Raw genomic sequence first — 56836 nt, forward strand, 5'->3', positions numbered from 1 at the left:
CGCGGCCCGCACCCCGCCCCGCCGGGCGGCTACACCCGCACCGCCCGCCGCCGCACCCGCCGCACGCCGACCGCGCCGACGGCCCCGAGCACGAGCACGCCGGCCACGGGCAGCACCCCGACCCCGGTGTCCGACCCGGCACCCGACCCGGCAAGCGCGAGCGCCCCGGCTTCCGTGGGGGCGAAGCCGCCGGCCTTCCCGCCCTCGGCATAGGCGGACCCGGGAAGCTTGTCCCCGTACGCCCGGGTGACCCGATCGCGATAGGCGGCCAGGCTGGTCCCCCGCGCCCCCACCGCCCTGGTCGCGTCCTCGTCCAGCGGCAGGACCGTGGCCCCCTGGGCGACGTACCAGGCATCGATCTGCGGTTCGCGGAAGACCGTACCGCCGGGAAGCTTGGCCGCGCCCAGCTGCGCGTAGCGGAACTCGTCGTCGCCGGTGGCGATGTTCACCACCTGCCAGCCCGCCCCGGTCTTGGCGGTCCACAGGGCGGCCTGCTGGCCGTCGGAGGCCACCGCCTTGCTGGCGAGGAACTCCAGCCGGGCCACGGGCGCGCCCGCCTTGCCCGCGACGAAGTCCGGGGAGAGGTAGCTGACGGGGATCGCGTCGCCCTCGATGCGCGGCTGGGCGGCGGTCAGCGAGACCTTGCCCTCCCGGGAGAAGAACCGGGAGAGGGTGGCCAGGGTGTCGGGCGCCGCGGCGGCCTGGTGGGCGGCCGCCCTGGTCTCGGCGGTGGCGGACAGGGGCTGCGGGACGGGGGCGGCCGAGGCCTGCGGGGCCAGGCTCAGCAGGGTGGCGGCCAGGGCGCCGGTCACCAGGGCGGCTGTGCGTCGGTCCATGGTGCTCACGCCCCTATCCGGTACAGCGAGTGGGTCCAGGAGAAGGTGCTGTTGTCGACGTACCAGGCGTGGGAGGCCCAGTTGTAGCGGTCGCTGGAGGGCCAGGGGTCGCCCCAGTAGACCCAGCTGTTCGCCGTGTCGTAGCCGTAGATGACGTGCATGTGGCCGCCGCCGTTGGCCCACTGGATGCGGGTCTCGACCGGCCGGTTGGCGTTGATCTCGCTCTGGACGGTGGTGTAGCGCAGCCAGCCGCTGACGTAGGAGCCGGAGCTGATGCCGGCCCAGTTCAGGGCGGTCTGGACGTTGTCGAGGCTGGCCTGACTGTTGGGGCAGTCGTAGCCCTGCTGGCGGTTGAAGGCGGCGTTGCAGAACTGGTTCTGGCTGTAGGTGCGGCCGAACCAGGTGGCGATGGTGTTGCCGCTGGCGGCCCAGCACCAGTTGGTCTTCTGCTGGGCCTGCATGGTTATGTTCAGGCGCTTGGCGGCGAGCGTCGCGCTGCCGGCCCCGGCGTCGGCGGCGGTTGCCGTGCCGGTGGGCAGTGCGAACAGGAGAGCGGTGAGGAAGGCGGCCAGGGAAAGCCGCCGGTTTCGGTTGCGCATCGCGTTCCTCCCGAGGTGGGGAGTGGGGGTGGAGGAGCGCGTCCGGACGCTGTGGAGGAGCATCAGGGTGTTGTCGCGAGCAGGTCAACAGGCTTCAATACGCGGTGACATTGCAGTGTGAATGGGGAAGCTGGGGTGTGAACGGCTGCCGCCCTGTCACCTGGACCCCGGGCGCCACCGGCGCACCCTCCCGCCCCATCAGGCGTGAACGTTCACAAAGGAGTCGCCATGCTGCCGACCGCGCGGAGCAGCGGGTACGGCGGCGCGGGCGGCCGCCGGGGCGGCCCCGCGGCGGGCGGCAATCCGCACCCCGGGAATCCGGAGGCCGGCAATCCGGAGGCCGGCAATCCGGAGGTCGGCAATCCGGAAGAATTCGCCCTGCTGCTGCGGGCCGGCCCCTTCCACCTCGCGCTGCGCGCCGCGCTCGCCGCCCGCGGCCTGCCCCTGCACCGGGTCCAGCACCGGCTCGCCGCCCGCGGCATCAAGGTCGGTGTCACCAGCCTCAGTTACTGGCAGCAGGGCGCCCGGCGGCCCCGGCGCGCCGAATCCCTGCGCGCCGTGCGGGCCCTGGAGCAGATCCTGGAACTCCCCGCGGGCACGCTCGTACGGCTGCTGGGCGGACCACCGGGCGCGGGCACCGACACCGCCCGCCCCGCCTCGCGGTCCTACCGGTCGCTGGCCGGCGCGGGGGCGGCCGTCGAGGAGTTACTGGCCGGCATGGGCCTCCCGGCGGACGGGGGGCTGCACACCATCGGCCACCACGAACGGGTCCGGATCGGCGCCCGCCGCGAGCTGATCGGCCGCGATTCGCAGCACGTCGTACGGGCCCACCGCGACGGCATCGACCGGTACCTGGCCATCCACCACGGCGACCCCGGCTGCGACCCGGCCGCGGTGCGGGTGCTGGCGTACGAGAACTGCCGGACCGGGCGGATCCGGCGGGATCCGCGGGCGGGTCTGGTGGTGGCCGAGCTGCTCTTCGACGCGCGGCTGCGCAGCGGGGACACGTACGTCTTCGGTTACGGCTTCGAGGACGGCACCGGCGGCCGCAGCAGCGAGTACGTCCGGGGATTCAGCTACGCGGGCGGCCAGTACGTGCTCCAGGTCCGCTTCGACGCGGTCGCGCTGCCGGTGAGCTGCCGGCGCTTTCGCCAGTCGGGGCCCGGCGCCCCGCGCAGCGAGCTGTCGCCGCTGACCCCGAGCGGCGGGCACCGCGCCGTCCACCTGGTGGAGCAGGGGGTCCGGCGCGGCATCCTGGGGATCTGCTGGGAGTGGGACTGAGCGGCGCCGCGGCCCGGTCGGCGAGCTGCCGGGCCGGGCTCAGCCCGCGATGAGCTTGCCGCCCTCGGCGCGGACCGGGACGGACGGCAGCGGGTCGGTCGCCGGGCCCTGCACCACCTTGCCGGTGGCCGCGTCGAACCGGCTGCCGTGGCAGGGGCAGGTGCCGTGCCCGTCCACGATCTTGTCCAGGACGCAGCCCGCGTGGGTGCACTGGGCGCTGAACGCCGCGTACTGGCCCTGGGCCGGGCAGTGCACCATGAGCTTCTGCTCCCGGTAGAGCTTCGAGCCGCCCACCGGTACGTCGGCCGCGGCGCCCAGGTCCACGGGGGCGGTGGGGGTCGCGGAGGCGGCGCCGCCGCCGCTCCCGGGCGAGCAGGCGCCGAGCGCGACCGCGGCCCCGGCGGTCCCGGCGAGGGCGGCGGCGCCCTTGAGCACGGTGCGGCGGGCGGCGGCTGACTGCGGCGCGGACATGAGGGTCTCCTGGCGGTTCGGCGTGGACGGCCCGCCCGACGATACCGCCGCCCGTCCGGGCGCTTCGATGGGATACCTTCCCCGCGTGATCGTCGTCGGTGGAGAAGCCCTGATCGACCTGGTGCCCGTGGCCCGGCCGCCGGGCGCGCTCGTGCCCCGGGCGGGCGGGGGGCCGTACAACACCGCGCTGGCGCTGGGCCGGCTCGGCGCCGAAGTGGCCTTCTGCTCCCGGGTGTCGACGGACGGCTTCGGCGAGATGCTGCTCGCCGGGCTGCGGGCGGCGGGGGTGGACGTGTCGCCGGTCCAGCGCGGACCGGAGCCCACGACGCTGGCCGTGCCGTCGCTCGCCCCCGACGGCTCGGCCGCCTACGGGTTCTACGTCGAGGGCACCGCCGACCGGCTGTTCGCCCTGCCCGACGCGCTTCCGGCCGGGGCGCGGGCGCTGGCCCTGGGCACGTGTTCGCTCGTACTGGAACCGGGTGCGAGTGCCTACGAGGCCCTGCTGCGCCGGGAATCGGCACGCGGGCTGCTGACCCTGCTCGACCCCAACATCAGGCCGGCGCTGATCGCGGACCCGGTGGCGTATCGTTCCCGCTTCCTGTCGTGGCTGCCGTACGTCACCGTGCTCAAGCTCTCCGAGGAGGACGCGGCCTGGCTCGGCGGGCGCCCCGAGGAGTGGCTGGCCGCGGGGCCCGCGGCGGTGGTGCTGACCCGGGGCGCGGCGGGGCTCGCGGTGTGGACCCGCGACGGCGGGCGGTTCTCGGTGCCCGCGCGGCGGGTCGCCGTGGTGGACACGATCGGCGCGGGCGACACCGTGAACGCGGCGCTCCTGCACCGCCTCGCGAGCGCCCCGGGCGCGCCGGTGGACTGGCCCGAGGTGCTCGGGTACGCCGCCCACGCGGCCGCCCTGACCTGCACGCGGGCGGGCGCGGAGCCGCCGTACGCCGACCGGCTCAGCGGATAGCGGCCCACACCGTACGGGCGATGGCCGGGGCGAAGTCCGCGACGGGCTGGACGGCCGCCGGGCCGGAGAAGTGCAGGAAGAACGCCCGCTGGAAGCAGGCGCCGAGCAGCAGCGCGGCGGCCGCGCGCGGGTCGGCGTCGGGGCGGATCTCGCCGTGCTCGCGCTCGCGGCGCAGGCAGTCGACGAGGGCGTCGAGCACCACGTGCGGGCCCAGGCCGATCTCCCGCAGGCCCTCGCGGTGCCGGTTCAGCAGGGCCGGCTCGGCGAAGAGGGAGCCGGCGATGGGCATGGTGTCGGCGTAGAAGCGCGCGGCGTGCCCGGCGATCTCGGCCAGGCGCTCCTCGACGGGGCCCTCCCCCGGGTCGGCGGCGAGCGCGGCCATCAGGGCGCCCGCGTTGGGCGTGCGCTCGAGCAACACCCGCACGAACAGCTCTTCCTTGTTCGCGAAGTGCTTGTAGAGCGCGGCCTCCGAGCAGCCCGCCTCGCGGGCGATGGCCTTGGTGGTGGCGTTGGCGAGCCCGGTGGTGCGCATGAGGATCTCGGCGGCGTCCAGCAGGCGCTGGGGGGTGGGCCGGGCGGGGCCGCTTGACTTCGGAGTGAGCATTCACTCACCCTAGCGGAGGGAGGGGTGAGTGAATGCTCACCCACCCTCTCGCAGAGGGGACGGACGAAGATGAAGATCACGGTGTTCGGAGCGACCGGAGGCGTGGGCCGCGAGGTCGTACGCCAGGCACTCGACGCGGGTCACGAGGTCACCGCGGTGGTGCGGGACCCGGCGCGGCTGACCGTGCCGGAGCACGAGCGGCTCCGGGTCGCCACGGTGGCCGATGTGACGGACGAGGAGGCGCTGGAGCCGGTGCTGCGCGGGCGGGACGCGGTGGTGTCCGCGCTGGGCGCGAGCAGCAACAAGCAGGCCCGGCTGACGCCGGTGGCCGGGCCGGCGCTCAGCGCGATCGTCTCGGCCATGGACCGGGCGGGGGTGCGGCGGCTGTCGGCCATCAGCGCGGCGCCGCTGGGGCCGGACCACGCGGAGGACGGGGTGCTCACCCGCTCGGTGCTGTTGCCGTTGCTGCGGCGGGCCCTGCGGGACGTGTACGCGGACCTGGCGGTCATGGAGGCGGTGATCGGCGCCAGCGACACGTGCTGGACGGTGGTCCGCCCGCCGCGCCTCCTGAACAAGCCGGGCACCGGCTCGTACCGCCGAGCCGTCGACGCGAACGTCCGGGCCGCCCGGACCATCCCCCGGGCGGACGTGGCGGACGCCCTCCTGACCTCCCTGACGGACCCCGCCACCGAGCGCCACGCGGTAGGCGTAGCCACCTGACCCCCGAGCCGGGGGCCCTCCACGGTCTCCGCGGGCCACCCCCGCGGTCGCCCTCAACCGCCGGGCAGGCCGAGAGTGCCCAACGGGGCCCCCGCCCCAGCCAGCGGAACCGAGCCACCCGCGGGCAAACCCACACCCGCGGCCAAACTCAGCCCCGCCGGCGTTTGAGGCGCGACCACCGGGCCAGAGCCCCAGCCCGCAGGACCGAGCCACCCGCGGGCAAACCCACACCCGCAGCCGAACTCAGCCCCGCCGGCGTCTGAGGCGCGGGGCCCGGGGCGGAGCCCCGGAGACGGCCTAGGCCTTGCGGGCCCGGGTCGCCTTCTTCGCCGGAGCCGGGGCCGCCGCCTTCTTCGCGGTGGCCTTCTTCGCGGTGGCCTTCTTCGCGGTGGCCACCGCCTTCTTGGCCGGGGCCCGCTTCTTCGCCACGGCCCGCGCCACAGGCGCCTCCGCATCGGAGACCCGGTCCGCCCCCAGAATGTCCCGCAGGAACTTCCCGGTGTGGCTCGCCCCCACGGAGGCGACCTGCTCCGGCGTACCCTCCGCGACCACGATGCCGCCGCCGTAGCCACCTTCGGGACCCATGTCGATGACCCAGTCGGCGGTCTTGACGACATCGAGGTTGTGCTCGATGACGATCACCGAGTTCCCCTTGTCGACCAGCCCCGACAGCACCTTGATCAGCTTCGAGATGTCCTCGAAGTGCAGACCCGTCGTCGGCTCGTCCAGCACGTACACCGTCCGCCCCGTCGACCGCTTCTGCAGCTCGGACGCCAGCTTCACGCGCTGCGCCTCACCACCCGACAGCGTCGGCGCGGACTGCCCGAGCCGGACGTAGCCGAGCCCGACCTCGTTCAGCGTGCGCAGGTGCCGGGCGATCGTCGGAACGGCCTCGAAGAACCCGAGGGCCTCCTCGATCGGCATGTTCAGCACTTCGGCGATGGACTTGCCCTTGTAGTGGACCTCGAGCGTCTCCCGGTTGTACCGGTCCCCGTGACAGACCTCGCACGGGACGTAGACGTCCGGCAGGAAGTTCATCTCGATCTTGATCGTGCCGTCGCCGGAGCAGTTCTCGCACCGGCCGCCCTTGACGTTGAAGGAGAAGCGGCCCGGCAGATAGCCGCGCACCTTCGCCTCCATCGTCTCGGCGAACAGCCTGCGCACGTGGTCGAAGACACCGGTGTACGTCGCCGGGTTGGACCGCGGGGTGCGGCCGATCGGCGACTGGTCGACATGGACGACCTTGTCGACGAGGTCGTCGCCGTCCACCCGGGTGTGCCGCCCGGGCACCGCCCGCGCACCGTTCAGCTCGCGCGCCAGGTGCGTGTACAGGATGTCGTTGACCAGCGTGGACTTGCCGGAACCGGACACACCGGTGACGGCCGTCAGGACGCCGAGCGGGAACGACACGTCGATGTCGCGCAGGTTGTTCTCCCGCGCGCCGTGGACGGTGAGCTTGCGGCTCTCGTCCACCGGCCGCCGCACCAGGGGCAGTTCGATGGACCGCTTCCCGGACAGGTACTGCCCGGTGATCGACTCGGAGTTCTTGAGCAGCTCCTTGAGCGAGCCGCTGTGCACGACCTTGCCGCCGTGCTCACCGGCGCCGGGGCCGATGTCCACGACCCAGTCGGCCACCTTGATGGTGTCCTCGTCGTGCTCGACGACGATCAGCGTGTTGCCCATGTCCCGCAGCCGCACCAGAGTTTCGATCAGCCGGTGGTTGTCGCGCTGGTGCAGGCCGATGGACGGCTCGTCCAGCACGTACAGCACGCCGACCAGGCCGGAGCCGATCTGCGTGGCCAGCCGGATGCGCTGGGCCTCGCCGCCGGACAGCGTGCCCGCCGCGCGGTTGAGCGAGAGGTAGTCCAGGCCGACGTCCACGAGGAAGCGGAGCCGCTCGTTGACCTCCTTGAGCACCCGCTCCGCGATCTTCTTGTCGCGCGCGTCGAGGCGGAGCTCGCCCAGGAACTCGGCACACTCGCTGATCGACATCGCGGACACCGCGGCGATGGACTTCTCCATCACGGTCACCGCGAGCACGATCGGCTTGAGCCGGGTGCCCTCACAGGTCGGACAGGGCACCTCGCGCATGTAGCCCTCGAAGCGCTCGCGACTGGTGTCGCTCTCCGCCTCCGAGTGCCGCCGCTTGACGAACGGCACGGCCCCCTCGAAGGCCGTGGTGTAGGCCCGCTCGCGCCCGTACCGGTTGCGGTAGCGGACCTCGATCTGGGTCTTGTGCCCGTACAGCAGGGCCTTCTTGGCCCGCTGCGGCAGGCCCGCCCAGGGAATGTCCGTACGGAATCCCAGCTCGCCCGCGAGCGCGCCGATCAGCCGCTGGAAGTAGTCCTTGGTGTGGCCGAGCGACCACGGGGAGATCGCGCCCTCGTCGAGGGACTTGTCCTCGTCGGGGATGATCAGCTCGGGGTCGACCTCCATGCGCGTACCGATACCGGTGCACTCGGGGCAGGCGCCGAAGGGGGAGTTGAAGGAGAAGGAGCGCGGCTCCAGCTCCTCGAAGGACAGGTCGTCGTACGGGCAGTAGAGGTGCTCGGAGAACATCCGCTCACGCTCGGGGTCGTCCTCGGCCAGGTCGACGAAGTCCAGGATCACCATGCCGCCGGAGAGCCCGAGGGCGGTCTCCACCGAGTCGGTGAGCCGGCGCTTGGCGCCGTCCTTGACGGTGAGGCGGTCGACGACCACCTCGATCGTGTGCTTCTCCTGCTTCTTCAGCGTCGGCGGCTCGGAGAGCTGGATCGTCTCCCCGTCCACCCGGGCCCGGCTGTAACCCTTGGTCTGGAGGTCGGCGAAGAGGTCGACGAACTCGCCCTTGCGCTCGCGCACGAGCGGCGAGAGCACCTGGAAGCGGCTGCCCTCGGGCAGCGCGAGCACCCGGTCGACGATCGCCTGCGGCGACTGCCGCGCGATCGGGCGGCTGCACTCGGGGCAGTGCGGCTTGCCGATGCGGGCGAACAGGAGGCGGAGGTAGTCGTAGACCTCGGTGATGGTGCCGACGGTGGAGCGGGGGTTGCGGGAGGTCGACTTCTGGTCGATCGAGACGGCCGGGGAGAGGCCCTCGATGAAGTCGACATCGGGCTTGTCCATCTGCCCCAGGAACTGGCGGGCGTAGGACGACAGCGACTCGACGTAGCGGCGCTGGCCCTCGGCGAAGATCGTGTCGAAGGCCAGGGAGGACTTGCCCGACCCGGAGAGTCCGGTGAAGACGATGAGTGAGTCGCGGGGCAGGTCGAGCGAGACGTTCTTGAGGTTGTGCTCGCGAGCGCCACGAACGATGAGACGGTCGGTCACGCCGGTCCGCACCTTTCTTGAGAGAGCGGGGGGACGGGCCCCGGCGATCCAGAGTATGGGGGCCGGGAGGCGTCGCAGGGATGGTGTGTCTTGTTCTCCGAGCGTATAGCACGTGCATTCGATTTACGGCACTCCGAAGAGTGCTTCACCCGATCGTGTGGCGGCGCTAGGGTCGGCCCCATGATTGATCATGTGCACGACCTGCGATCCCTACGCGAAGCCACGGACCGACTGCTGACCGCGGCCGCGAAACTGGACAACGCCGCCGTGGCCGAGGCGTCACGCCTGCCGGGCTGGTCCCGGGGTCACGTCCTCGCCCATCTCTCCCGGAACGCCGACGCCCTCGTGAATGTGTTCGAGGGGCGTCCGATGTACGAGAGCGCCACCGCCCGCGACTCCGACATCGAGCACGGTGCCGGGCGGCCTTTGGTGGAACAGCTGGAGGACCTGCGGAATTCCGCCGCCGCCTTCCAGGCCGTCGCCGACGCCCCGCAGGACTGGTCCCGCACGGTCGAGCTGCGCAACGGGGTCACCGACAGCGCCTCCCGCGTCCCCTTCCGCCGCCTGGTCGAGATCGAGCTGCACCACGTGGACCTCGGGATCGGCTACGAGCTCGAGGACCTCCCGGACGAGTTCACCACCCGCGAGATCGAGTTCCTGGCCGACCGCTGGTCCGGGCATCCCGAGGTGCCGCCGGTGACGCTGTCCCCCGGGGACGGCCGCACCTGGCACACCGGCTCCGCCGAGGGCACCCCCGTCACGCTGTCCGGCACCCCGGCCCAGCTCCTGGCCTGGCTCGCGGGGCGCGGCGACAAGGGCGACGCCCTCACCACCGCGGGCGGTCCCCTCCCGCTCCTCCCGCCGCTCTAGGATCAGCTCATGACCTACAGCGGAGCGGTGAAGGTCGGCGGTCCGGCCGACGTGCATGAACTCGCGGACCTGATGATTTCCAAGGTCGCCGTGGGCGGCATGAACAACAACGCCTACCTGCTGCGCTGCCGGGCGACCGGCGAGCAGCTGCTGATCGACGCGGCGGCCGAGGCCGCCACCCTGCTCAGCCTGATCGGTGACGACGGCATCACCTCCGTCGTCACCACCCACCAGCACGGTGACCACTGGGGCGCGCTCCGGGAGGTGGTCGACGCGACCGGAGCCCGGACCTACGCCGGGCGGTACGACGCCGAGGGCATCCCGGTGCCGACCGACGTCCCGGTCGAGGACGGGGACACGATCACCTTCGGGCGGATCGCGCTGACCGCCCGCCACCTGGTCGGCCACACCCCGGGCTCGATCTCCCTGGTCTACGACGACCCGCACGGGCACCCGCACGTGTTCACCGGGGACTGCCTCTTCCCGGGCGGCGTCGGCAACACCGGGGGCGACCCGAAGGCCTTCGCCCAGCTGATCGACGACGTCCAGGAGAAGCTCTTCGAGCAGCTCCCGGACGAGGCCTGGGTCTACCCGGGCCACGGCAACGACACCACGATCGGCGCCGAGCGCCCGCACCTCGCGGAGTGGCGCGAGCGCGGCTGGTAGAAGCACCTCGTCACACGACGTCCGGGCCGCCACTCCCCACCGGGAGGGGCGGCCCGCGTCAACTCCGGCACCCCGGTGCACTCCTTCCGGTGAGGGACGGCCCGATCCCCCGCCCGCACCCCCTCGCCCGGGGTATTTGCTGCACCATGCACCAAGATCACGCCCCGCGTCCGCGCCCGGGCCGCTCCCCCTCGATGGCGCGCCTCGCCTCGGCCTCGCTCGTCGGCACCGCCATCGAGTTCTACGACTTCTTCGTCTACGGAACCGCCGCGGCCCTGGTCCTCGGCCCCCTCTTCTTCCCCACCTTCTCGCCCCTCGCCGGGACCCTCGCGGCCTTCGGCACCTTCGGCATCGGCTTCCTCGCCCGCCCGCTGGGCTCGGTGCTCTTCGGTCACGTCGGCGACCGGTACGGCCGGCGGCCGGTGCTGCTCGCGTCCCTGGCGCTCACCGGGCTCGCCACGGTGGCGGTGGGCTGCGTACCGGCCTACTCCTCGATCGGCGTCGGCGCCCCCCTGCTCCTCCTCCTGCTGCGCTTCCTCCAGGGGCTCGGCGTCGGCGGCGAATGGGGCGGGGCGGTGCTCCTGACCGCCGAGCACGCCCCCGCGAACCGGCGCGGCCTGTGGTCGAGCTTCCCGCAGATGGGCCCGGCCGTCGGATTCCTGCTGGCCAACGGGCTGATGCTGGGGCTGTCGGCCACCCTCACCGACGGGCGGTTCACGTCCTGGGGCTGGCGGGTGCCCTTCTGGGCCGCCGGGCTGCTCGCGCTGGCGGGGCTGTGGCTGCGCCGGACGGTCGAGGAGACCCCGGAGTTCCGCGCGCTGGCCGCCGACGACCGGCGGGCCGGCGCCCCGGTGGCGGAGGTGGTGCGCGACCACTGGCGCCTGCTCCTGCTCACCGGCGGAGCGCTCGCCGTGGGGTACGCCGTCTTCTACGCCGTGACCACCTGGTCGCTGGCCTACGCCTGCGAGCACCTGGGGGTCGGCCGCAGCGTGATGCTCGCCTGCGTCATGGTGGCGGTGGCCGTCAAGGGCGCGGTGACGCCGCTGGTGGCGGTGCTGGGCGACCGGTACGGGCGGCGGCCGCTCTGCCTGGCCGGGAGCGCGGCCTGCGCGCTGTGGATGTTCCCGCTGGTGGCCCTGCTGCACACGGGTGATCCCCTGCTGATGACGCTGGGCTGCCTGGGCGCGCTGCTGGGGATGGTGACGATGCTGGCGGTGGTGGGGGCGTACCTGCCGGAGCTGTACCCGCCGCGCGTCCGGTGCACGGGGGCGTCCGTCGGCTACAACCTGGGCGGGGTGCTGGGCGGAGCGCTGACGCCGATCGTCGCGACCGCGCTGGCCGGGGGCTCGGGGCCGCCCTGGGGCGTGGCCGCGTATCTGACCGGGATCTCGCTGGTCAGTTTCGCCTGTTTCGCCCTGCTGCCGGAGACGAATCCGGTGGTGGCCGCACGCACGGCGGGGGCGGCCGAAGCGGCCGCCCCCGCCTGAGCGGTACCTCGCGCGCCTCAGGCGACGCGGTCCTGCGACGCGGCCTCGAGGGCGGCGGCCTCGGCGGCCGCCTGCTTCTTCGAGGCCATCAGGCTGGTGATCGTGGTGATCACCAGCACGCCGCAGATGACGCCGAGCGAGACCGGGATGGAGATCTGGGGGACATGCACCCCGGACTCGTGCAGGGCGTGCAGCACGAGCTTGACGCCGATGAAGCCCAGGATGATCGACAGGCCGTAGCTGAGGTGGACCAGCTTCTTGAGCAGGCCGCCGATGAGGAAGTACAGCTGGCGCAGACCCATCAGGGCGAAGGCGTTGGCCGTGAAGACGATGTACGGGTCCTGGGTGAGGCCGAAGATCGCGGGGATGGAGTCCAGGGCGAAGAGGATGTCCGTGGTGCCGATGGCGAGCATGACCACCATGAGCGGCGTCAGGACGCGCTTGCCGTTGTTCTGGATGAAGAGCTTGGTGCCGTGGTACTTGTCGGCGACGCCGAACTTCTTCTCGACGGACTTGAGGAGGCGGTTCTCCTCGAACTCCTCGTCCTCCTCGTCCTTGCGGGCCTCCTGGATGAGCTTCCACGCGGTGTAGATCAGGAACGCGCCGAAGATGTAGAAGACCCAGGAGAAGCTGGTGATGATCGCGGCGCCGGCCGCGATGAAGATCGCGCGCAGCACCAGGGCGATCAGGACTCCCACGAGCAGCACCCGCTGCTGGAGGTGGGAGGGCACCGCGAACTTCGCCATGATCAGGACGAAGACGAAGAGGTTGTCGACGCTCAGCGACTTCTCGGTGATGAAGCCCGCGAAGAACTCCTGCGAGGCCTGGCCGTTGCCGAAGATCAGCAGGCCGAGGCCGAAGAGCGCGGCGAGGGCGATCCAGACGACCGTCCAGATGCCCGCTTCCTTGACCGATACGTCGTGCGGTTTACGGCCGATGAAGAAGTCGGCTCCGATGAGGATGCTCAGACCGAGAATGGTCAGCACCCATAGGGTCCACGAAACGTCCATGTCGAACACGCCTCCGGCGGATGGCTCAGCACTACGTCAGCGTCATCGCTGCCGGAGGTCTCTTCCACCCGGGCGACCAGGAGGCCGTGGGCCGACGCCCCGGGACCGGTCACGGTCCGTATTGACGGGGACGCCGTAGCAGGAAAGCAGGAATACTCCCCTCCGCACTCCACAGCGTACCCGCCAGGACCGCCGAAGGTAAAGAGAAAGCCAAGAGAAGGTCAGGTGATGGTCAGGCGCGGGGGTCCGCGCCGACCCGCCGGACCAGCCCCGGATCAGCCCCGGATCAGCCGCCGGATCGTCTACGAGCCTCCGCGATCCGGTCCAGCGCCTGGTCCAGGACCCGGCTGCCCGGCGGCGGGAACGCCGCCTCGAAGGTCCAGGCATGTCCGACCCAGGGATCGGCGAGGTGGTTGTCCGGCACCGGTGACAGCCGCATCAGCGAGCGCCACAGCGGGTCCAGCAGCGGCCCGTACGCCGACGCTTCGTCGCGGTCCGCGACCATCAGCAGGTGCACTCCGACCTCGGGTCCCTCGTCGGCCAGGTAGCGCAACTGGGTGACGGCCCGGTCGTCGAAGCCGTGCGGGAAGTCGTGGACGATGAGCAGCTGCTCGGCGGTGTCCAGGTCGGCCGGCAGGTCCTCGGGCGCTCCCGCCCGCAGCGCCATCTGTACGAGGTCCACCCGCCGGGTCAGCCGCGCCAGGGTCTGCGTGACGCCCGCGGACCCGGCGGCGGGCGGCGCCGCCAGTACGTCCGCCCGCACCAGCGGGGCCAGCGAGTCGGCCCCGGCCCCGGCGGCGTCGATGACGTGCACCGAGAACCGGCCCGCGGGGTGCACGGCGAGCAGCCGCACCGCGTGCGCGACGGCCATGTCCATGGCGGCCCGGCGCAGCGGGGCGGTGTCCGCCATCATCGCGGCCTCGGAGCCGGTCCGGCCGTTGTCGATCCACAGGCCGCGCTCCTGCGGGAACCGCACCAGCATGGGGATGCGCAGGCCGGGGCACTCGGGCAGGTGCAGATCGCCCAGGCGCAGGGCGAGCGGGGCCTCGGCGGGGATCCGGTGGGCGTGCCAGACGGGGTTGTCCCAGCGGGCGAAGGCGGCGGGGAGCGCGGGCTCGACCACCTCCACCTCGGCCGTGAGCTGGGCGAGGTCCCGGTCGAGGACGGCCCGGGCCTGGGCGACGAGGTCGTCGCGGCGGGCCGTGGCGCTCTCGCGGGCGCTGTCGCCGGAGCCGCCGAGGCGGCCCAGCGGGTCGGCGAGGGCCTCGTCGAGCTCGCGTTCCATCCGGGACTCGGCGTACTCGGCCGCGCCGCGGTAGGCCGCGACCGAGCGGGCCAGGTCCTCGAACATGCCCCAGACCTGGTTGTACAGCCGCTCGTCCATGGACCACCCGGTGGCGTCACCGGCGACCGGGCGGGGCGGCTCGCCGGGCTGTGCGGGCGGGGCCTGCGGCGCGGGCGGCGGGGGTGCGTCGGTGCGGGCGCGGCGCGGGTGGGCGTAGCTGATGGTGGGCGGCCCCTCCGGGTCGGCGACCGGGTCCGCCGGTGGCGGCGGGGGCACCGGCCCGGGGACCGGGCCCTGCGGGACGACCGGGGTCGCGAGCGGGGTCGGGGTGTCGCAGGCCGCGGGCGCGGGCCCCGTGCCCGGCACCGCGCCGGAGGAGTACGGCGAGCCCGCGACCGGTACCGCGTCGGCGGGCACGGCGTCGGCGGGCACGGCGTCCACCGGCCGGGCGTCGGCCGGCGGCGCGTCGGCGGGGGCGGGGACCCCGGCGGCCGCGTGGGCGCGGGCGGCGGCCTCCTCGGCGGCCGGGGCGCTCAGGCCGTGGTCGGCGAGGAGGGCGGCGAGCCCGTCGGCGTACCCCTGGCCGACGGCGCGGACCTTCCAGGCGCCCTGGCGGCGGTACAGCTCGAGCGCGACGACCGCGGTCTCCGCGTCGAGCCCGGTGAGGGTGTACCCCGCGAGCTCGTCGCCGTCCGCCGCGGCCACGACGACGTACGGCGCCGCCACCGCGCCGAACCGGGGCGGACCGCCCGGCGGCAGCGCCAGCACCACCCCGACCTTGTGCACGGCGGCGGGCAGCGCGTCCAGGTCCACCGGGAAGGCGTGCCGCGCGGCGGCGGCCACGGGCACCTCCACCCCGGGCACCCGGGGCGCCCCCGGGTGGGCCAGGGAGCCGGGGCCGGACAGCCGGCCCCGGTCGTCGCCCAGCGCGGCGCCGGCGAGCACGGGTGTGCCCGCCGAGACCCTGATCTCCACCCGGTGCCGGGACAGGGGGTGGTTCTGCCCCCGGACCAGTTCGGCCGTCATCGTGCAGCCCCTCCCCCGTCGTACGTGTTCTCTTGTGCGCCCGCCGCGGCGGGCGGCGTGCCTACAGGTGCGGCAGGATCGCCGGCAGCAGGTCCTGGAAGGTGCGGCCGTTGGCCGCGTTGCCCAGGGCCGTCATCTTCCAGCCGCTGCCCGCCCGGTGCACCTTCGCCATGATCTGCGCGGTGTACTGACCGCCGCCGTCGAGCGTGTAGCGGGCCAGTTCCTGGCCGTTGGTCTCGTCGACGATGCGGCAGAAGGCGTTCTGCACCTCCTGGAACGTCTGTCCGGTGAACGAGTTCACCGTGAAGACGATCTGGTCGATGTGCACCGGCACGCGCTGGAGGTCGACGAGGATCGACTCGTCGTCGCCGCCCTGACCGGCGCCGCCGACCAGGTTGTCACCGGTGTGCCGGACCGAGCCGTCGTCGCTCTGCAGCTTCCGGAAGAAGACCACGTCCTTGGGGTCCTTGCCCGCGAAGAGCACCGCGGAGGCGTCCAGGTCGATCTCCCGGGTACGGGAACCGAACAGGCCGCGGCGCTTGGCGGCCTGCCAGCCGAGGCCCATGCGGACCGCGGTCAGCGTCCCTCCGTCCGACTTCTCCAGACTGATGGCCTGACCCTTGGTCATGTTGACCGTCACGTGCTGTCCCCTCTCCATAGCCACCCCCAGGCAGCGAGTACCTGTGGCTGTTCCACGCCCGAACACTACTGACCGCGCCGGGCTCAGGCGAGGCCCGCTTCCCTCATCTGCCGAAGCTCCTTCTTCAGCTCTCCGACCTCGTCCCGGATCCGGGCCGCGACCTCGAACTGCAGCTCGGCCGCGGCCGCCCGCATCCGCTCCGTCATCTGCTCGATCAGCGAAGCCAGTTCGGCCGCGGGCCGGTCGGTCAGCACCTCGGCCTTGGCACCGCCCTTCGCGGCCTTGCCGCCCTTGGCCGCGCGGCCGCCCAGCGCGGGCACCGGCGCCTTGGCGTCCTTGCCCTGCCGGTAGCCGGTACCGAGGAGCTGCTCGGTGTCGAGTTCCTCGCGGGCGATGGTGGCGACGATGTCGTTGATCTTCTTGCGCAGCGGCTGCGGGTCGATGCCGCGGGCCGTGTTGTAGGCGACCTGCTTCTCCCGGCGGCGGTTGGTCTCGTCGATCGCCTGCGCCATGGCCGGGGTGATGGTGTCCGCGTACATGTGGACCTGGCCGGAGACGTTGCGCGCCGCGCGGCCGATGGTCTGGATCAGCGAGGTCCCGGAGCGCAGGAAGCCCTGCTTGTCGGCATCCAGGATCGCCACGAGCGACACCTCGGGCAGGTCGAGGCCCTCGCGCAGCAGGTTGATGCCGACCAGGACGTCGTACTCCCCGGCCCGCAGCTCCCGCAGCAGCTCGATCCGGCGCAGCGTGTCCACGTCGCTGTGCAGGTAGCGCACGGCGATGCCCAGCTCCAGGAAGTAGTCCGTGAGGTCCTCGGACATCTTCTTGGTGAGGGTGGTGACCAGGACCCGCTCGTCCTTCTCGACGCGCTGGCGGATCTCGTGCACCAGGTCGTCGATCTGGCCCTCGGTCGGCTTGACGACGACCTCGGGGTCGATCAGGCCGGTGGGCCGGATGATCTGCTCGACGAACCCGTCGCCGCGCGACAGCTCGTACTTGCCGGGGGTGGCCGACAGGTAGACCGTCTGGCCGATCCGCTCCTGGAACTCTTCCCACTTCAGCGGGCGGTTGTCCAGCGCGGAGGGCAGCCGGAAGCCGTGGTCGACCAGGGTCCGCTTGCGCGAGGCGTCGCCCTCGTACATCGCGCCGATCTGGGGCACGGTGACATGCGACTCGTCGATGACGAGGAGGAAGTCCTCGGGGAAGTAGTCGATGAGGGTGTTGGGCGCGCTGCCCCGCTCGCGGTCGTCCATGTGCAGCGAGTAGTTCTCGATGCCGGAGCAGGAACCGATCTGCCGCATCATCTCGAGGTCGTAGGTCGTGCGCATGCGCAGTCGCTGGGCCTCCAGCATCTTGCCCTGCTTCTCCAGCTCGTCGAGGCGCGCGGTCAGCTCCGCCTCGATGCCCCTGACCGCCTTCTCCATGCGCTCGGGACCGGCGACGTAGTGGCTCGCGGGGAAGACGTACAGCTCGCGGTCCTCGCTGATGACCTCGCCGGTCAGCGGGTGGAGGGTGGAGAGGGCCTCGATCTCGTCGCCGAACATCTCGATGCGGACCGCGAGTTCCTCGTACACCGGGAAGATCTCGATGGTGTCGCCGCGGACCCGGAAGGTGCCGCGGGTGAAGGCGACGTCGTTGCGGGTGTACTGGATGTCGACGAAACGGCGCAGCAGCTGGTCGCGGTCGAACTCCTCGCCGACCTTGAGGGAGACCATCCGGTCGACGTACTCCTGCGGGGTGCCGAGGCCGTAGATGCAGGAGACGGACGCGACCACGATGACATCGCGCCGGGTCAGCAGGGAGTTCGTCGCGGAGTGGCGCAGCCGCTCCACCTCCTCGTTGATGGAGGAGTCCTTCTCGATGTAGGTGTCCGACTGCGGAACATACGCCTCGGGCTGGTAGTAGTCGTAGTACGAGACGAAGTACTCGACGGCGTTGTTCGGCAGGAGCTCGCGGAATTCGTTCGCCAGCTGGGCGGCCAGCGTCTTGTTCGGTGCCATGACCAGCGTCGGGCGCTGGAGCTTCTCGATCATCCAGGCCGTGGTGGCCGACTTGCCGGTGCCGGTCGCGCCCAGCAGGACGACGTCCTTCTCACCCGCGCGGATGCGCTTCTCCAGCTCGGCGATGGCCGCGGGCTGGTCGCCGCTGGGCTGGTAGGGACTGACGACCTCGAAAGGCGCCACCGTGCGTTCGATCTTCGATACGGGCCGCATGAGTCAACCGTACGGCCCCCCACTGACACTCACGCATCCGCGCGCCCCGGACGCCCCGCGGCGGCCGTCCGCTCCCCGTCCGACCTGCACCCGACACGCGTCCGTGACGCCCCGGGACGCAGAGTGACCCTGGTCCGTTTGTCGTAGTTCGGTGGCGACGGCGTGATCGTGAACGGCATCATCGCGATGAGGCAGTCACCTTCCACGACAGACCGTCAAATATGCCGACAGGGGCGGGGTCCAGCCGCCCCCGCCCCCCGTCCAGGCCCCCGCCCCGCCTCGCCCCGCCGTCGCCCCCCGCCCGTCCAGGCCCCCGCCCCGCCTCGCCGTCGCCCCGCGCCCGTCCGCGTGTCCGGCCGGGCCGCCGGTCGACCCACTCATCACTCGAGGAGACCGCCCATGTACGTCCGATCCGTTGCCGCGGCTGCCGCCGTGCTGGGCATCACCCTCTGCGCGATGGGCGGCCCGGCCTCCGCCACCCCGCCGCGCTCCGCCGCCGGGGCGGTGGGGCGCCCCGCCGCCGGGCCGCTCCCGCGTCCGCGTCCGCTCGCGGTGCCGGGGGCGGGGCCGCTGTCCGCGCCGCGGCTCGCGCGCCCGCTCACCAAGCCCCGGCCGGGACCGCTGCCGGGGCTGCTCGGCCTGCCGGTGATCTACGCCCACCGCGGGGCCTCGGCGTACGCCCCGGAGAACACCCTGGAGTCCATCGACCTGGCCGCCCGGCTGGGCATCGACTGGGTGGAGAACGACGTCCAGCGCACCAAGGACGGCGTGCTCGTCGTGATCCACGACGAGACCCTCAAGCGGACGACCGACGTCCAGAAAGTGTTCCCGGGCCGCAGTCCCTGGCGGGTGAAGGACTTCACGGCGGCGGAGATCGCCCGGCTCGACGCGGGCAGCTGGTTCCGTCCCGAATTCGCGGGCGCCCGGATCCCCACCCTGCGGCAGTACCTGGACCGGGTGCAGCGCAACCAGGGCCGACTGCTGCTGGAGGTCAAGAAGCCCGAGCTGTACCCCGGGATCGAGCGGCAGCTCCTGGACCTGCTCGACCGGACGGGCTGGCTGGACGCACGGCACGTCGCCTCCCGGCTGGTCGTGCAGAGTTTCAGCGCCGACTCCGTTGCCCTGGTCCACACGCTGCGGCCCGACCTGGTGACGGCCTTCCTCGGCGCCCCGCCGGAGGACGAGCTGGCGCGGTACGCCGCGTTCTCCGACCGGATCAACCCCTGGTTCCGGGAGATCTCGGCCGACTGGGTGGACGACGTGCACGCCCTCAAGGGGCCGCACGGCAGGGCCATGGAGGTGGACACCTGGATCGTGGACGACCCGGACACGGCCGAGCGGGTCGTGGAGATGGGCGTGGACGGCATCATCTCCAACGCTCCCGACGTGGTGCGCCGGACGGTGTACGGGTTCTGACCCGCCCGCGCCCCGGGGCCGGACCCGGTTCCCGGGGGCGTTGTCGGTGGGGCGTCGTACGGTGGTCGGGTGGACAGCACCGAGCGGCCCCGGGGGCCGCACCTCGAATGGACCGTGGTCGCGAGCCCCATCGGTCCGCTCCTCCTCGCCGCGACCCCGGAGGGTCTGGTCAAGGTCGAGTTCCATGCGTCGCCGGAGATGATCGAGCCGCTGGTCACCCGGCTCGGAGCGGCGGCCCTGCGCCCGGCGCCGGGCGAAGAGGCGCTGCTGGCCGAGCCCATACGCCAGCTCGCCGCCTACTTCGCGGGCGACCTGCGGCGCTTCGCGCTGCCGCTGGACTGGCGCCTCAGCTCCGGCTTCCACCGCCAGGTGCTCCAGGAGCTGGACCGCTCCGTGCCGTACGGGGCGGTCGTCGGGTACGGCGAGCTGGCCGCCCGGGTCGGCCAGCCGGGCGCGGCCCAGGCCGTGGGCGCGGCGATGGGGTCCAATCCGCTGCCGTTGGTCGTGGCCTGCCACCGGGTCGTCGAGAACGGGGGCGGGATCGGCGGCTTCGGCGGCGGGGTGGAGACCAAGCGGGCCCTGCTGGCCCTGGAGGGCGTTCTTCCACAGCCACTGTTCTGAGCATGAGCAGCTGACCAGGAACTATCCGGTTCCCCCGCGGGGCGGGCGGTGCGACACTGCGCCGGTGACTGCTGCCGCGGCCCCGCCCGCCGTCCCCCGCCCCGCACGGCCCGTCCGCTCCTGTCCGCCGGATCGGAGGTGTACGTCGTGACCGCCCCGCACGGTACGGACCGGCCCGCCGGGCCCGTCCCGCCCACCGGATCCACCGGATCCACCGGACCCGTACGGCCCGCCCGGTCCGCCGCGGCCGCCCGGCCGGGGTCTGCGGACCCGAAGGCCGGCCCGGACCGCCTGCCCCGGGAGGTCCGGGGAGTGACCGAGGCCGATCTGCCCCGGTTGCGCAGGCGCGTATCCGGCGTGCTCATAGCCGCGCAGATCCTGGGCGGCCTCGGCATACCGATCAGCATCGCGCTGGCCCCGGTGCTGGCCACCGAGGTCAGCGGCACCGAAGCCGTGTCCGGGCTGGCCTCGACCGCCGCCGTCGTGGGCACCGCCGTGGTCTCGCTCCCGCTCGCGGCGCTGATGACCGCGCGCGGGCGCCGCCCGGGGCTGGTCCTCGCCTATCTGATCGGCGCGGGCGGCGCGGGCCTGGTGGTCCTGGCAGCCGTCCTGGGGAGCTTCCCGCTGCTGCTGCTCGGCATGGCCGCCTTCGGAGCGGCTTCCTCCGCCAATCTGCAGTGCCGGTTCGCCGCCGCCGACCTGGCGGCCCCGGACCACCGGGCGCGGGCGATCTCGACGGTGGTGTGGGCCACGACCATCGGCGCGGTGCTGGGACCCAACCTGTCGGCTCCGGCCAGCCGGAGCTTCGCGGGGACCTCCATACCCGAGAAGGCCGGTCCGTTCCTGTGGGCCGGCGCGATCTTCCTGCTCACCGCGCTGCTGATCGGCGTACTCCTGCGGCCGGATCCGCTGCTGACGGCCAGGGCGCTGGCCGGTCCGGCCGAGCAGACGGCCGCCGCCCGCTCGCTGCGGGCCGGGTTCGCCGCCGTACGGGCCTCCCCCAGGGCGCGCCTGGCGCTGGTGACGGTCGCCGTCACGCACACCGCCATGGTCTCGATCATGGTGATGACCCCCGTCGACCTGGGTCACCACGGCGCCGACCTCCAGCTGATCGGTCTGGTGATCAGCGGGCACATCGCCGGGATGTTCGCCTTCTCGCCGGTGATGGGCTGGCTGGCGGACCGGCTCGGCAGGCTCTCGGTGATCGGCCTGGCCGCCGGGCTGCTCGCGATCGCCGCGCTGCTGGCGGGCACCGCCGGGGCGAACCACGCGCAGACCGCGGCGGGGCTGTTCCTGCTAGGACTGGGCTGGTCCGCCGGGCTGGTCTCCGGTTCGGCGCTGCTGACCGACTCGGTGCCGCAGGCCGCGCGGGCCGCGGTCCAGGGCCTGTCCGACCTGACCATGAACACCTGCGCGGGCATCGGCGGCGCCGTGTCCGGGCTGATCGTCTCCCAGGCGGGCTACGGCTGGCTCAACGCCGCCGGGGCCGCGCTGCTGCTGCCGATGGCCGGGCTCGCGCTGTTCACCGCGCGCCGCCACCCCGCGCCCGCCGCCACCGACGGGGCCGTCAGAGACTGATGTGGTAGGCCTTGCGCAGCGTCTCGTGCACGGTCCAGGTGGTCTTGTCGCCCTCCCGGAGCACGCAGGCGGTGCCGGGGCCGACCTCCAGCCGCTCGCCGCCCTCGATCTCGATGGTGGCCCGGCCGCTGACGACGACGAACAGCTCGTTCGCCTCGGTGTCGGTGACCACCCCGGGGGTGATCTGCCAGATCCCGCGCAGCTGCTTGCCGTCCTCGGACTCCCACAGCACCTTGCCCGTCACCACCGGCTCGCCGGAGACGATCTGGCCCGGGTCGAGGTCCTCCGCCTCCAGTTCGGCGTCCGGTACGTCGGGCACGGACACGGCGAAGGAGGCGGGCGGGGTGGCGGGCGCGGCGGGCGTGGCGGCGGGCTCTTCGGTGCTCATGGCGCGAAACCCTAGCCGGGCGGGGCGGCGCCGCGCGGTGACCAGGTCGTCCAGGATCGGCGGGGCGCAGGCGTCACCCTGTCCAGGGCGCGGGCCCGCTCAGCGCGCCCCGCGCACCCCGTGTATCTCGGACAGTTGGGCCGGGGGCGCGTTTGGGGGCGTGGATCCCGTGCCATGGATGGGGACATGTCACAGCACACAGCGGTTCCGGTCCTGTCGGAAGAGGTACGCGACGCGCTCGCGGACGGGCGCCCCGTCGTCGCCCTCGAATCGACGATCCTCGCGCACGGCCTGCCCCGGCCCCGCAATCTCCAGGTGGGCGGGGAACTGGAGGCGCTCGTCCGGTCGGAGGGCGCCGTTCCGGCGACCCTCGCGGTGCTCGACGGAGTGCCGTACGCCGGGCTCGACAAGGCACAGCTGGAGCGGATCGCGAACGGCGACGGCGTGCGCAAGCTCGGGCACCGGGACCTGGCACCCGCGATGGCGGCGGGCGCCACCGGGGCGACGACGGTGTCCGCGACGGCCTTCCTGGCCGCGCGGGCCGGGCTGCGCGTCTTCGCCACCGGCGGGCTGGGCGGCGTACACCGCGACTGGGAGCGGGCGCAGGACGAGTCGGCGGACCTGTCACTGCTCGCCCGGACCCGGATCACGGTGGTCTGCGCGGGGGTGAAGTCGATCCTGGACGTGCCGGCCACGCTGCAGCGGCTGGAGACGCTGGGCGTGGGGGTGCTGGGCTTCGGGACGGAACGTTTTCCCGGCTTCTATCTGACCAGCTCCGGCGAGCCCGTCGACTGGACCGTGCACCGGCCGCAGGAGGTGGCCGCCGTGATGGCGGCTCAGGACGCCCTGGGCGGCCCGGCGTCCGCGCTGCTGGTCGCGAACCCGGTCCCCGAGGCGGAGCAGCTGGATCCGGAACTGCACGACCGGGTACTGGCCCAGGCCCTCGCGGAGTGCCGGGAACGGGGCATCACCGGGCAGGCGGTGACCCCCTTCCTGCTCGGTTTCCTGGTCCGGGCGACCGGCGGGGCGTCGCTGGAGGCCAATCTGGCGGCGGTGCGCGGCAACGTCCGGCTGGGGGCACGGATCGCGGCGGCCTGGGCGGCGTGGTGAGCGGGCCGGGCGCGGGGCCGGGCGTGGGGCCGGGCGAACGGTCCGGCGCACCGGCCGCCGAGTTGGCGGGAGGCCTGCTGGTGGTCGGGGACGTGGTCACGGACGTGGTGGCCGTGCACCTGGAACCGCTGGCTCCGGCCACGGACACGGCGGCCCGGATCCGTACGATGCCCGGTGGCGCCGGGGCCAACGCGGCCTGCTGGGCGGCCCACGAGGGGGCCGCGGAGGTCGCGCTGCTGGCGCGGGTGGGCGCGGAGTCGGCGCAGTGGCACGAGCACGCCCTACTGGCCGCCGGGGTCCGCCCGCTGCTGGTGATAGACCCGGTGGAGCCCACCGGGACGGTGGTCGCGCTGGTCGGCAAGGACGCCGAGCGGACCTTTCTGACCGACAGCGGGGCCGTGCTGCGGCTCTCCCGGGCCGACTGGACCCCGGCAGTGCTGGACGGAGTGGCCCATCTGCACCTGTCCGGCTACCTGTTCTTCGGGGACACCAGCCGGGAGCTGGCCCGGCTGGCGCTGCGCTCGGCCCGGGAGCGCGGGATCGCGGTGAGCGTGGACCCCGCCTCGGCGGGGTTCCTGGGCGCGCTGGGGGTGGACCGGTTCCTCGACGCCGTGGCGGGGGCCGACGTACTCCTGCCCAACGAGGACGAGGCGCGGCTGCTGGCCGGGCTGCCCGGACCGGCCCCCTCGGCGCGGGCTGCGGCGGAGCTGAGCCTGCGGGTTCCGCTGGTCGTGGTGACCCGGGGGCCGGCCGGGGCGCTGGTCGCCGAGGGCGGCCGGGTGACCGCCGAGATCATGGCGGAGTCCGCGCTGGCGGTGGATTCCACCGGCGCGGGCGACGCCTTCACCGGCGGGTTCCTGGCGGCCCGGCTCGCGGGCGCGGACCCGGTGGAGGCGGCGCGGGCGGGGTGCCGGGCGGGGGCGGTCGCGGTGACCCGGCTGGGCGGGCGGCCGTAGGTCCTGTCGTCGAAGTGGCGCCTGGCCCGGGCCGCTCCGGCTCAGTGCGGGAGGCCGGTCCAGGCGGGGTGGCGGGGGTCGTCGGCGCGGACCAGGACGTCGGCGGCCGACTCCGGGTCGGTCTCGGCGTCGTAGCGCGCGAAGGCGGGCAGGGTCCAGCGCTCGGCCTCGGGCGTCCGGCGGGCCAGGGCCCCGGCGGAGAGCCGGATGTGGACGCTGAGGTCGAAGGGGAACCAGTGCCCCATCAGGAACGGTCCGTGCAGGATCACCACGGCGCCCGGCGGGAGGGTCACGTAGGGGCTGCGGGTCGCGCGGTCGGTGACCGGGTCCCACAGGTCCGGCAGCACCCGCCCGCTGCCCCCGGGGTCCAGCGGTCCGACGACCTCGCGCCACAGCGCGGCCGTGTCGTACCAGCCGCCGAGGTAGGTGTCGACGTCCCGGCGGCCGTACTCGAAGCGCAGCGAGGCGGGCCGCAGGAAGCCGTCGGCGGGAACGACGAGGACCGAACGGCCGCGCAGGCGCAGCGCGTCGGCGAGGTGCCCGGCGAGCGTACCCGTACCGGCGGCGGGCGCGCCGTCCACGGCCACCCGCAGCCAGGGCGCCGCGGCGTCCGGACCGCCGGCCGGATCCCCGGCCGTGGCACCACCCGCGTCCCCGCCCATGTCCCGCCGCGCGCCGTCGAGATGGCCCGCGAGCCGCTCGGCCATCCCCTCCCATGTGATCGCTTCCAGCTGCACGGTCCCATTGTCAGTGGTCGCCCGTAGCGTTTCTCAACAAGGGATCACCGACGCGCAAGAGCCGTCGTCCCGGCCTTGGGGAGGGGTCTGTCATGGCTCGCGAGACCACGTATCTGGAGCTGTCGCAGGATGGCGGCGGCGCGCACAAGTTCTACGAGGTGACCGTCGACGGGACGGCCGTCTCGGTGCGGTACGGCCGGATCGGTGCGGACGGGCAGCTGCAGAACTCCTCCTTCCCCACCGTCGAGAAGGCGCGGGCGGCTGCCGCGAAGAAGGTCGGGGAGAAGGTCCGCAAGGGGTACGCCCCGGCCGTGCGCGGGCAGCGCACGGCGCGCGCGGTCTCCCGCCGCCAGGTGACCTCGGCGCCCTCGACGGCGCGGGCGGTGGCGCCGGTGCTGTGGCGGTTCCGCACAGGCGCCTCGGCGTTCGGGATCCATGTGGACGAGGACCGCTGCTGGGTCGGCAATCAGGCGGGCGACGTCTACACGCTGAGCCACGGCGGCGAGGTACTGGCGCGCTATTCGCTGCCGGACGGGGTCAAGTGCCTGGTGGCGGACGAGTTCTGGATCTATGCCGGGTGTGATGACGGCACGGTGTACGACCTGTCGTCGAAGGTCCCCTTCGGGGCCTACGACATCGCGGCGGACGTGGACATCTTCTGGCTGGACATCCGCGAGGGCGTGCTCACCGTCTCCGACCGCGACGGCGGCCTGACGGTCATCGACCACGAGGACGAGTTCCAGTGGTCGCGCCGGTCCTCGGGCTCCAACGGATGGATGGTGCGGGCGGACGGGGACGCCGTCTACCACGGGCACACCTCGGGGGTGACGGCGTACGCCCCGGACGGCTCCGGGGAGCTGTGGCACACCCGGACCAACGGTCAGGTGCTGTTCGGCTGGCAGGAGGACCACGCGGTGTACGCGGGGACCTCGCGGCACACCGTGGAGCGGCTGTCGAAGGCGACCGGGGCCGTCGAGGCCACCTACCGGTGTGACGGGTCGGTGTATTCCTGCGCGACCTCGCCCGACGGCCGGCACGTCTTCGCGGGCGACTCGTCCTCGTCGGTGTACTGCTTCGACGCCGCCGGGCGGCGGCTGTGGAAGCTGGGCACGGGGAGCGGGTCCGCGCTGTCGATGCAGTATCTGGACGAGCGGCTGTACCTGGTGACCACGGACGGGTCGCTGGTCTGCGTGGACGCGAGCGAGGCGGCCATCGCGGCGGCCCAGCAGGGCTCGGTGCCGACCGCGATGGACGTGAAGTCGGCGGCGGCCCTGCCCGTGTTCACGCCGGCCGCGTCGGCGGCCGCGGTGGCGACGGTGACGGTCGCCCCGGCGGGCGGGATCGTCGTCGAGTGCGTCCAGCAGGGCGGCCGGATGCGGGTGCAGGTGCTCTCCGGCGGCTTCGAGCCCTCGTGGAACGTGCAGTTCCCCCGGGGCATCCGGGAGGCGGGGGCCCGGTATGTGGTGGACGGCCTGCACCCGGCTCCCGGAGGCTTCTACCGGGTGCGCGGGGAGATACGCCGCCTGGTGTGAGCCCCGGCGGGGTGCGGAGTGGGGGGTGCGGGGAGGAGGCGGGGGGCGGGGGCGTCGACCGAGAGGGGCAGGCCCTCGGGGAGGGCGTAGGTGACGTGGAGGACGACCGGCTCGGCGCCGCGGTTGTGGCCGAGGTGGACGTGTTCGGCGCCGCCGCGTTCGATGAAGCGGTCCCCGGCCTCGTTCACCTCGACCGTGCCGTCGTGCAGGATCCGGGTGAGCGTCCCGGACCGGACGACGGCGTTCAGCGGGACGTGGTGGTAGTGCCAGCCGGTGGAGCCGCCGGGCGCTATGACGATCTCCCGCTCCACGAGGTCGGCCAGAGCGGCCGCGGCGGGCGGGCGCGCCGCCTCCCGCGACGTGGCGAGAAGCCTCGACCGGCGCGCCGCCTCCGCGACCCGGACGATCGGTTTCGGCCTTCCCATGCGGTTCCCCCCTCGTAGCGCCCTCCAGGCGCGGACGGGCGCCTGTCGAGCCCTCCACGCTAGGCAGACCTCGGGCTGACCAGGAGGAATTGCCGAAACGCCAACTGCCTTGCGCTCCAGGGTGATAAGAGGCTGTCGGGGCGGTATCACACCTGTATGGACCTCGTCGTCATCGAGCCACTCAAGCGGATCAGCTGCGCGGAGTGCGGGCACGGGCCGCTTCCGCACCTCGTCCGCGAGTCCGGTGTCCCCCGCTGCCTGGACTGCGCCGATCTCGGGCACCTCGTCTACCTGCCGCGCGGCGACGCGGCCCTCACCCGCCGCGCCCGGACGGGCAGTTCGCTGTGTGCGGTGGTGGTGCGGTTCAACAAGCGCCGCCGTCGCCACGAACGCCAGGGCCTGCTGGTCGAGGAGCCCGCCCTGGCCCGTGCGGAGGCCGCCTGCCTCGTGGACGCCGAGGCGCGGGCCCGGCGGCGGGCCCGCGACCGGGTGCGCCGGGCAGCGGAGGACACCCGGTTCACGGCCCTCTTCGCCGCCGAGATCACCCGGCTGTTCCCCGGGTGCCCGCCCGCGCGCGCCGAGGCGATCGCGGCCCACGCCTCGGTCCGGGGCAGCGGGCGGGTGGGCCGCAGCGCGGCGGGCCGGGCCCTGTCCGAGCAGGCCGTCTCGGTCGCGGTCCGCGCGGCGGTCCGGCACGAGGACACGGAGTACGACGCCCTGCTGATGGCGGGCGTCCCGCGGTTCGAGGCCCGCGCCCGGCTCGCCCCGCTGATCGATGCCGTCCTCGACTCCTGGCGCCCGGACACCCCGCGCTACCGCGCGCCACGCCCCCGGCGGCATCTCCCGCGACCGGCGTCCCCGGCCGCGCCCGAACCGTAGGGGGTGGCCCGGCCCGTCCGGGCCGCGCGGCCCGGACGGGGACTAGGCCCTGTGGTCAGAGACAGCCCGGCTCGCGCGGGACCGGCGGTAGAGCAGCGCTCCCCCGAGGAGCAGGGCGGCGCTGCCCGGTACGAGGTAGCCGAGCGCGTCCGCGCCGGTGTGGGCCAGCGCGGGGCCCGTCTCGCCCGGCGGGGCGGGCGGGGCCGACGGGGTGACCGGGCGTACCGCCACCGGCGGCTGCGCGGGCTTGCCGCCGGGTGTACCGCCGTTGACCGAGGTGGTGCCGGCGGCGGAGTTGCCGGCGCCCACGACGCTCACCGCGTTGCCGCTGATGTTCACCGGGAGATCGACCGGCAGCTGGATCCCGTTGCCGGACAGCAGACCTGGCGAATCCTTTCCGCGCCCTTCGGCGACCGCGCCCCCACCGTTCCCGGCACCCTGCCGGGAGGGGCCCGTCGAGGACGACGGGCCCGACCGATGTGAGGGATGAGAGGGCCGCGGATCCGGATGTTCGGCGGGACCCGCGTTGCCACAGCGGTTCCCCGAAGCCGGGTTGAGCAGGCCCACCACGCTCACGGTGTTCCCGCACACGTTCACCGGAGCGTGCACCGGCAGCTGCACGAGGTTCCCCGAGAGCAGGCCCGGCGAGCGCTGCGCCTGTCCGCTCGCGTCCGCGTCGGCGTAGGCGAAGCCACCCGCACTCGCGGCAGCCAGTCCACCCCCCGCAACCACCGCCGCGATCAAGCCATTTCGACGACTGCGTCGCATCAGTTTCCCTGCCTTCCGGAGGAGTTCACGGGCGTTGCACCCGTGCCCGTACAACGCTCTGAACCCGTTCGGGTTATAGCGCCGGTAGGCATTTCACTCCATCGTGTACTGGGTAGTGCGTACTTCATGATGGACAGACCGCTGCTGCTCCTCGACGTGGACGGCCCGCTCAATCCGTTCCGCTCACCCTTCGCCGGACTGCGTGGGTACACCACACACCGGATGCGCCCGGCCCTCTGGATGGGCCGCCGGGCGCCGGATTCCCGCAGTGCGCGCCGGGGTCTGCGGGTCCGCCTGCACCCCACCCACGGCGCGCGGCTCCAGGCGCTGCCCTTCGAACTCGCCTGGGCCACCACCTGGATGCACCAGGCCAACACGATGATCGCCCCGCACATCGGACTACCCGGTGATCTTCCTGTCATCGAATGGCCGGAACTCTTCGCCCACGACCCCGACGGCCTCTACTGGAAGACGCGGCCGCTCCTCGACTGGGCCGCCGGGCGCCCCTTCGCCTGGGTCGACGACATGATCACCGCACGGGACCGCGCCTGGGCCCGCGCCCACCACCCGGCCCCCTCCCTGCTGCTGCGCATCCACCCCCGCCACGGCCTGCGCGCACGCGACTTCGCCACCCTCACCCGCTGGGCGGACTCCCTGCCCGGGACGTGAGGGCTGCCATCGGATCGGGGGACGGGAGGCCGCAGGGCCACCAGTCCTCCTCGTCCGGCTCGGACTCGTAGGCGTACCAGAGCCCGTCGCGGCCGAGGCGGAGCTGGGACGTACGGCCGCAGAGCCGGTTGCGCCGGGGCCGGAAGGGGCCGAGCCCCGCGGCCAGCAGAGCCGGGCGGGCGCGGTCGAAGGGGCCCGCGGGCGGGTCCCACTCCTCCTCCAGCACCAGCAGCCCCGCGCGACCGCCCTGGCGCCAGGCCGAGACCGCGCGGGCCAGGTCGCCGGGCGAGCGGCCGGTGGCGGCCGCCAGGTCGCGGTACAGGGCGCGGGTCGAGGCCGCCAGACCCGAGGTCGGCGGCTGCGCGGTGGCCAGCCGGACCGCGTCCTGCCACAGCGTCAGGCCCGCGATCGGGTCCTGCCCGGTGACGAGGAGGGCGTGGGCACGCGCCGCCGCGTCGGAGGCGAGCTGGTCCAGGGCCAGCGGATCGGGGGCGCCGGGCTCGTCCGGGTAGGCGGGGGCGGCGCCCACGGGCGGCGCGTCGAGCGGGGCGGGCAGCGGTGGCAGGACCGCGCGGTGCACGGCGGCGCGCGCCGGGACGCCGGGGAAGTCGGCGGCGGCCTCGGGCTGTTCGCGGGCGGCGTGCGCGGCGTTGCGGCGGGACAGCTCGTCGAGGAGGTCCCGCTCACCGCGCCCGCGCAGCAGCATCAGGACGAACGGGTCCTCGTCGAGCAGCCGGGCCGCGCGGTAGCAGAGCGCGGCGGCGTGCTTGCACGGCGGGCGGCCGAAGTCCGGGCAGGAACAGTGCGGTACGAGATCCCCGGCGCCCGGCAGCAGCCGCCCGGCCAGGGCTCGCGGGACCTCGCGCTCCAACAGGGCGGCCAGCGCGGCCGGTTCCGCGGCCATGTCCTCCAGCAGCTCGTCCCACTCCTCGGCGGTGAAGGCGGTCAGGGCCAGCTCCGTGCGGTAGGGCCGGGCCCGGCTGCCCCGCACGTACGCCACGATCCGCCCGGGGGTGACCGTCACCGCGTCGACGTGCCCGTCATCGGCGTACGTCCGCCCGCGCCCGAGGCGCGCGGAGTCGCGGGAGAGCCCCTCCAGGGCGGCAACCCAGGCCCGGCCCCACCAGCTCACGGCCTCGGCCCCGGCGGGGAGGGAGTCGAAGGTGCGGCGCAGATCGTCGCGCGCGGTGATCACGAGCGCCTGCGCAGGGAGACGAGGTCGGCCAGTTCGCGGTCGGTCAGCTCGGTCAGGGCGGTCTCGCCCGACCCGAGGACGGCATCGGCCAGGGCCCGCTTGGCCTCCAGCATTTCGGCGATGCGGTCCTCGACGGTGCCCTCGGCGATGATCCGGTGGACCTGGACGGGCTGGGTCTGGCCGATGCGGTAGGCGCGGTCGGTGGCCTGCTCCTCCACAGCGGGGTTCCACCAGCGGTCGTAGTGGATCACATGGCCCGCGCGGGTGAGGTTGAGCCCGGTACCGGCCGCCTTCAACGACAGCAGGAACACCGGGACGTCACCGTCCTGGAAGCGGTCGACCAGCTCCTCGCGGCGCGCCACCGGGGTCCCGCCGTGCAGCAGTTGGGCCGCGATCCCGCGGGCCGCCAGGTGCTGCTCCAGGATCCGGGCCATCGTCACGTACTGCGTGAAGACCAGCACCGAGCCGCTCTCGGACACGATCGTGTCCAACAGCTCGTCCAGCAGGGCGAGTTTGCCGGAGCGGTGCGGGATCCGGGGGCGCTCCTCCTTGAGGTACTGCGCGGGGTGGTTGCAGATCTGCTTGAGCGAGGCCAGCAGCTTCATGATCATGCCGCGGCGCTCGATGCCCTCGCTGGCCTCGATCACGGCCATCGCCTCGTCCACCGCGGCCTGGTAGAGGGACGCCTGCTCCCGGGTCAGCGAGACGGGGTGGTCGGTCTCCGTCTTGGGCGGCAGCTCGGGCGCGATCCCCGGGTCGGACTTCTTGCGGCGCAGCAGGAAGGGCCGGACCAGCGCGGCCAGCCGGGCCACCGCTTCCTCGTTGCCGCCGTCCTCCTCGGCCTGGTGCTCCACCGGCCGGGCGTGCCGGGCCCGGAAGGCGGTCAGCGGGCCGAGCAGCCCGGGGGTGGTCCAGTCGAGGAGGGCCCACAGCTCGGACAGGTTGTTCTCGACGGGGGTGCCGGTCAGCGCCACCCGGGCCGGAGCCCCGATGGTGCGCAGCGCCCGCGCGGTCGCCGAATGCGGGTTCTTGATGTGCTGCGCCTCGTCGGCGACGACCATCCCCCACTCCTGGCCGGCCAGCCGGGACGCGCTCGCCCGCATCGTGCCGTACGTGGTGAGGACGAAGCCGCCCGCCAGGCCCTCCAGGCTGCGGCCCGCGCCGTGGAAGCGGCGCACGGGGACCCCGGGGGCGAAGCGCTCGATCTCCCGCTGCCAGTTGCCCAGCAGCGACGCGGGGCAGATCACCAGGGTCGGCTCGGGGCGGGCCCGGTGCAGGTGGAGGGCGATCAGCGTGACGGTCTTGCCCAGTCCCATGTCATCGGCGAGGCAGCCGCCGAGGCCGAGGGAGGTCATCAGGTCGAGCCAGGCCAGGCCGCGCGCCTGGTAGTCGCGCAGCGTGGCCCGCAGGCCGGGCGGCTGCGGCAGCGGCGCGAGGTCCCCGGTCAGCCGGTCCCGCAGGGCGGCCAGCGAGCCGACGGCGACCGCGGGCACGGCCTCCCCGTCGACCTCGGCCTCGCCGGTCAGGCAGGCCGCCAGCGCGTCCACCGGATCCAGCAGCCCCAGCTCCCGCTTGCGGGCCTTGCGGACCAGCTCCGGATCGACCCGCACCCACTGGTCGCGCAGGCGCACCACCGGCCGGTGGGCCTGGGCGAGGGCGTCCATCTCCCCGGGGGTCAGCCGGTCCCCGCCGAGCGCCAGCTCCCAGGAGAAGGCGAACAGTCCGGCCGCGTCGAAGAACGCGGTGCCGTCGGTGGCCGAACCGGGCGCGGTGGAGCGTACGACGGCACTCGCGCTCAGCGTCCGGGCCAGGTCCCGCGGCCAGTGGACGCTCACCCCGGCCGCCGCGAGCCGGGTCGCGGCCATGCCCAGGAGGTCCTCCAGCTCGGGATCGGACAGGGCCAGCACATCGGGCACGGGCTGGTCCAGCAGCCGCAGCAGCGGCGGCCACACCCGGGCGGCGCGGCGCAGCGCGAGCACGGCATCGACCCGGGCCCGGGGGCCGAACCGGTCGGTGGCCGTCCCCGCCCACAGCGCGCCCGCGTCGCTCACCAGCGTCGGATCGGCCAGGCTGTGCACCTGGACCACGGCCGCGCCCGCCCGGCGCACCTCGTCGGTGTCCTGCGCGGCGCCCTCCTCGGCGTCGAAGAGGCGGTACGAGGAGAGGTCGAGCCGCAGCGAGATCCCCACCCCCGCATCGGCCCCGGCCGCGACCTGCGCGGCCCATGCGCGCAGCCCGGACACCTGCTGCGGCTCGGCCGAGGCGAAGGGGCGGCCGGCGGCGACGGGCGCGGCCGGGGTCCGCGGCAGGGTGTCGGCGACGGCGTCGAGGAAGGCGCGGACCAGGGCTTCCGGTTCGGGCAGGAGCAGCGGGCGGCGCCCGGGCAGGGGCGCGGCGTACCCCTCGTACGGCAGGGCGGCCGCGACCGCGCGGAGGTAGGCGATGTCCTCGGTGGCCAGCGGGCCGACGCGCCAGGCGTCGACGCCGTCCGGAGTCAGCCCGGGGAGCAGTCTGCCCCGCGCGGCGAGCGCGAGCGCCTGGCGGGCGGCGGTGCCCCAGGCGCGGGTGGCCGGGTGGGCGGCGGGATGGCGCGGGGCCCCGGCGAGCAGCGGGAGCGCGGTGGCGAGCGGGAGGACGAGGGAGGGGACCGTCTTGGTCCGCAGTGCGGTGCCCGCGGGACGGACTGCTTCGAGCGGTTCACGCACGACAGCGACGAGGTCCGGAAGGTCCGCGAGGTCTGTGAGGTCCGCGGGATCGGGCAGGGCCTCGCCCGCCGGGGACCAGAAGGCGATCCGGCTCTGCCGGGGAACGGCGGCCGGGAGGAAGAGCGCGGCGTGGCGCAGCAGCGCACCGGGCGGCAGGGGCCGCGCGAGCGCCCCGGGGACACCGCGCACGGTCCGCCCGGTCCCGGCGGTGCGCACCGCCGGCACGGTCCGATCTGCCATGCCCCTCCCCCTCCCTCACTGCCGATGCCGCTTCCACTGCCCGTGCCCACGAGTCTAGGCGGGGGCACTGACAATGCCGTTGACCTGGGCGATCCCTCGGCACGCGGCTCCTCGTCGCGCCGCGCTCCGCGTGGGACCATGGAGGAAGGGGAGCGGGAGCAGTGGCGACAGAGCCGAGGCGATGGCCATGCGTACCGGGAACGAGCCGGTGACCGCGCGCAGCCCGCTGCGGCTGCGCTTCTGGCTCAGCGTGTGGGGACTGATCTGGGCCGCGGCCGGTACCGCCGCCTTCGTCCTGGCCGGGCAGCCCGGCTGGGCCGCGGCCTGCGGGGCGCTCCTGGTCCTGGTGAGCGTGGACATGGCGATGATCCTGCGCCACATCCACCAGGGCCCGCACTACCAGCCGGGCCGCGACATACCGCCGTACGAACCCCCGCGCCATTGAGCCGCCGAGCCGCCGGACCGCCGAGCCGCCGCACCGCTGGACCGGGCCGAAGGGGACGGCGCCTACTCCTCGAAGCCCGCCGCCTGGAGGTACTCCGGCTGCGGGTCGAGGGCCGCGGCGAGCCGGAAGTGCCTGCGGGCCCGCTCCGGCTGTCCGGCCCGCTGGTGCGTCCTGGCCAGCGCGAAGTGGGCGAAGGCGTTGTCCGGTTCCCGTTCCAGGACCAGCTCGAACTCCAGCGCCGCCGGCCTCAGTTGGGCGGCGGCGAAGAAGGCCCGGGCGCGCAGCAGCCGGGCGGCGGTGTTCTCCGGATGGGCGGCTATCACCGAGTCGAGCAGCTTCACCGCGCCTCTCGGGTCCCGGGCGGCGAGCAGCTGCTCGGCGGCCCGGAAGTCGATGACGTGGGTCTCCGGGCTGACGGCGCGCGGCCCGGGCACCGGCTCCTTCTCGGGCTCCGGCGCGGACGGGGACGGCGGCGTGGTGTCGGACACGATGTGTTTCCTTCCCTCTCCGGGCGCCTTCAACGCACCGGAAACCCAAGGCCGTTCGTGCGTCGGCCCCGGACCGGGCCCCGGCCGGCCGCCCCCCGGCACCACCCTCGGGCAGCGCCCTCAGCCACCGGCCGCCGCCGCCCGCGCGGTGAGGTCCTCCCACACCTTGCGCACCTGCGGCTCCAGCGCCGAGAGCGGTCCGTCGTTGTCGATGACCAGCGTCGCGACCGCCAGTCGCTGTTCCCGGGTGGCCTGCGCCGCCATGCGGGAGCGCGCCTCGTCCTCGGTCATCCCGCGCAGCGAGGTGAGCCGCGCCAGCTGCGTCCGCGGGGCCGCGTCCACGACGACGACCAGGTCGTAGAACGGCGCCAGGCCGTTCTCCGTGAGGAGCGGTACGTCGTGCACGACGATCGCGTCGGGGCCCGCGGCCGCTTCCAGCTCGGCCGAGCGCGCGCCCACCAAGGGATGCACGATCGCGTTCAGGGTGCCCAGAAGTCCGGGGTCGGCGAAGACGATCGAGCCGAGTTTCGGCCGGTCGAGGGTGCCGTCGGGAGCCAGGACGGACTCCCCGAAGGCCTCCACCACCGCCGCGAGACCGGGCGTGCCGGGCTCCACGACTTCCCGCGCGATCCGGTCGGCGTCCACGATGACCGCCCCGTACCCCGCCAGCAGCCGTGAGACCGCGCTCTTGCCGGCACCGATTCCGCCCGTCAGGCCCACTTTCAGCATGGCCCGCAGCCTAGACCCCGAGCCCTGAGCAACGCACGGCCCCTCCCCCGAACCCGTTCCTACGCCTCGCCCTCGCGCTCCGCCAGGAAGCGCTCGAACTCGCGGCCGATCTCGTCCGCCGAGGGGATCTCGGCGGGCTCGGCGATCATGTTGCCCCGGGTCTCGGCTCCGGCCGCCGCGTCGAACTGGTGCTCAAGGCCCTGCACGAGGGTGACGAGCTCCTCGTCCCCCTCCCGGATCTGCCGGTCGATCTCCGTCTGCGTGCGGTGCGCCTCGGTGCGCAGCGCGTGCGCCACGCTCGGCAGCACCAGACCGGTCGCGCCCGTGATCGCCTCCAGGGCGGTCAGCGCGGCGTCCGGGTACGAGGAGCGCGCGACGTAGTGCGGGACGTGCGCCGCGACGCCGAGGACGTCATGACCCGCCTGGCCGAGGCGGAACTCCACCAGCGACTCCGCGCTGCCGGGCACCTGCGCCTCGTCGAACGGGCTGCGGTGCCCCGGCATCAGGTCGGTGCGGTTGCCGTGCGGGGTGATCCCGACGGGGCGGGTGTGCGGGACGCCCATCGGGATGCCGTGGAAGTTCACGGAGAGGCGGACGCCGAGGCGCTCCACGATCTGCTGCACGGCGACGGCGAAGCGCTCCCACTCCACGTCCGGCTCGGGGCCGGACAGCAGCAGGAACGGCGCGCCGGTGGCGTCCTGGACGAGCCGGACCTCCAGTGCGGGGGCCTCGAAGTCGCTCCAGTGGTCGCGCTGGAAGGTCAGCAGCGGGCGCCGGGCCCGGTAGTCGACGAGCCGGTCCGCGTCGAAGCGGGCCACCACCTGGTGGGGCAGGGCGTCGAGCAGCCGCTCGACGATCTGCTCGCCGGTCTCCCCGGCGTCGATGTACCCCTCGAAGTGGTAGAGCATGACCAGCCCGGCGGACTCCTGGGCGAGCGCCAGGTCCACCACGGCCAGACCCTTCGCATCCCACTCGTACAGACCTTGCGGATCAAGCACCGTCACCACTCCCCTTCGTCTCGTTCTCTGCCAAGAACGTTCAAGGAGCCGCCGCCATTCCCCAGTTGGCCGCCCATCGGCCCTTTCCTGCGGGAACGCGCGAGCGGGGAAGGGTCGGGAGGGGCCGGGAGGGGCAAAACGCGTCAGGGGAACGCGGAAAGGCCCGCCCCCCGAAGGGGACGGGCCTCGCCGTTTCAGCTCAGCTCAGCCGCGCGCCGGAGCGCGCCGCCATGCGCTGCGATCAGCTCTGGCCGCCGGCCAGCTTCTCGCGCAGCGCCGCCAGGGCCTCGTCCGACGCCAGGGCGCCGGAGGTCTCGTCCGCACCCTCGGAGGAGTACGAACCACCGGAGAGGCTCGCGCCGCCACCGGTGTTGCCACCGGCGGCCGGGGCGGCAGCACCCTCGGCCGCAGCGGCCTCGTCGGCCTCGCGGCTCTTGATGACCTGCGCCTGGTGCTGCTCGAAGCGAACCTGCGCCTCGGCGTACTGGCGCTCCCACGTCTCGCGCTGGGAGTCGAAGCCCTCGAGCCAGTCGTTGGTCTCGGGGTCGAAGCCCTCGGGGTAGATGTAGTTGCCCTGGTCGTCGTACGAGGCAGCCATGCCGTACAGCGTCGGGTCGAACTCGACCGAGGCCGGGTCGGCACCGAAGGACTCGTTGGCCTGCTTCAGCGACAGCGAGATCCGGCGACGCTCGAGGTCGATGTCGATGACCTTGACGAAGATCTCGTCGTTGACCTGGACGACCTGCTCCGGGATCTCCACGTGGCGCTCGGCCAGCTCGGAGATGTGGACCAGACCCTCGATGCCCTCGTCCACGCGGACGAACGCACCGAACGGAACCAGCTTGGTGACCTTACCCGGGACGACCTGACCGATCTGGTGCGTCCGGGCGAACTGCTGCCACGGGTCTTCCTGCGTCGCCTTGAGCGACAGGGAGACGCGCTCGCGGTCCATGTCGACGTCGAGGACCTCGACGGTGACTTCCTGGCCGACCTCGACAACCTCGGAGGGGTGGTCGATGTGCTTCCAGGACAGCTCGGAGACGTGGACGAGACCGTCGACGCCACCCAGGTCCACGAAGGCACCGAAGTTGACGATCGAGGAAACGACGCCGGAGCGGACCTGACCCTTCTGCAGGGTGGTGAGGAACGTCTGGCGCACCTCGGACTGGGTCTGCTCGAGCCACGCGCGGCGGGACAGGACCACGTTGTTGCGGTTCTTGTCCAGCTCGATGATCTTCGCCTCGAGCTCCTTGCCCACGTAGGGCTGGAGGTCGCGGACGCGACGCATCTCGACGAGAGAGGCCGGCAGGAAGCCACGGAGGCCGATGTCGAGGATGAGACCACCCTTGACGACCTCGATGACGGTACCGGTGACGATGCCGTCTTCTTCCTTGATCTTCTCGATCGTGCCCCAGGCACGCTCGTACTGAGCGCGCTTCTTGGACAGGATGAGACGGCCTTCCTTGTCCTCCTTCTGGAGAACCAGGGCCTCGATCTCGTCGCCGACCTTGACGACATCGTTCGGGTCGACGTCGTGCTTGATCGAGAGCTCGCGGCTCGGGATCACGCCTTCGGTCTTGTAACCGATGTCGAGGAGAACCTCGTCCCGGTCCACCTTGACGATGACGCCGTCGACGATGTCGCCGTCGTTGAAGTACTTGATCGTCTCGTCGATCGCCGCGAGGAACGCGTCCGCGTCGCCGATGTCGTTGACCGCTACCTGCGGAGGAGTGGTGGCGGTGGTCTCGGTGCTGCTCGTCATGTGGGAAAGGGCTCCGGTTACGGACAGAAAGTCGTAGGTACTGCTACGCCGGGAGCCCTTATCGCCATCTGCCTATGACCGGACAGCCAAGGAGGCCTCTGAACGCTCGGAGAGCGGAGAGGACCTCGAAAACCGAGGGGACTGCAACAGATGCGAGCGCAGCCTGCTAGGTCTGAGGAGCGCAGGCTCGCAGCGCAACTTGTAGCATACGGGGGCAGCCGGACAGGGTCAATGCGCGAAGGCGGACACCCGGGGCAGAACGCCATTTACCCGGCACAATTCGTGGGCGGGGAGCCTGTGATGACCGGCTCCCTGCCTCTTTTTCGAAGACTACGACGACGGGCCCCATGAACCAAGAGGACTACGACCCCGAAGATGCGCGCGCGGCGGAGGCGGCCGACGGCGACGACGACGCGGAGGCCACGCGCCGCGCCGCCGGGGAAGCGGAGAGCAGTCGCGCGAGCCGGGGCTGGTGGGACCGCAACGCCGACGAGTACCAGAGCGACCACGGCGCCTTCCTCGGTGACGACCGCTTCGTGTGGGGCCCCGAAGGACTGGACGAGGCCGAGGCCGCCCTCCTCGGGCCCGCCTCCTCCCTCAAGGGCCTCGACGTCCTGGAGATCGGCGCCGGCGCCGCCCAGTGCTCGCGCTGGCTGGCCGCCCAGGGCGCCCGGCCGGTCGCCCTCGACCTCTCCCACCGCCAGCTCCAGCACGCCCTGCGGATCGGCGACGACGTGCCCCTCGTAGAGGCCGACGCCGGGAAGCTGCCCTTCCGCGACGGCTCCTTCGACCTCGCGTGCTCCGCCTACGGCGCCGTCCCCTTCGTCGCCGACCCCGTGAACGTGATGCGCGAGGTCCACCGCGTCCTGCGCCCCGGCGGCCGCTGGGTCTTCTCCGTCACCCACCCCATCCGGTGGGCCTTCCCCGACGAGCCGGGCCCCGAGGGCCTGACCGTCGCCGCCTCCTACTTCGACCGGACGCCGTACGTCGAGCAGGACGAGCAGGGCCGCGCCGTGTACGTGGAGCACCACCGCACCCTGGGCGACCGGGTCCGGGACGTGGTCGCGGGCGGTTTCCGCCTGGTCGACCTCGTCGAGCCCGAGTGGCCCGCCTGGAACGGCCAGGAGTGGGGCGGCTGGTCCCCGCTGCGCGGCAACCTGATCCCCGGCACCGCGATCTTCGTCTGCGAGCGCGGCTGAGCCATGGCACCCGTCCTCCGCACCTCCGCCCTGGAATCCCTCCCCGTCGGCGAGGCCGTGCCCGCGCTGGCCGCGGCGCTCGGCGCGCACGGCGCCGCGGTGCTGTGCGCGCCGCCCGGCACGGGCAAGACCACGCTGGTCCCGCTGGTCCTGGCCGGTCTGGTGGGCGGCGGCCCGGCGCGCCGGGTGATCGTCGCGGAGCCGCGGCGGATCGCGGCCCGGGCGGCGGCGCGGCGGATGGCCTGGCTGCTGGGCGAGCGGGTGGGGGCCTCGGTGGGCTTCACGGTCCGGGGTGAGCGGGTCGTGGGCCCGGACACCCGGGTCGAGGTGGTGACCACGGGCGTCCTGCTCCAGCGCCTCCAGCGCGACCAGGAGCTGGCCGGGACGGACGTGGTCATGCTGGACGAATGCCACGAGCGGCACCTCGACGCGGACACCGCCCTGGCGTTCCTCCTCGACGTACGGGAGACCCTGCGCCCGGAGCTGCGGCTGCTCGCGGCCTCCGCGACCACGGACGCGGCCGGGTGGGCGCGGCTGCTGGGGGACGCGCCGGTGGTGGAGGCGGCCGGGGTCGCGCACCCGGTCGAGGTGGTGTGGGCGCCGCCGGTACGTCCGGTGCGCCCGCCGCACGGCATGCGCGTCGACCCGGCGCTGCTGACCCACGTCGCGGCGGTGGTCCGGCGGGCGCTGGCCGAGCGGGAGGGGGACGTCCTGTGCTTCCTGCCCGGGGTCGGCGAGATCTCCCGGGTCGCGGGGCAGCTGGGCGCGGTGGACGCCGAGGTGCTCCAGGTGCACGGGCGGGCTCCGGCCGCGGTGCAGGACGCCGTCCTCGCGGGCGGCACCGGGCGGCGCCGGGTGATCCTGGCGACGGCGGTGGCGGAGTCCAGCCTGACCGTGCCGGGGGTGCGGATCGTGGTGGACGCGGGGCTGGCGCGCGAGCCGCGGGTGGACCACGCGCGGGGTCTGGGCGCGCTGGCGACCGTACGGGCGTCCCGCGCGTCGGCGCGCCAGCGGGCGGGGCGGGCCGGGCGCGAGGCGCCGGGGGCGGTGTACCGGTGCTGGCCCGAGGCGGAGCACGGGCGGCTGGCGGCCTTCCCCTCGCCGGAGATCCGGATCGCCGACCTGGCCCAGTTCGCCCTGCAGGCCGCCTGCTGGGGGGACCCGGACGCGTCCGGGCTGGCGCTGCTGGATCCGCCTCCGGCGGGGGCGATGGCGGCGGCGCGGGAGGTGCTGGCGGCCGTGGACGCGGTGTCCCCGGCCGGGCGGGTGAGTGCGCGGGGCCATGCGATGGCCCGGATCGGGCTGCACCCGCGGCTGGCCCGGGCCCTGCTGGACGGGGCGGCCGAGGTCGGTGCGCGCCGGGCGGCGGAGGTGGTGGCCCTCCTGAGCGAGGAGCCGCCCCGTGAGTACGGCGACGACCTGACCGCCGCCTGGCGCCGGGCCCGCCGGGGCGGCGACGCCTACGCCCCCCGCTGGCGCGCGGAATCCACCCGCCTCCAACGCACCCTCCCCTCCCACCCCCGAGTCCCGCCAGCGATTGCGGCCCCGCCAAATCCAGCCCCGCCGGCGTTTGAGGCGCCGCCAAATCCAGCCCCGCCGGCGTTTGAGGCGCCGCCGGAGGCCACACCGGGCGCCGGACAGCGGGCGGGTGCGGCCGAGTGGAGCCCTCCGGGGGCGCCTCAAACGCCGGCGAGGCTGAACTTGGGCGCGCCCGAGACCTCGGGCGGGCTGAACTTGGGCGCGCCCCAGACCTCGGGCGGGCCGGGGTTGGGCACGCCCCAGACCTCGGGCGGGCTGAACTTGGGCGCGCCCCGGACCTCGGGCGGGCCGGGGTTGGGCACGCCCCACACCTCGGGCGGGCCGGGGTTGGGCACGCCCCGGACCTCGGGCGGGCCGGGGGTGGGCACGCCCCACGCCTCCCGCGGGGACGATGGGGTCGTGGGGCTGGTCGTGGCGCTGGCATTCCCCGAGCGGGTCGCGCAGCGCCGGGGCGAGGGGGCCTATCTCATGGCCTCCGGGACCGGCGCCGAGCCGGCCGACGGCTCCCCCCTCCGCACCGCCCCCTGGCTGGCCGTGGCCGTCGCCGACCGCGCCCCCCACTCCCCCTCCGCCAGGATCCGCCTCGCCGCCCTCCTCGACGAGGACACGGCTCGCACGGCCGCCGCCCACCTGCTGACCTCCGCCGAGGAGGTGCACTGGGAGGGCGGCGACGTCACCGCCCGCCACGTGCACCGGCTCGGCGCGATCGAGCTGACCGTCCGCCCGCTGCGCGACCCCGCCCCGGACCGGGTCCGGGCCGCCCTGCTGGAGGGCCTGCGCGGCGAGGGCCTCGGCCTGCTGCGCTGGTCCGCCGACGCCCGGACGCTGCGGGCCCGCCTCGCCTTCCTGCACCGCACCCTCGGCGCGCCCTGGCCCGACGTCGCGCGCGACGACGTACTCCTGGACCGCGCGGACGACTGGCTGGAGCCCGAGCTGTCCCGGGCCCGGCGCCGCGCAGACCTCGGCCGGATCGAGGCGGCCCAGGCCCTGAACCGGCTGCTGCCGTGGTCCACCGGGCAGGCCGGCCGCCTGGCCGAGCTGGCTCCCGAACGGATCGAGGTCCCCAGCGGTTCCCGCATCCGCGTGGACTACGGCGACGGCGACGGCCAGCCCGTCCTGGCGGTCAAGCTCCAGGAGCTGTTCGGGCTCGCGCGGACGCCGCAGGTCGCGGGGGTCCCCGTACTCGTGCACCTGCTGTCGCCCGCAGGGCGCCCGGCCGCGGTCACCGCCGACCTGGCGTCCTTCTGGCAGGACGGTTACCGCGCCGTGCGCGCCGAGCTGCGCGGCCGCTACCCCCGTCACCCCTGGCCGGAGGACCCGGCCACCGCCGAGCCCACCCGCCACACCACCAACCGGCTGCGCCGTTCCTGAGGCGCCTCAGGCCGCCGCGGGCACCGGCGCCGCGGCCGACGCCGGGTCGCCGGGGTCCTCGCCGCCGGGCCCGCGCCCACGGCGGCCCCGCGCCTCCAGCCACAGCGCCAGCCCGAACAGGCCGAGGCCCACGACCAGCAGCCCGGCCGGCCCGTAGGTGTGCAGCGCCAGCACCTTGGTGCGGTTCGACTTGACCAGGTCGACGGTGTGATCGAGGTAGTCCGGCCGGATCTTCACGTCACCGGCGAAGGCCGTGAGCTTGCCGTCGGGCCGCGCGGCCGCGATCCCGCCGCGCATCTCCTGCTGGATGCTCTGCTCGGCGTTGACGGGCGCTCCGGTCACCGGGTCGACCCAGAACCGCATCGTGGCCGTGTACCAGAGCGAGGTGCCGGTCTGCTCCTCGATCTTCGCCGGGTCGATGCCGGGGATCGGCATCTTCTTCGGCATCGGGACCTTGGTCCACGGGACGGTCATCTCGAAGTAGTAGACGTCCAGGCCACGGAAGCTCCGCGGGCCGACATAGTGGATCGGCGAGGACGTGCGCGTCTGCGCGTCGAAGTACAGGTAGTCGCGCGGCTCGGTGAAGAAGGGCCACTTGAACTCGATGCCCTCGCGCTTGACCGCGTCCCCGTCCACCATCTCCCCGGTGGCGTGCACCGGGTCCTGGGTGTGCGCGTCGAAGATGTACCGCTCGGGGATCTGGGAGACCATCTTGCCGTCCGGCCCGGCGATGTAGGTCAGCGTGTCCCAGACGACGACGTCCTTGCCCGCGCTCGCCTCGATCTCCTTGGACGCCTCGACGTTGCCCTTGAGGGTCTGGATGATCGTGACCTTGTCGACCTTCCTGGGCTCCATGCCGTTGTTGTAGTCGACGAGGGTCGCGTTCTTCGCCTCCAGGACCATCTCCTGGTACTGGCTCGGGGGGATCTTGGCGAGCCTGGGGTACGCGTACCAGCGCAGCAGGGGCGCCAGCGCGGTGCAGAACACGGCTAGGGCAAGCAGGACGAGGCTCGCTCTGCGTCGCATGGCCGGGCCTCCTCTTACTCTCCGGGCGCGGAGGGGATCGTGGTGAGCAGGGGCTTGGGCGAGGTCGTGCCGTCCGGTACCCCGATCGCCGTGATGGTGAGGATGAGGGCCAGCGCGGCGGCCAGCCCGATGGCGGCGGCGACGAGTGCGCGCATGCCGGGGCCTCCGAGATCTGATGTGCCGTCAGGTCTGGCGCACCGTAGCAACGCGGGGCCGAGATGAGAACCGTCTGGCTACGGGCTTTCCGCACCCGCCGCGGGGGCGCTCGGGGAGGCCTTCGGGGACGCCTTCGGGGAGGGGCTCGCGGAGGGCGCGGAGGACTTGCTCGCGCTCGGCTTCGGCGTGGGAGAGGGCGTGCCCGACGGCGAGGACGTGGGAGTCGGGGTCGGACTCGGCGTGGGCGTCGGGGTCCCGGACGGCTCCGGAGCCGGGGTGGGCGTCGGCGTGGGCGTCGGCGTAGGACTCGGCGTCGGCGTGGGGCTCGGCGTCGGCGTGGGTGTGGGACTCGGGGTCGGCGTCGGGCTCGGCGTCGGCGTAGGACTCGGCTTCGGGCTGGGCGTCGGCGTCGGGCTCGGCTTGGGCCCCGTCACCACACCGCCCCCGCCCGTACCGGCCCCCGTACCCGTACCGGCCCCCGCGTCCCCGCCCACACCGCTCCCGCTCCCGCTCCCGCTCCCGCTCCCGCTCCCGTCCGGCACCTCGTGCGCGCCCTTCAGGTAGTACGCGTACCAGGACCGCACCGTCGCCAGGTACGCGGTCGAGTAGTTGTAGGAGAGGACCGCCCGGTCCAGGTCCGCGCCGACCCGCAGGTCCCGCGTGCCCGCGCACAGGTAGCGCCCGGCCGCGAGCGCCGCGTCGTGCACGTTGTTCGGGTCGCGCCGCCCGTCGCCGTTCGCGTCCTGACCCCAGGACGCCCAGGTGGACGGGATGAACTGCATCGGACCCACCGCCCGGTCGTGGGCCGCGTCCCCGTCGTAGGCACCGCCGTCCGTGTCCGGGATGTTCGCGAAGCCGTTGCCGTCGAGTACGGGCCCCAGGATGGGCCGCAGCGTTCTGCCCGCGGCGTCCACCTGGCCACCGCGGGCCTGCCCGGACTCGACCTTGCCGATCGCCGCGAGCAGTTGCCAGCGCAGCCCGCACCCGGGGTCGCTCGCCGCGATCTTCTGCTCCGCGCCCCGGTACGCCGCCAGCACGGTCGCCGGTATCCCCTGCGCGCCCTCCGCGAGACCCGTGACGAGGGTCTCCCCCACGGGCGGGGCCGCGGGGGTGGGGGCGGGCCCGGGGGCGTCCGCCTGCACCACGGCGGGCGGCTCGGGGCTGGACAGGGGCGGGAGTTCGGTGAAGTACGCGGAATCGCCGCCGGCGGCGTTGGCCGTGTCCGGGGCCGGGGCGGCCCGCTCGCTGCGCGCGCCCTTCCCCGCGTCGGCGAGCACGAGCGCGCCCGGCGCCTGCGAACCGGTCACGGCACCGGCCACCAGCGCCGAGACGACGACGGCCAGGCCGCCCCTGAGCCACCCGTGGCCACAACGGACCCTCGAACGAACCGGCATGAGCAGACCCCTCCCCCTCGACGTCCGCGCGACGGTACGTCAACTCGCTTCACACTGCATCAACCCGGCCCCGGAATTCACCACTTCCGCACGTCTTGAGCAGGTCACGCATACTGTCCCGACCGTTCGGGGCGCATTGGACCGAAGTAAAGAGAGACCGACGAGAGGTGCCATGCCGTTCACACTCAGCCACGCGGCCGCCGTCCTTCCGGCCGTGCGCCGGACCGGCCGCGCGCGGGGGCCGCTGGTCGCCTCCGCCCTGGTACTGGGCTCGTTCGCGCCCGACACCTTCTACTTCGCGGACGCCGTCGTCCAAGGGGTCATGGTCTACGGCGACTTCGCGCACTCCCTGCCGGGCGTGCTCACCCTGGACGCCGCCCTGACCGCCGCCCTCGCAGGTTGCTGGCTGCTGCTGCGCGAGCCGCTCGTGGCCCTGCTCCCCCGGCGGGCCCGCGGCCGGGTGTACGCCTTCGTCCGCGGTGCGCCCTGGCGGGGGCGCCGGCCGGCGGCGCTGGCGCTGTGGTTCTACCTCTCGGCGGTGCTCGGCTCGCTCACGCACGTCGTGTGGGACAGCTTCACGCACCTGGACCGGTGGGGCATGCGGATGCTGCCCGATCCGGGCCGCCCGCTCGCCCTCGGGTTCCCCCTCTACACCTGGCTGCAGTACGGCAGTTCGGCGCTGGCCGCCGTCGCGCTCGGCTGGTTCACCGTGAGCGCCCTGCGGCGGCTGCCGGAATCCCCCGCGCCGGACGGCGTGCCGGTGTTGGGGCGGGTGGACCGCTGGGGCGCGGTCGCCCTGGCCGTGGTCTGCGTGGGCGCCGGGGTGGGGCTGCGGGTCGCCCGCTTCTTCACGTACTACGACCGGGTCCGCAGCCCGCTCGACATCATCCCCACCGTCTGCTTCGGCACGGGCGGCGGGCTCGCCGTGGCGCTGCTGCTGTACGGGGTCCTGGTGCGCCTGCGCCACCGCGGCGGCCGGGGCCGGACGGACGACCGGGACCGCGACCACGAGGACACGCGAACGCCCGTCCCCACCGCATAGCGGGGACGGGCGCGAGGGCGTACGGCGTACGGACCCACTCGGGCGGGGCCGGTCAGTGCGCGGCGGACTCCCAGTCCGTGCCCACGCCCACGGACACGTCCAGCGCGGCCCGCAGCTCGACGGCGGCGGCCATCTCGCGGCGCACCAGCGCCTCGACGGCCTCGCGCTCGCCCGGGGCGATCTCCAGCACGATTTCGTCGTGGACCTGGAGCAGCATCCGCGAGGTGAGCCCCGCCTCGGCGAGCGCCCGGTCCACGCGCAGCATCGCGACCTTGACGATGTCGGCGGCGGTGCCCTGGATCGGGGCGTTCAGCGCCATCCGCTCGGCGGCCTCGCGGCGCTGGCGGTTGTCGCTGTTGAGGTCGGGCAGATAGCGGCGGCGGCCCAGGACCGTCTCCGTGTACCCGGTGGCGCGGGCCTCCTCCACGACGCGCTGGAGGTAGTCCCGCACCCCGCCGAACCGCTCGAAGAAGGTCTCCATCAGGCCGCGCGCCTCGGCGGGCTCGATGTTCAGCTGCTGGGCGAGGCCGAAGGCGGACAGCCCGTAGGCCAGGCCGTAGGACATGGCCTTGATCTTGCGGCGCATCTCGGCGTCGACGGCGGAGCGCTCCACGCCGAACACCTGGGAGGCGACGGTGGTGTGCAGGTCCTCGCCGGTCGCGAAGGCCTCGATCAGGCCCTCGTCCTCGGAGAGGTGCGCCATGACGCGCAGCTCGATCTGGCTGTAGTCGGCCGTCATCAGGGACTCGAAGCCCTCGCCGACGACGAAGCCGCGGCGGATGGCCCGGCCCTCGTCGGTGCGCACCGGCACGTTCTGCAGGTTCGGGTCGGTGGAGGAGAGGCGGCCGGTCGCCGCGACGGTCTGGCTGAAGCTGGTGTGCACGCGGCCGTCGACGGCGATGCACTTGACCAGGCCCTCGACGGTGACCCGCAGCTTCGCCTGCTCACGGTGGCGCAGCATGATCACGGGCAGTTCGTGCTCGGTCTGGGTGGCGAGCCAGGCCAGCGCGTCCGCGTCGGTGGTGTAGCCCGTCTTGGTCTTCTTCGTCTTGGGCAGGTCCAGCTCGCCGAAGAAGACTTCCTGGAGCTGCTTGGGCGAGCCGAGGTTGAACTCGTGGCCCACGGCGGCGTGCGCTTCCTTCACCGCCTGCTGGACGGCGCCCGCGAACTGCTGCTCCATCGCTTCGAGGTGGTCGCGGTCGGCGGCGATGCCGTGCCGCTCCATCCGGGCCAGCAGCTCGGAGGTGGGCAGCTCCATGTCGTGGAGCAGCCCGGTCGCGCCGACCTCGGCGAGCAGGCCCGTGAAGGCCTCGCCCAGGTCGAGGACCGCGCGGGCCTGCGCCATCAGCGCTTCCGCCTCGGCGGTGTCGTCGGCGCCGAAGGCGAGCTGCCCGTCGGCGGCGGCGGGGGCCAGCTCGCGGTGCAGGTACTCGTTGGACAGCACGTCCAGCGCGAAGGACCGGCGGCCCGGCTTGACCAGGTAGGCGGCGAGGGCGGTGTCCATGGCGACGCCCGCCAGGCTCCAGCCGTGCTCGGGGAAGACCCGCATCAGGGCCTTCGCGTTGTGCACCGTCTTGGGGCGCGCGGGGTCCGCGGCCCAGGCGACGAACGCGCGCTCATCGGCCTCGTCCAGCGCGGAGGGCTCGAACCAGGCCGCCGCCCCGCCGGCCGCGGCGAGCGCGACCTCGGTGATGCGGCCCGTGCCCAGCGCCCAGCTGTCGACGGTCGCGAGGCCCAGCGGGCCGCCCGCGTGGCTCTCCAGCCAGGGGGCCAGCTCGCCCGCGCCCAGCACGGAGGCGTCGAGCTCGACGCCGGCCGCCGGAGCGGGGGCCGCTTCCTCGGCCGCGCCCGGGTCCACCGCGAGGAGGCGCTCGCGCAGCGAGGCGTTGCGGATCTCCAGTACGTCCAGCACGCCGGTCATGGCGGAGCGGTCGTACGGCGCGCGCGCCAGGTCGGCGGGGGTCATGGGCAGCTCGACGTCGCGGACCATCTCGGTCAGGACCCGGTTGAGCTTGACCGCGTCCAGGTGGTCGCGGAAATTCTGCCCGGCCTTGCCCTTGACCTCCTCGGCGCGCTCCACCAGCTCCGCGAACGAACCGAACTGGTTGATCCACTTCGCGGCGGTCTTCTCGCCGACGCCCGGGATGCCGGGCAGGTTGTCGGAGGGGTCGCCGCGCAGCGCCGCGAAGTCCGGGTACTGCTGCGGGGTGAGCCCGTACTTCTCCTCGACCTTCTCGGGCGTGAAGCGGGTCAGCTCCGAGACGCCCTTGGTCGGGTAGAGGACGGTGGTCCGCTCGGACACCAGCTGGAAGGAGTCCCGGTCGCCGGTGACGATCAGCACGTCGAAGCCGAGGGCCTCGGCCTGGGTCGCGAGGGTGGCGATCACGTCATCGGCCTCGAAGCCGTCGACCGCGAACCGCGGCACGCTCATCGTGTCGAGCAGCTCGCCGATCAGCTCGACCTGCCCCTTGAACTCGTCGGGGGTCTTGGAGCGGTTCGCCTTGTACTCGGGGAACTCCGTCGAGCGCCAGGTCTTGCGCGAGACGTCGAAGGCCACCGCGAAGTGCGTGGGCGCCTCGTCGCGCAGCGTGTTCGCCAGCATCGACGCGAAGCCGTAGACGGCGTTGGTCGGCTGGCCGCTCGCGGTGGTGAAATTCTCCGCGGGCAGCGCGAAGAACGCCCGGTACGCCAGGGAGTGCCCGTCCATGAGCATCAGGCGGGGGCGGTCCGCTGCGGTCGGCTGGTCGGTCTTCTTCGATGCTGAATCTGCCACGCGGTCGATCCTAGGCGCCCCCACCGACAATCCCGGACGGCCGGTCGCGGCGTGGGCGGTGTCGGCGGGCCGTGACAGGATCGGAGGTGTACGCACATCCGCAGCGCCGTCGCTGCGATGCTCGAAGGGGAGCGACATGGCCGCCAGACCGCCCGCAGGTGACCCGGTGCAGGACGCGCCGCAGGTCGCGCCCCCCCAGCACGCGGCCGCGGGCCTGCCCGCGATCGGCCACACCCTCAAGATCGCCCAGCAGCAGATGGGCGTCGCGCGCACCGCGCGGACCCTCCTCAAGGTCAACCAGAAGAACGGCTTCGACTGTCCGGGCTGCGCCTGGCCCGAGGGCGACAAGCGGCACACCGCGGAGTTCTGCGAGAACGGCGCCAAGGCCGTGGCCGAGGAGGCCACCCTGCGCCGGGTCACCCCGGAGTTCTTCGCCGCCCACCCGCTCGCGGACCTGGCGGAGCGCAGCGGCTACTGGCTCGGCCAGCAGGGCCGGATCACCCAGCCGATGCTGCTGCCCGAAGGCGGCGACCGGTACGAGCCGGTCAGCTGGGAGCGGGCCTTCGGGATCATCGCCGAGGAGCTGAACGCCCTCGCCTCGCCCGACGAGGCGCTCTTCTACACCTCGGGCCGCACCAGCAACGAGGCCGCGTTCCTCTTCCAGCTCTTCGCCCGCGAGTTCGGCACGAACAACCTGCCGGACTGCTCCAACATGTGCCACGAGTCCTCGGGCTCCGCGCTGACGGAGACGATCGGCATCGGCAAGGGCAGCGTCTCCCTGGAGGACCTGCACCGGGCCGACCTGATCATCGTCGCCGGGCAGAACCCGGGCACCAACCACCCGCGCATGCTCTCCGCGCTGGAGAAGGCCAAGTCCGCCGGGGCGAAGATCATCTCGGTGAACCCGCTGCCGGAGGCGGGGATGGAGCGGTTCAAGAACCCGCAGACCCCGCTCGGCATGCTCAAGGGCACCGCCCTCAACGACCTCTTCCTCCAGATCCGCATCGGCGGCGACCAGGCCCTCTTCCGGCTCCTGAACAAGCTGGTCCTCGAGACGGAGGGCGCCACCGACGAGGCGTTCATCCGCGAGCACACCCACGGGTTCGAGGACTTCGCGGCCGCCGCCAAGGACACCGACTGGGCCGAGACCCTCACCGCGACCGGCCTCACCCGCCCCGAGATCGAGCGCGCCCTGGCCATGGTCCTGGCCTCGGAGCGGACCATCGTCTGCTGGGCCATGGGCCTCACCCAGCACAAGCATTCCGTCGCCACCATCCGCGAGGTCGTCAACCTCCTCCTGCTGCGCGGCAACATCGGCCGCCCCGGCGCGGGCGTCTGCCCGGTCCGCGGCCACTCGAACGTCCAGGGCGACCGCACCATGGGCATCTTCGAGCGCCCGGCGGCCGCCTTCCTCGACGCCCTCGACAAGGAATTCGGCATCACCTCGCCGCGCGCGCACGGCTACGACGTGGTCCGCTCCATCGAGGCGCTGCGCGATGGCCGGGCCAAGGTGCTCTTCGCCATGGGCGGCAACTTCGTCGGGGCCACCCCCGACACCACGGTCACCGAGGCGGCGATCCGCCGCGCCGCCCTGACCGTGCACGTCTCCACCAAGCTCAACCGCTCCCACGCGGTGACCGGCCGGCGCGCCCTGATCCTGCCCACCCTGGGCCGTACCGACAAGGACGTCCAGGCCGCGGGCAAGCAGTTCGTGACCGTCGAGGACTCGATGGGCATGGTCCACGCCTCGCGCGGCAACCTCGCCCCGGCCAGCCCCCACCTGCTCTCCGAGCCCGCCATCGTCGCCCGGCTCGCCCGCGCGGTGCTCGGCGCGGCCTCCCGGACCCCCTGGGAGGAGTTCGAGCGGGACTACGCCGCCATCCGCGACCGGATCTCCCGCGTGGTCCCCGGCTTCGCGGACTTCAACGCGCGCGTCGCCCGTCCCGGCGGCTTCCAGCTGCCGCACGCCCCCCGCGACGAGCGCCGCTTCCCCACCAAGACCGGCAAGGCGAATTTCACCGCCGCCCCCGTCGAGTACCCCCGCGTCCCCGCGGGCCGGCTGCTGCTCCAGACCCTGCGCAGCCACGACCAGTACAACACCACGATCTACGGCCTCGACGACCGTTACCGGGGCATCACCGGCGGCCGCCGCGTGGTCATGGTCAACCCCGACGACGCCGCCGAGCTGGGGCTGGCCGACGGCGCGTACACGGACATCGTGAGCGAGTGGCGCGACGGCGTGGAGCGGCGCGCGCCCGGCTTCCGCGTCGTGCACTACCCGACCGCGCGCGGCTGCGCCGCCGCGTACTACCCGGAGACCAATGTGCTGGTCCCCCTCGACTCGACCGCGGACACCAGCAACACTCCCGCGAGCAAGTCGGTCGTCGTGCGCTTCGAACCGGCCTGACGGATCCGCCCGGGGGCCTGATAGAACGGCCCTTCGGACAAGATGGTTAACGAACGTTGACGAACGGAGCCCGGCCATGGGCGAGCAGCAGGCTGTGAAGTTCCCGCAGGAAGTCCTCGACGAGTACGCGGCGCTGGGCATCGACCTGCCGTCGCTGTTCTCCGCCGGTCACCTCGGCGAGCGCATGGACATCCGCATCCTGGAGGCCTCGGCCGACAAGGTCGTCGGCACGATGCCCGTCGAGGGCAACACCCAGCCGTACGGGCTCCTGCACGGCGGGGCCTCCGCCGTGCTGGCCGAGACCCTCGGCTCGGTCGGCGCGATGATGCACGGCGGCATCAACAAGGTCGCCGTCGGCGTGGACCTCAACTGCACCCACCACCGCGGGGCTCGGTCCGGCCTGGTCACGGGCACCGCGACCCCCGTGCACAAGGGGCGCAGCACCACCACGTTCGAGATCGTCATCACCGACGAGCAGGACCGGCGCGTCTGCACCGCCCGCCTCACCTGCCTGCTGCGCGACGCCAACCCGCAACAGCCCCGTAACGACTGACCAGTTGCCCTCACCCCGGCGCCGGTCTAGCGTTCCCGCATGGGATCCGGACCGGCGCCGCGGCGCGCCCTGGGAGCGTGCGCCGCGACGCTCCTCGCCGCCACGCTGACCGGCTGCTCCGGGCCCGCCCCGGACGCCGCCTCCGGTACGCCGCCCCCCGCGGCCACGGCCGCCCCGCGGCCCACCCCGCCCGAGGACCTCTGCGCGGCTCTGATCACCCACTGGGCCGGGGTCGTCCTCGACGCCGAGAGCGCGACCCCTGCCGCGGCACCCACCGGAACCACCGGCGGCGACGGCAGCACCGGCGACCGTGACCCGGTCGGCCTCGACTACCAGGCGATGGGCCTCTCCGGGGGCCAGAACGAGATCCTGCGCGCCGTGCTCGCCGACGCCCGCGCCGAGCGCCGGGCCCAGGGCCCGGGCCCGGACGGCCCCGCCGCCGCCCGCCGGCTCGCCGCCCGCGAGGCCCGCAGCCGCTGCGCCGCCCGCTACCGCTCCGGCACCCCGACCGGCGGCCCCTGGCAATGAGCGGCATCGGCCCGGTCGAGCCGGGCGAGGGCACCGCGGGCGACGCGCCCGACGACTTCCACGACGACCTCCACCACGACGTCCACGACGTCCACGACGCCCCGCCCGGCGACCGCGAGGGCGGCGGCCTCCCCCGCGGCCCCGCGGGCACCCCCCGCGCCCTCCTGGGCCGCCTGCGCGACCGCTGCGCCCGGCACCGCCGCGCGATCGCCGCGCTCACCGTGGCGGCCGCGCTCGGCCTCGGCGGCGGCTACCTGTACGCCGTCCGGCCCCGGCCGCCCGCGCCCGTACCGCCGCCGCCTCCGGCCGCGCCCTCGCAGGTCCTCGAGCTGGTCTACGGGGAGCCCGAACCGCTGGAATCGACCCCGGCCGGCAGCGCCTTCGCGTTCACTGTGCGTGCACGGACGGGCTCCGGACCCCCGGTCACCATCGAGCGGATCGGCCAGCCCTCCCGGGCACTGACGGTGACGGTCCGGCCACCCTCACCGGTCGTCGTGGCTGCGGGAGAGGTGCGTGAGGTTGTTGTGCAGATTCAGGTGGCCGACTGTGTGCATGTAGCACGGAATGCGGGGCTCCCCTTTTTGGAAGTAACCCTCAGTAATGGATTCCAGAAAGAGGATCACAGTTACATCCTCGGGGACCGATATGCCAGGGATCTTTCCACCGCTCTGACCAGGGCCTGTCCCGTAGGCCGAGATGAGGGCCCTCCGGCCGGGTCATGACCAAAACCCCTGAGAGGCCTGGCCTGTCAGGACTTAAACCACCCGACAGTCCTGCCGGATCTCAGCATGCGGACAAGACGAACCGGCCGGAATTCCCCCGTTCCACCCGTAGAGATCCGCTATGTATTACGCCGTGGCATAACAAGAGAGTCACATCATTGGCCTGAGCCCTCCATATCGTCCCAGGACCGGCTTAGAGTCACGGCCAGTTACCGCGACCACCGGATGCCATTCAGTTCGGTTCCCCGCGTTCGACTCGACGCGTCCCAGGGGGGACGCGGCGCCAGGAAAGGACTGATCGTGCGTCATCGTTCGCTCATCGCCGTGACGGCCGCTCTCGCCGCGGGCGCTCTCACTCTCACTGCCTGTGGTTCTCGCGACAACAAGGCGGACACCTCCGGCGGCGGAGACGTCACAGTCACCATCGGCGTGGACGCCCCGCTGTCCGGTGACCTGTCCGCCCTGGGCCTCGGCATCAAGAACTCGGTCGACCTCGCGGTCAAGACCGCCAACGAGAAGAAGTACGTCAAGGGCGTCACCTTCAAGATCGAGGCCCTCGACGACCAGGCCCAGCCGTCCTCCGGACAGCAGAACGCCACCAAGCTCGTGGCCGACAAGAACGTCCTCGGCGTCGTCGGTCCGCTGAACTCCTCGGTGTCCGAGTCGATGCAGAAGGTCTTCGACGACGCCAAGCTCGCCCAGATCTCCCCGGCCAACACCAGCCCGTCCCTGACCCAGGGACCCAACTGGGCGACCGGCCAGAAGGTCCGCACGTACAAGAGCTACTTCCGCACCGCCACCACGGACGCCATCCAGGGCCCGTTCGCGGCGCAGTACCTCTTCAACAAGGGTGGCAAGAAGAAGGTCTTCATCATTGATGACAAGAAGACCTACGGCGCCGGCCTGGCCGCCACCTTCAAGGGCGAGTTCACCAAGCTCGGCGGCGCCGTCGCCGGCGAGGGCCACATCGACCCGGAGTCCAAGGACTTCTCGGCGATCGTGACCCAGGTCAAGACCTCGGGCGCCGACGCCGTCTACTACGGTGGCGAGTACCCCGCCGCCGGTCCGCTCAGCAAGCAGATCAAGGCCGCGGGCGCCAACATCCCCCTCATCGGTGGTGACGGCATCTACGACAAGAAGTTCGTCGACCTCGCCGGCCCCGCCGCCGCGGGTGACATGGCCACCTCGGTCGGTGCGCCCGTCGAGACCCTGCCGTCCGCCACGGAGTTCATCGCGAACTACAAGAAGGCCGGCTTCAAGGACCCGTACGCGGCCTACGGCGGCTACTCGTACGACTCCGCCTGGGCGATCATCGAGGCCGTCAAGAAGACGGTCGACGCCAACGACGGCAAGCTGCCCGACGGCGCCCGCGCCAAGGTGCTCGAAGCCGTTCAGGGCGTCTCCTTCGACGGTGTGACCGGCAAGGTCTCCTTCGACGAGTTCGGTGACGCCACCAACAAGCAGCTGACCGTCTACAAGGTCGACGGCCCGGACTTCAAGGCCGTCGAGTCGGGCACCTACCCCGCCAAGTAACCGGCCCGCACCACCTCACTCCTGCCGCGCGGGGCGCGCAACAAGCGCCCCGCGCGGTGTCACATCCGTCGAAAGACTCGGAGGACCTGCGGTGCACGAACTGCCGCAACAGCTGGTCAACGGCCTGCTACTGGGATCCATGTACGGGCTCGTCGCCATCGGCTACACGATGGTCTATGGCATTGTCCAGCTCATCAACTTCGCGCACGGCGAGATCTTCATGACCGGAGGCTTCGGCGCCTTCACGGTCTGGACGATGCTCCCCTCGGGCACCACCATGTGGATCGCGCTGCCCCTCATGCTCATAGGCGCCGTCATCGTGGCGACCCTCTTCGCCGTCGGAGCGGAACGCTTCGCCTACCGGCCGCTTCGGAACGCGCCCCGCCTCGCCCCGCTCATCACCGCCATCGGCCTGTCGCTCGCCCTCCAGCAGGCGGTCTGGGCCTGGTACCCCAACGCGAAGTCCTCCATCGTCTTCCCCGAGATCTCCGGTGGTCCCTTCCACCTCGGCAGCATCACGATCCAGACCGGTGACGTCTTCCTGCTGGTCGCCGCCCCCATCTCCATGGCCTTCCTCGGCTACTTCGTCATGAAGACCCGCACCGGCCGGGGCATGCAGGCCACGGCGCAGGACCCGGACACCGCCAAGCTCATGGGCATCAACACCGACCGCATCATCACGGTCGCGTTCGCCCTCGGCGCCGTGTTCGCCGCCGTCGGAGCCGTCGCCTACGGCCTCAAGTACGGCGAGATCAACTTCAAGATGGGCTTCCTGCTCGGCCTCAAGGCCTTCACGGCGGCCGTCCTCGGCGGTATCGGCAACATCTACGGCGCGATGATCGGTGGGCTCGTCCTCGGCCTCGCCGAGACCATGGCCACCGCCTACATCGCCGACATTCCCGGCTTCCACCAGCTGGGCGGTCAGACCTGGGGCAACACCTGGGCGTTCGTACTCCTCATCCTCGTGCTCCTCTTCCGGCCCCAGGGCCTGCTGGGCCAGCGCGTGGCCGACAGGGCGTGACAACCATGACGACCAAGACAGCGGACACCCCGCAGACCGCCACCGCCGCCCGGGGCTTCGGTCCCTTCTCCGAGAAGACGGGCCGCGCCCTCGCCACGGTGGGCGGCGCGCTCACCGCCCTCTCCGCCTTCCTCTCCTGGACCTGGACCGCCGCGTTCCCCGGGGACCTCACCTTCTACGGCTCCCCCGCGGGCCTGCAGTGGCTGGTCCTCGTCGGCGGCCTGATGACCGCCCTCTTCGGCCTCGCGTCGTACGGCGTAAAGGGCCTCGGCTGGCTCGTCCCGGCCGGTGCCGACGCGGCGATCAAGCTCTCCGCCCTCGGCGCCTTCGCCACCGCGTGGTTCACGGTGATCGCGATCATCGTGGACCTCGGTCACCTCGTGGACCTGGAGCCCGGCGGCTTCTTCCTCGCGGTGGTCAGCCTGCTCGCCCTGGTCGGCGCCCTCGCGCTGCCCTTCGAGCGCCCGGTCGCCGAAGAGCCGGACCCGGAGGACAGCGGCTGGGACAACTTCAAGCTGGACAGCCGCAACCAGTGGGCCAACGTCAAGGCGGCCTTCGTCAACGGCCCCGTCCGCCCCCTGCGGGAGCTGCCCGCCTACCTGGAGATCCTGCTCATCGCGGTGCTCCTCGGCATCGGCCTGGGCGTCTTCACCTTCGGCATCACCACCCCGTACCAGGAGCTCTTCCTCGGCTTCCTGATCACGGCCGGCTTCGGCGCCGCCGCCCTGAACAAGGCGGGGCTCATCGCCCGCTTCTCGGCCATCACCTCCCGGCACCGCAACGTCTCCCTCGTCGGAGCGTTCGTCGCCGCCGCGGCCTTCCCGTTCACCCAGACCGACGACCAGTACGCGACCCTCGGCGTCAACATCCTGATCTTCGCCACCGTCGCCCTGGGCCTGAACATCGTCGTCGGCCTCACCGGTCTCCTCGACCTCGGATACGTCGCCTTCCTCGGTGTCGGCGCCTACACCGCGGCCCTGGTCTCCGGCTCGCCCAACTCGCCCTTCGGCGTGCACCTGCCCTTCTGGGCCGCGCTCCTGATCGGCGCCGGCGCCTCGATGGTCTTCGGCGTCCTCATCGGCGCCCCGACCCTGCGGCTGCGCGGCGACTACCTCGCCATCGTGACGCTCGGCTTCGGTGAGATCTTCCGGATCTCGATGAACAACCTCGACGGCGTCTCCGGCCCCGACGTCACCAACGGCCCGAACGGCATCTCCTCGATCCCGAACGTGGACCTGTTCGGCTTCGACTTCGGCGCCGAACACACCGTCGCCGGATTCACCATCGGCCGCTTCGCGAACTACTTCCTGCTGATGCTGCTCATCACCCTCATCGTGGTGATGGTCTTCCGCCGCAGCTCGGAGTCCCGCATCGGCCGCGCCTGGGTCGCCATCCGCGAGGACGAGACCGCCGCCGAAGCCATGGGCATCAACGGCTTCCGCGTCAAGCTCATCGCCTTCGCCCTCGGCGCCACCCTGGCCGGTCTGGCCGGCGCCGTACAGGCCCACGTCTCGTACACCGTGACGCCCGAGCAGTACGTCTTCGCCAACGCGGTCCCGCCGAACTCGGCGTTCCTGCTCGCCGCCGTCGTCCTCGGCGGCATGGGAACCATCTCCGGTCCCCTCATCGGCGGCTCGCTGCTCTTCCTGATCCCCAACAAACTCCAGGGGATGGAGGAGTACCAGCTCCTCGCGTTCGGCGTCGCGCTCATCGTCCTGATGCGCCTGCGCCCCGAAGGCATCATTCCCAACCGGCGCAACCAGCTCGAACTCCACCAGGACATGGAAGCGCCCACGGTCCTCGGCAAGGCAGGGGTCTGAAACCCATGACGACCACCACCACCGACACTCCCGCCGCCACCACGGCGGAGACCGTCCTCGACGCGCGGGGCGTCACGATGCGCTTCGGCGGCCTCACGGCCGTCAAGAACGTCGACCTCACCGTGAAGAGCGG

Annotated in this window: 49 protein-coding genes (1 of these 49 cut by a window edge); 26 read left to right on the forward strand and 23 right to left on the reverse strand. The window is 73.2% G+C overall.

Annotated features, from left to right (window positions below; translation table 11 throughout):
* Positions 1-29: 29 nt before the first annotated feature.
* Both ABT084_RS06200 and ABT084_RS06205 read right to left on the reverse strand, forming a co-directional pair.
* A complete protein-coding gene (locus ABT084_RS06200) occupies positions 30-845 on the reverse strand; it encodes a hypothetical protein (protein ID WP_502968847.1) in 816 nt (271 codons plus the stop codon).
* Positions 842-1435 (reverse strand): papain-like cysteine protease family protein, encoded by a 594-nt coding sequence (locus ABT084_RS06205; RefSeq protein WP_351038610.1) that lies wholly within the window; start codon positions 1433-1435, stop codon positions 842-844. Before ABT084_RS06205 ends, ABT084_RS06200 begins: the two co-directional genes overlap by 4 nt.
* 228 nt (positions 1436-1663) lie before the next feature.
* On the opposite strand from ABT084_RS06205, the gene ABT084_RS06210 reads away from it, so the two are divergent.
* Positions 1664-2716 (forward strand): hypothetical protein, encoded by a 1053-nt coding sequence (locus tag ABT084_RS06210; protein WP_351038612.1) that lies wholly within the window; start codon positions 1664-1666, stop codon positions 2714-2716.
* 39 nt (positions 2717-2755) lie between these two features.
* Here the strand turns inward: ABT084_RS06210 and ABT084_RS06215 are convergent, their stop codons facing one another.
* The gene (locus ABT084_RS06215) at positions 2756-3187 is read right to left on the reverse strand and encodes a Rieske (2Fe-2S) protein (RefSeq protein WP_351038614.1); all 432 of its coding nucleotides are present in this window, start codon (positions 3185-3187) and stop codon (positions 2756-2758) included.
* Positions 3188-3272: 85 nt separating this feature from the next.
* On the opposite strand from ABT084_RS06215, the gene ABT084_RS06220 reads away from it, so the two are divergent.
* The gene (locus ABT084_RS06220) at positions 3273-4151 is read left to right on the forward strand and encodes a carbohydrate kinase family protein (protein ID WP_351038616.1); all 879 of its coding nucleotides are present in this window, start codon (positions 3273-3275) and stop codon (positions 4149-4151) included.
* Here ABT084_RS06220 and ABT084_RS06225 read toward each other — a convergent pair.
* Positions 4141-4755, reverse strand: a complete 615-nt coding sequence (locus tag ABT084_RS06225; RefSeq protein WP_351038618.1) for a TetR/AcrR family transcriptional regulator — start codon at positions 4753-4755, stop codon at positions 4141-4143. The two genes, ABT084_RS06220 and ABT084_RS06225, sit on opposite strands and share 11 nt — an antisense overlap.
* Positions 4756-4824: 69 nt before the next feature.
* On the opposite strand from ABT084_RS06225, the gene ABT084_RS06230 reads away from it, so the two are divergent.
* Positions 4825-5475, forward strand: a complete 651-nt coding sequence (locus ABT084_RS06230) for an NAD(P)-dependent oxidoreductase (RefSeq protein WP_351038620.1) — start codon at positions 4825-4827, stop codon at positions 5473-5475.
* Between the two features lie 297 nt (positions 5476-5772).
* Here the strand turns inward: ABT084_RS06230 and uvrA are convergent, their stop codons facing one another.
* Entirely contained in the window at positions 5773-8781 is a 3009-nt protein-coding gene (gene uvrA / locus ABT084_RS06235; protein WP_351038622.1) for an excinuclease ABC subunit UvrA, read from the reverse strand.
* Between the two features lie 180 nt (positions 8782-8961).
* On the opposite strand from uvrA, the gene ABT084_RS06240 reads away from it, so the two are divergent.
* From ABT084_RS06240 to ABT084_RS06250, 3 genes are all read left to right on the forward strand, one after another.
* Positions 8962-9651: a maleylpyruvate isomerase family mycothiol-dependent enzyme gene (locus tag ABT084_RS06240; protein WP_351038623.1), complete on the forward strand. Its 690-nt coding sequence runs from the start codon at positions 8962-8964 to the stop codon at positions 9649-9651.
* Positions 9652-9660: 9 nt separating this feature from the next.
* Complete coding sequence (locus tag ABT084_RS06245; protein WP_351038625.1) at positions 9661-10317, forward strand: MBL fold metallo-hydrolase; 657 nt, start codon at positions 9661-9663, stop codon at positions 10315-10317.
* A 194-nt stretch (positions 10318-10511) separates the two neighbouring features.
* The gene (locus tag ABT084_RS06250; RefSeq protein ID WP_351038890.1) at positions 10512-11804 is read left to right on the forward strand and encodes an MFS transporter; all 1293 of its coding nucleotides are present in this window, start codon (positions 10512-10514) and stop codon (positions 11802-11804) included.
* A 17-nt stretch (positions 11805-11821) separates the two neighbouring features.
* Here the strand turns inward: ABT084_RS06250 and ABT084_RS06255 are convergent, their stop codons facing one another.
* From ABT084_RS06255 to uvrB, 4 genes are all read right to left on the reverse strand, one after another.
* The gene (locus tag ABT084_RS06255; RefSeq protein ID WP_351038627.1) at positions 11822-12814 is read right to left on the reverse strand and encodes a TerC/Alx family metal homeostasis membrane protein; all 993 of its coding nucleotides are present in this window, start codon (positions 12812-12814) and stop codon (positions 11822-11824) included.
* 286 nt (positions 12815-13100) lie between these two features.
* Entirely contained in the window at positions 13101-15125 is a 2025-nt protein-coding gene (locus ABT084_RS06260; RefSeq protein WP_351038629.1) for a TerD family protein, read from the reverse strand.
* 61 nt (positions 15126-15186) lie between these two features.
* Positions 15187-15765: a TerD family protein gene (locus ABT084_RS06265; RefSeq protein WP_351038892.1), complete on the reverse strand. Its 579-nt coding sequence runs from the start codon at positions 15763-15765 to the stop codon at positions 15187-15189.
* Between the two features lie 83 nt (positions 15766-15848).
* Positions 15849-17978 (reverse strand): excinuclease ABC subunit UvrB, encoded by a 2130-nt coding sequence (gene uvrB / locus ABT084_RS06270; RefSeq protein WP_351038631.1) that lies wholly within the window; start codon positions 17976-17978, stop codon positions 15849-15851.
* A 399-nt stretch (positions 17979-18377) separates the two neighbouring features.
* Between uvrB and ABT084_RS06275 the strand changes: the two genes are divergently transcribed.
* The 3 genes from ABT084_RS06275 (at position 18378) to ABT084_RS06285 (ending at position 21593) form a co-directional block, all read left to right on the forward strand.
* Positions 18378-19394 (forward strand): glycerophosphodiester phosphodiesterase, encoded by a 1017-nt coding sequence (locus tag ABT084_RS06275; protein WP_351038632.1) that lies wholly within the window; start codon positions 18378-18380, stop codon positions 19392-19394.
* Between the two features lie 69 nt (positions 19395-19463).
* Positions 19464-20015, forward strand: coding sequence for a methylated-DNA--[protein]-cysteine S-methyltransferase (locus tag ABT084_RS06280; RefSeq protein ID WP_351038634.1), 552 nt, complete (start codon positions 19464-19466; stop codon positions 20013-20015).
* 291 nt (positions 20016-20306) lie between these two features.
* On the forward strand, positions 20307-21593 hold the full coding sequence (locus tag ABT084_RS06285; RefSeq protein ID WP_351038894.1) for an MFS transporter: 1287 nt from the start codon (positions 20307-20309) through the stop codon (positions 21591-21593).
* On the opposite strand, the gene ABT084_RS06290 is transcribed toward ABT084_RS06285, so the two are convergent.
* Entirely contained in the window at positions 21583-21981 is a 399-nt protein-coding gene (locus tag ABT084_RS06290; protein WP_351038635.1) for a cupin domain-containing protein, read from the reverse strand. The two genes, ABT084_RS06285 and ABT084_RS06290, sit on opposite strands and share 11 nt — an antisense overlap.
* 186 nt (positions 21982-22167) lie before the next feature.
* Between ABT084_RS06290 and ABT084_RS06295 the strand changes: the two genes are divergently transcribed.
* Together ABT084_RS06295 and ABT084_RS06300 are read left to right on the forward strand one after the other, a co-directional pair.
* Positions 22168-23091, forward strand: coding sequence for a pseudouridine-5'-phosphate glycosidase (locus ABT084_RS06295; protein ID WP_351038637.1), 924 nt, complete (start codon positions 22168-22170; stop codon positions 23089-23091).
* Positions 23088-24047 carry a carbohydrate kinase family protein gene (locus tag ABT084_RS06300; RefSeq protein ID WP_502968853.1) on the forward strand — a complete coding sequence of 320 codons (960 nt, stop codon included), beginning with the start codon at positions 23088-23090 and terminating at the stop codon, positions 24045-24047. Before ABT084_RS06295 ends, ABT084_RS06300 begins: the two co-directional genes overlap by 4 nt.
* Before the next feature lie 41 nt (positions 24048-24088).
* On the opposite strand, the gene ABT084_RS06305 is transcribed toward ABT084_RS06300, so the two are convergent.
* Positions 24089-24784 carry a nucleoside/nucleotide kinase family protein gene (locus ABT084_RS06305; protein WP_351038639.1) on the reverse strand — a complete coding sequence of 232 codons (696 nt, stop codon included), beginning with the start codon at positions 24782-24784 and terminating at the stop codon, positions 24089-24091.
* Between the two features lie 92 nt (positions 24785-24876).
* Here ABT084_RS06305 and ABT084_RS06310 point away from each other — a divergent pair, with 92 nt between their 5' ends.
* On the forward strand, positions 24877-26316 hold the full coding sequence (locus ABT084_RS06310; RefSeq protein WP_351038640.1) for a WGR domain-containing protein: 1440 nt from the start codon (positions 24877-24879) through the stop codon (positions 26314-26316).
* Here the strand turns inward: ABT084_RS06310 and ABT084_RS06315 are convergent.
* Complete coding sequence (locus ABT084_RS06315; RefSeq protein ID WP_351038642.1) at positions 26280-26741, reverse strand: cupin domain-containing protein; 462 nt, start codon at positions 26739-26741, stop codon at positions 26280-26282. The two genes, ABT084_RS06310 and ABT084_RS06315, sit on opposite strands and share 37 nt — an antisense overlap.
* 156 nt (positions 26742-26897) lie before the next feature.
* On the opposite strand from ABT084_RS06315, the gene ABT084_RS06320 reads away from it, so the two are divergent.
* Positions 26898-27620: a DUF2293 domain-containing protein gene (locus tag ABT084_RS06320; RefSeq protein ID WP_351038644.1), complete on the forward strand. Its 723-nt coding sequence runs from the start codon at positions 26898-26900 to the stop codon at positions 27618-27620.
* 42 nt (positions 27621-27662) lie between these two features.
* On the opposite strand, the gene ABT084_RS06325 is transcribed toward ABT084_RS06320, so the two are convergent.
* Positions 27663-28352, reverse strand: a complete 690-nt coding sequence (locus ABT084_RS06325; RefSeq protein ID WP_351038645.1) for a chaplin — start codon at positions 28350-28352, stop codon at positions 27663-27665.
* Between the two features lie 162 nt (positions 28353-28514).
* Here ABT084_RS06325 and ABT084_RS06330 point away from each other — a divergent pair, with 162 nt between their 5' ends.
* Positions 28515-29057, forward strand: coding sequence for an HAD domain-containing protein (locus tag ABT084_RS06330; RefSeq protein ID WP_351038646.1), 543 nt, complete (start codon positions 28515-28517; stop codon positions 29055-29057).
* On the opposite strand, the gene ABT084_RS06335 is transcribed toward ABT084_RS06330, so the two are convergent.
* Both ABT084_RS06335 and ABT084_RS06340 read right to left on the reverse strand, forming a co-directional pair.
* Positions 29023-30252 (reverse strand): SWIM zinc finger family protein, encoded by a 1230-nt coding sequence (locus ABT084_RS06335; protein ID WP_351038648.1) that lies wholly within the window; start codon positions 30250-30252, stop codon positions 29023-29025. The genes ABT084_RS06330 and ABT084_RS06335 overlap by 35 nt on opposite strands.
* Positions 30249-33197, reverse strand: coding sequence for an SCO1167/SCO6262 family helicase (locus ABT084_RS06340; RefSeq protein ID WP_351038650.1), 2949 nt, complete (start codon positions 33195-33197; stop codon positions 30249-30251). The genes ABT084_RS06335 and ABT084_RS06340 overlap by 4 nt, the downstream gene beginning before the upstream one ends.
* Before the next feature lie 187 nt (positions 33198-33384).
* Between ABT084_RS06340 and ABT084_RS06345 the strand changes: the two genes are divergently transcribed.
* Positions 33385-33642, forward strand: a complete 258-nt coding sequence (locus ABT084_RS06345) for a DUF6343 family protein (protein ID WP_351038652.1) — start codon at positions 33385-33387, stop codon at positions 33640-33642.
* A gap of 62 nt (positions 33643-33704) precedes the next feature.
* Here the strand turns inward: ABT084_RS06345 and ABT084_RS06350 are convergent, their stop codons facing one another.
* From ABT084_RS06350 to rpsA, 4 genes are all read right to left on the reverse strand, one after another.
* Positions 33705-34076, reverse strand: a complete 372-nt coding sequence (locus tag ABT084_RS06350; protein WP_351038898.1) for a tetratricopeptide repeat protein — start codon at positions 34074-34076, stop codon at positions 33705-33707.
* A 174-nt stretch (positions 34077-34250) separates the two neighbouring features.
* Positions 34251-34859, reverse strand: coding sequence for a dephospho-CoA kinase (gene coaE, locus ABT084_RS06355; protein WP_351038654.1), 609 nt, complete (start codon positions 34857-34859; stop codon positions 34251-34253).
* A gap of 59 nt (positions 34860-34918) precedes the next feature.
* Positions 34919-35857, reverse strand: coding sequence for a PAC2 family protein (locus ABT084_RS06360; protein WP_351038655.1), 939 nt, complete (start codon positions 35855-35857; stop codon positions 34919-34921).
* Positions 35858-36098: 241 nt separating this feature from the next.
* Entirely contained in the window at positions 36099-37619 is a 1521-nt protein-coding gene (rpsA, locus tag ABT084_RS06365; protein WP_351038657.1) for a 30S ribosomal protein S1, read from the reverse strand.
* 347 nt (positions 37620-37966) lie between these two features.
* On the opposite strand from rpsA, the gene ABT084_RS06370 reads away from it, so the two are divergent.
* Both ABT084_RS06370 and ABT084_RS06375 read left to right on the forward strand, forming a co-directional pair.
* Positions 37967-38818: a class I SAM-dependent methyltransferase gene (locus ABT084_RS06370; RefSeq protein WP_351038659.1), complete on the forward strand. Its 852-nt coding sequence runs from the start codon at positions 37967-37969 to the stop codon at positions 38816-38818.
* Between the two features lie 3 nt (positions 38819-38821).
* The gene (locus ABT084_RS06375) at positions 38822-41728 is read left to right on the forward strand and encodes an ATP-dependent RNA helicase (RefSeq protein WP_351038661.1); all 2907 of its coding nucleotides are present in this window, start codon (positions 38822-38824) and stop codon (positions 41726-41728) included.
* A gap of 6 nt (positions 41729-41734) precedes the next feature.
* Here the strand turns inward: ABT084_RS06375 and pgfA are convergent, their stop codons facing one another.
* The 3 genes from pgfA to ABT084_RS06390 all read right to left on the reverse strand — a co-directional run bounded on the left by pgfA (position 41735) and on the right by ABT084_RS06390 (position 44304).
* Positions 41735-42754, reverse strand: a complete 1020-nt coding sequence (pgfA, locus tag ABT084_RS06380; RefSeq protein ID WP_351038663.1) for a cell envelope lipid trafficking protein PgfA — start codon at positions 42752-42754, stop codon at positions 41735-41737.
* Between the two features lie 14 nt (positions 42755-42768).
* Complete coding sequence (locus ABT084_RS06385; protein ID WP_351038665.1) at positions 42769-42909, reverse strand: SPW_0924 family protein; 141 nt, start codon at positions 42907-42909, stop codon at positions 42769-42771.
* 78 nt (positions 42910-42987) lie between these two features.
* Positions 42988-44304 carry a lytic transglycosylase domain-containing protein gene (locus ABT084_RS06390; RefSeq protein WP_351038667.1) on the reverse strand — a complete coding sequence of 439 codons (1317 nt, stop codon included), beginning with the start codon at positions 44302-44304 and terminating at the stop codon, positions 42988-42990.
* 172 nt (positions 44305-44476) lie between these two features.
* On the opposite strand from ABT084_RS06390, the gene ABT084_RS06395 reads away from it, so the two are divergent.
* Positions 44477-45346, forward strand: coding sequence for a DUF4184 family protein (locus tag ABT084_RS06395; RefSeq protein WP_351038669.1), 870 nt, complete (start codon positions 44477-44479; stop codon positions 45344-45346).
* 52 nt (positions 45347-45398) lie between these two features.
* On the opposite strand, the gene polA is transcribed toward ABT084_RS06395, so the two are convergent.
* Positions 45399-48119, reverse strand: a complete 2721-nt coding sequence (polA, locus tag ABT084_RS06400) for a DNA polymerase I (RefSeq protein WP_351038671.1) — start codon at positions 48117-48119, stop codon at positions 45399-45401.
* Positions 48120-48255: 136 nt separating this feature from the next.
* Between polA and ABT084_RS06405 the strand changes: the two genes are divergently transcribed.
* The 8 genes from ABT084_RS06405 to ABT084_RS06440 all read left to right on the forward strand — a co-directional run.
* Positions 48256-50526, forward strand: a complete 2271-nt coding sequence (locus ABT084_RS06405) for an FdhF/YdeP family oxidoreductase (protein ID WP_351038673.1) — start codon at positions 48256-48258, stop codon at positions 50524-50526.
* Positions 50527-50602: 76 nt separating this feature from the next.
* Positions 50603-51079, forward strand: coding sequence for a PaaI family thioesterase (locus ABT084_RS06410; RefSeq protein ID WP_351038675.1), 477 nt, complete (start codon positions 50603-50605; stop codon positions 51077-51079).
* Positions 51080-51118: 39 nt separating this feature from the next.
* Positions 51119-51607, forward strand: a complete 489-nt coding sequence (locus ABT084_RS06415) for a hypothetical protein (RefSeq protein ID WP_351038677.1) — start codon at positions 51119-51121, stop codon at positions 51605-51607.
* The gene (locus tag ABT084_RS06420; RefSeq protein ID WP_351038679.1) at positions 51604-52329 is read left to right on the forward strand and encodes a Tat pathway signal sequence domain protein; all 726 of its coding nucleotides are present in this window, start codon (positions 51604-51606) and stop codon (positions 52327-52329) included. The genes ABT084_RS06415 and ABT084_RS06420 overlap by 4 nt, the downstream gene beginning before the upstream one ends.
* A 300-nt stretch (positions 52330-52629) precedes the next feature.
* On the forward strand, positions 52630-53862 hold the full coding sequence (locus ABT084_RS06425) for a branched-chain amino acid ABC transporter substrate-binding protein (RefSeq protein ID WP_351038681.1): 1233 nt from the start codon (positions 52630-52632) through the stop codon (positions 53860-53862).
* 91 nt (positions 53863-53953) lie between these two features.
* Complete coding sequence (locus ABT084_RS06430; RefSeq protein WP_351038682.1) at positions 53954-54883, forward strand: branched-chain amino acid ABC transporter permease; 930 nt, start codon at positions 53954-53956, stop codon at positions 54881-54883.
* 5 nt (positions 54884-54888) lie between these two features.
* Entirely contained in the window at positions 54889-56703 is a 1815-nt protein-coding gene (locus ABT084_RS06435) for a branched-chain amino acid ABC transporter permease (protein WP_351038684.1), read from the forward strand.
* 5 nt (positions 56704-56708) lie between these two features.
* Positions 56709-56836 carry the start of an ABC transporter ATP-binding protein gene (locus tag ABT084_RS06440; protein WP_351038686.1) on the forward strand. The gene runs 757 nt beyond the window's last position, so the window shows 128 of its 885 coding nt (coding positions 1-128); it begins with the start codon at positions 56709-56711; its stop codon lies off the right edge, out of view.

Origin of the sequence: Streptomyces sp. NPDC002138 (genome assembly GCF_040296485.1) — a bacterium.
Classification (GTDB): domain Bacteria; phylum Actinomycetota; class Actinomycetes; order Streptomycetales; family Streptomycetaceae; genus Streptomyces.

Coding starts and splice junctions, on each gene's coding strand:
- ABT084_RS06205 (WP_351038610.1), bottom strand. CDS start 1,435: ATGCGCAACCGAAACCGGCGGCTTTCCCTGGCCGCCTTCCTCACCGCT.
- ABT084_RS06210 (WP_351038612.1), top strand. CDS start 1,664: ATGCTGCCGACCGCGCGGAGCAGCGGGTACGGCGGCGCGGGCGGCCGC.
- ABT084_RS06215 (WP_351038614.1), bottom strand. CDS start 3,187: ATGTCCGCGCCGCAGTCAGCCGCCGCCCGCCGCACCGTGCTCAAGGGC.
- ABT084_RS06225 (WP_351038618.1), bottom strand. CDS start 4,755: ATGCTCACTCCGAAGTCAAGCGGCCCCGCCCGGCCCACCCCCCAGCGC.
- ABT084_RS06230 (WP_351038620.1), top strand. CDS start 4,825: ATGAAGATCACGGTGTTCGGAGCGACCGGAGGCGTGGGCCGCGAGGTC.
- ABT084_RS06240 (WP_351038623.1), top strand. CDS start 8,962: ATGATTGATCATGTGCACGACCTGCGATCCCTACGCGAAGCCACGGAC.
- ABT084_RS06245 (WP_351038625.1), top strand. CDS start 9,661: ATGACCTACAGCGGAGCGGTGAAGGTCGGCGGTCCGGCCGACGTGCAT.
- ABT084_RS06250 (WP_351038890.1), top strand. CDS start 10,512: ATGGCGCGCCTCGCCTCGGCCTCGCTCGTCGGCACCGCCATCGAGTTC.
- ABT084_RS06255 (WP_351038627.1), bottom strand. CDS start 12,814: ATGGACGTTTCGTGGACCCTATGGGTGCTGACCATTCTCGGTCTGAGC.
- ABT084_RS06260 (WP_351038629.1), bottom strand. CDS start 15,125: ATGACGGCCGAACTGGTCCGGGGGCAGAACCACCCCCTGTCCCGGCAC.
- uvrB (WP_351038631.1), bottom strand. CDS start 17,978: ATGCGGCCCGTATCGAAGATCGAACGCACGGTGGCGCCTTTCGAGGTC.
- ABT084_RS06275 (WP_351038632.1), top strand. CDS start 18,378: ATGTACGTCCGATCCGTTGCCGCGGCTGCCGCCGTGCTGGGCATCACC.
- ABT084_RS06290 (WP_351038635.1), bottom strand. CDS start 21,981: ATGAGCACCGAAGAGCCCGCCGCCACGCCCGCCGCGCCCGCCACCCCG.
- ABT084_RS06295 (WP_351038637.1), top strand. CDS start 22,168: ATGTCACAGCACACAGCGGTTCCGGTCCTGTCGGAAGAGGTACGCGAC.
- ABT084_RS06310 (WP_351038640.1), top strand. CDS start 24,877: ATGGCTCGCGAGACCACGTATCTGGAGCTGTCGCAGGATGGCGGCGGC.
- ABT084_RS06315 (WP_351038642.1), bottom strand. CDS start 26,741: ATGGGAAGGCCGAAACCGATCGTCCGGGTCGCGGAGGCGGCGCGCCGG.
- ABT084_RS06320 (WP_351038644.1), top strand. CDS start 26,898: ATGGACCTCGTCGTCATCGAGCCACTCAAGCGGATCAGCTGCGCGGAG.
- ABT084_RS06330 (WP_351038646.1), top strand. CDS start 28,515: ATGATGGACAGACCGCTGCTGCTCCTCGACGTGGACGGCCCGCTCAAT.
- ABT084_RS06340 (WP_351038650.1), bottom strand. CDS start 33,197: ATGGCAGATCGGACCGTGCCGGCGGTGCGCACCGCCGGGACCGGGCGG.
- ABT084_RS06345 (WP_351038652.1), top strand. CDS start 33,385: ATGCGTACCGGGAACGAGCCGGTGACCGCGCGCAGCCCGCTGCGGCTG.
- coaE (WP_351038654.1), bottom strand. CDS start 34,859: ATGCTGAAAGTGGGCCTGACGGGCGGAATCGGTGCCGGCAAGAGCGCG.
- rpsA (WP_351038657.1), bottom strand. CDS start 37,619: ATGACGAGCAGCACCGAGACCACCGCCACCACTCCTCCGCAGGTAGCG.
- ABT084_RS06370 (WP_351038659.1), top strand. CDS start 37,967: ATGAACCAAGAGGACTACGACCCCGAAGATGCGCGCGCGGCGGAGGCG.
- ABT084_RS06375 (WP_351038661.1), top strand. CDS start 38,822: ATGGCACCCGTCCTCCGCACCTCCGCCCTGGAATCCCTCCCCGTCGGC.
- pgfA (WP_351038663.1), bottom strand. CDS start 42,754: ATGCGACGCAGAGCGAGCCTCGTCCTGCTTGCCCTAGCCGTGTTCTGC.
- ABT084_RS06385 (WP_351038665.1), bottom strand. CDS start 42,909: ATGCGCGCACTCGTCGCCGCCGCCATCGGGCTGGCCGCCGCGCTGGCC.
- ABT084_RS06390 (WP_351038667.1), bottom strand. CDS start 44,304: ATGCCGGTTCGTTCGAGGGTCCGTTGTGGCCACGGGTGGCTCAGGGGC.
- ABT084_RS06395 (WP_351038669.1), top strand. CDS start 44,477: ATGCCGTTCACACTCAGCCACGCGGCCGCCGTCCTTCCGGCCGTGCGC.
- ABT084_RS06405 (WP_351038673.1), top strand. CDS start 48,256: ATGGCCGCCAGACCGCCCGCAGGTGACCCGGTGCAGGACGCGCCGCAG.
- ABT084_RS06410 (WP_351038675.1), top strand. CDS start 50,603: ATGGGCGAGCAGCAGGCTGTGAAGTTCCCGCAGGAAGTCCTCGACGAG.
- ABT084_RS06415 (WP_351038677.1), top strand. CDS start 51,119: ATGGGATCCGGACCGGCGCCGCGGCGCGCCCTGGGAGCGTGCGCCGCG.
- ABT084_RS06420 (WP_351038679.1), top strand. CDS start 51,604: ATGAGCGGCATCGGCCCGGTCGAGCCGGGCGAGGGCACCGCGGGCGAC.
- ABT084_RS06435 (WP_351038684.1), top strand. CDS start 54,889: ATGACGACCAAGACAGCGGACACCCCGCAGACCGCCACCGCCGCCCGG.